48 protein-coding genes (1 of these 48 running past the window's edge) are annotated in these 55,619 nt (G+C 69.4%); 24 read left to right on the forward strand and 24 right to left on the reverse strand.

The features are described from left to right. Positions 1–1,599 (forward strand): glycosyltransferase family 2 protein (locus ACT6XY_RS00005; RefSeq protein WP_444746295.1); only part of this gene is annotated, 1,599 nt, incomplete at its 5' end. A gap of 105 nt (positions 1,600–1,704) precedes the next feature. Next, positions 1,705–2,139: a PaaI family thioesterase gene (locus tag ACT6XY_RS00010; protein WP_444746296.1), complete on the forward strand. Its 435-nt coding sequence runs from the start codon at positions 1,705–1,707 to the stop codon at positions 2,137–2,139. Positions 2,140–2,142: 3 nt separating this feature from the next. Here ACT6XY_RS00010 and ACT6XY_RS00015 read toward each other — a convergent pair whose 3' ends face one another. Beyond that, entirely contained in the window at positions 2,143–3,111 is a 969-nt protein-coding gene (locus ACT6XY_RS00015; protein WP_444746297.1) for an Hsp33 family molecular chaperone, read from the reverse strand. 320 nt (positions 3,112–3,431) lie between these two features. On the opposite strand from ACT6XY_RS00015, the gene ACT6XY_RS00020 reads away from it, so the two are divergent. Together ACT6XY_RS00020 and ACT6XY_RS00025 are read left to right on the forward strand one after the other, a co-directional pair. Further along, complete coding sequence (locus tag ACT6XY_RS00020) at positions 3,432–4,055, forward strand: L,D-transpeptidase (protein WP_444746298.1); 624 nt, start codon at positions 3,432–3,434, stop codon at positions 4,053–4,055. 172 nt (positions 4,056–4,227) lie between these two features. Further along, complete coding sequence (locus ACT6XY_RS00025) at positions 4,228–6,663, forward strand: ATP-dependent helicase (protein ID WP_444746299.1); 2,436 nt, start codon at positions 4,228–4,230, stop codon at positions 6,661–6,663. 3 nt (positions 6,664–6,666) lie between these two features. On the opposite strand, the gene ACT6XY_RS00030 is transcribed toward ACT6XY_RS00025, so the two are convergent. Continuing rightward, positions 6,667–7,722, reverse strand: coding sequence for a methyl-accepting chemotaxis protein (locus ACT6XY_RS00030; protein ID WP_444746300.1), 1,056 nt, complete (start codon positions 7,720–7,722; stop codon positions 6,667–6,669). Between the two features lie 224 nt (positions 7,723–7,946). Between ACT6XY_RS00030 and ACT6XY_RS00035 the strand changes: the two genes are divergently transcribed. Further along, positions 7,947–8,849, forward strand: a complete 903-nt coding sequence (locus tag ACT6XY_RS00035; RefSeq protein WP_444746301.1) for a 50S ribosomal protein L11 methyltransferase — start codon at positions 7,947–7,949, stop codon at positions 8,847–8,849. A 12-nt stretch (positions 8,850–8,861) separates the two neighbouring features. Here the strand turns inward: ACT6XY_RS00035 and ACT6XY_RS00040 are convergent, their stop codons facing one another. Next, positions 8,862–9,020: a hypothetical protein gene (locus tag ACT6XY_RS00040; RefSeq protein WP_444746302.1), complete on the reverse strand. Its 159-nt coding sequence runs from the start codon at positions 9,018–9,020 to the stop codon at positions 8,862–8,864. A 112-nt stretch (positions 9,021–9,132) separates the two neighbouring features. Here ACT6XY_RS00040 and ACT6XY_RS00045 point away from each other — a divergent pair, with 112 nt between their 5' ends. Together ACT6XY_RS00045 and ACT6XY_RS00050 are read left to right on the forward strand one after the other, a co-directional pair. Next, entirely contained in the window at positions 9,133–11,589 is a 2,457-nt protein-coding gene (locus ACT6XY_RS00045; RefSeq protein WP_444746303.1) for a penicillin acylase family protein, read from the forward strand. A gap of 98 nt (positions 11,590–11,687) precedes the next feature. Then, positions 11,688–12,044, forward strand: a complete 357-nt coding sequence (locus ACT6XY_RS00050) for a hypothetical protein (RefSeq protein ID WP_444746304.1) — start codon at positions 11,688–11,690, stop codon at positions 12,042–12,044. On the opposite strand, the gene gor is transcribed toward ACT6XY_RS00050, so the two are convergent. After that, positions 12,041–13,426, reverse strand: a complete 1,386-nt coding sequence (gene gor / locus ACT6XY_RS00055; protein WP_444746305.1) for a glutathione-disulfide reductase — start codon at positions 13,424–13,426, stop codon at positions 12,041–12,043. The genes ACT6XY_RS00050 and gor overlap by 4 nt on opposite strands. Before the next feature lie 195 nt (positions 13,427–13,621). On the opposite strand from gor, the gene ACT6XY_RS00060 reads away from it, so the two are divergent. The 3 genes from ACT6XY_RS00060 to ACT6XY_RS00070 are packed head-to-tail and all read left to right on the forward strand — an operon-like array spanning position 13,622 to position 16,589. Beyond that, positions 13,622–14,599 (forward strand): Bug family tripartite tricarboxylate transporter substrate binding protein, encoded by a 978-nt coding sequence (locus tag ACT6XY_RS00060; RefSeq protein ID WP_444746306.1) that lies wholly within the window; start codon positions 13,622–13,624, stop codon positions 14,597–14,599. Continuing rightward, entirely contained in the window at positions 14,596–15,078 is a 483-nt protein-coding gene (locus ACT6XY_RS00065; RefSeq protein ID WP_444746307.1) for a tripartite tricarboxylate transporter TctB family protein, read from the forward strand. The genes ACT6XY_RS00060 and ACT6XY_RS00065 overlap by 4 nt, the downstream gene beginning before the upstream one ends. Positions 15,079–15,083: 5 nt before the next feature. Next, positions 15,084–16,589, forward strand: coding sequence for a tripartite tricarboxylate transporter permease (locus ACT6XY_RS00070; RefSeq protein WP_444746308.1), 1,506 nt, complete (start codon positions 15,084–15,086; stop codon positions 16,587–16,589). Positions 16,590–16,668: 79 nt separating this feature from the next. Here ACT6XY_RS00070 and ACT6XY_RS00075 read toward each other — a convergent pair whose 3' ends face one another. Together ACT6XY_RS00075 and rpiA are read right to left on the reverse strand one after the other, a co-directional pair. Next, complete coding sequence (locus tag ACT6XY_RS00075; RefSeq protein WP_444746309.1) at positions 16,669–17,220, reverse strand: DUF2059 domain-containing protein; 552 nt, start codon at positions 17,218–17,220, stop codon at positions 16,669–16,671. Between the two features lie 55 nt (positions 17,221–17,275). Further along, a complete protein-coding gene (gene rpiA, locus ACT6XY_RS00080) occupies positions 17,276–17,977 on the reverse strand; it encodes a ribose-5-phosphate isomerase RpiA (RefSeq protein ID WP_444746310.1) in 702 nt (233 codons plus the stop codon). A 176-nt stretch (positions 17,978–18,153) separates the two neighbouring features. Between rpiA and ACT6XY_RS00085 the strand changes: the two genes are divergently transcribed. Beyond that, positions 18,154–18,951 carry a MipA/OmpV family protein gene (locus ACT6XY_RS00085; RefSeq protein ID WP_444746311.1) on the forward strand — a complete coding sequence of 266 codons (798 nt, stop codon included), beginning with the start codon at positions 18,154–18,156 and terminating at the stop codon, positions 18,949–18,951. A 6-nt stretch (positions 18,952–18,957) separates the two neighbouring features. Here the strand turns inward: ACT6XY_RS00085 and ACT6XY_RS00090 are convergent, their stop codons facing one another. After that, positions 18,958–20,697, reverse strand: a complete 1,740-nt coding sequence (locus ACT6XY_RS00090) for an NAD+ synthase (RefSeq protein ID WP_444746312.1) — start codon at positions 20,695–20,697, stop codon at positions 18,958–18,960. Between the two features lie 199 nt (positions 20,698–20,896). On the opposite strand from ACT6XY_RS00090, the gene ACT6XY_RS00095 reads away from it, so the two are divergent. After that, positions 20,897–21,760, forward strand: a complete 864-nt coding sequence (locus ACT6XY_RS00095) for an outer membrane protein (RefSeq protein ID WP_444746313.1) — start codon at positions 20,897–20,899, stop codon at positions 21,758–21,760. Positions 21,761–21,838: 78 nt separating this feature from the next. Here ACT6XY_RS00095 and ACT6XY_RS00100 read toward each other — a convergent pair whose 3' ends face one another. After that, positions 21,839–23,224, reverse strand: a complete 1,386-nt coding sequence (locus ACT6XY_RS00100; protein WP_444746314.1) for a class II 3-deoxy-7-phosphoheptulonate synthase — start codon at positions 23,222–23,224, stop codon at positions 21,839–21,841. 256 nt (positions 23,225–23,480) lie between these two features. Between ACT6XY_RS00100 and ACT6XY_RS00105 the strand changes: the two genes are divergently transcribed. After that, positions 23,481–24,974 (forward strand): hypothetical protein, encoded by a 1,494-nt coding sequence (locus ACT6XY_RS00105; protein ID WP_444746315.1) that lies wholly within the window; start codon positions 23,481–23,483, stop codon positions 24,972–24,974. Between the two features lie 89 nt (positions 24,975–25,063). On the opposite strand, the gene ACT6XY_RS00110 is transcribed toward ACT6XY_RS00105, so the two are convergent. Together ACT6XY_RS00110 and ACT6XY_RS00115 are read right to left on the reverse strand one after the other, a co-directional pair. Next, positions 25,064–26,017: an MBL fold metallo-hydrolase gene (locus tag ACT6XY_RS00110; protein ID WP_444746316.1), complete on the reverse strand. Its 954-nt coding sequence runs from the start codon at positions 26,015–26,017 to the stop codon at positions 25,064–25,066. Positions 26,018–26,052: 35 nt separating this feature from the next. Then, the gene (locus tag ACT6XY_RS00115) at positions 26,053–27,066 is read right to left on the reverse strand and encodes a fumarylacetoacetate hydrolase family protein (RefSeq protein ID WP_444746317.1); all 1,014 of its coding nucleotides are present in this window, start codon (positions 27,064–27,066) and stop codon (positions 26,053–26,055) included. 236 nt (positions 27,067–27,302) lie between these two features. Between ACT6XY_RS00115 and ACT6XY_RS00120 the strand changes: the two genes are divergently transcribed. Continuing rightward, on the forward strand, positions 27,303–27,812 hold the full coding sequence (locus ACT6XY_RS00120) for a MarR family winged helix-turn-helix transcriptional regulator (RefSeq protein WP_444746318.1): 510 nt from the start codon (positions 27,303–27,305) through the stop codon (positions 27,810–27,812). 9 nt (positions 27,813–27,821) lie between these two features. On the opposite strand, the gene ACT6XY_RS00125 is transcribed toward ACT6XY_RS00120, so the two are convergent. From ACT6XY_RS00125 to ACT6XY_RS00135, 3 genes are read right to left on the reverse strand one after another with little or no spacing between them, the layout of a single operon-like run. Continuing rightward, positions 27,822–28,628 carry an alpha/beta fold hydrolase gene (locus ACT6XY_RS00125; protein ID WP_444746319.1) on the reverse strand — a complete coding sequence of 269 codons (807 nt, stop codon included), beginning with the start codon at positions 28,626–28,628 and terminating at the stop codon, positions 27,822–27,824. Further along, positions 28,625–30,127: an acyl-CoA synthetase gene (locus tag ACT6XY_RS00130; protein ID WP_444746320.1), complete on the reverse strand. Its 1,503-nt coding sequence runs from the start codon at positions 30,125–30,127 to the stop codon at positions 28,625–28,627. The genes ACT6XY_RS00125 and ACT6XY_RS00130 overlap by 4 nt, the downstream gene beginning before the upstream one ends. 32 nt (positions 30,128–30,159) lie before the next feature. After that, positions 30,160–30,792, reverse strand: a complete 633-nt coding sequence (locus ACT6XY_RS00135) for a TetR/AcrR family transcriptional regulator (RefSeq protein WP_444746321.1) — start codon at positions 30,790–30,792, stop codon at positions 30,160–30,162. A 149-nt stretch (positions 30,793–30,941) separates the two neighbouring features. Between ACT6XY_RS00135 and ACT6XY_RS00140 the strand changes: the two genes are divergently transcribed. The 9 genes from ACT6XY_RS00140 (at position 30,942) to ACT6XY_RS00180 (ending at position 41,398) form a co-directional block, all read left to right on the forward strand. Beyond that, positions 30,942–32,153, forward strand: coding sequence for a substrate-binding domain-containing protein (locus tag ACT6XY_RS00140; protein ID WP_444746413.1), 1,212 nt, complete (start codon positions 30,942–30,944; stop codon positions 32,151–32,153). 137 nt (positions 32,154–32,290) lie between these two features. After that, on the forward strand, positions 32,291–33,067 hold the full coding sequence (locus ACT6XY_RS00145; protein WP_444746322.1) for an ABC transporter ATP-binding protein: 777 nt from the start codon (positions 32,291–32,293) through the stop codon (positions 33,065–33,067). Beyond that, entirely contained in the window at positions 33,060–33,782 is a 723-nt protein-coding gene (locus tag ACT6XY_RS00150) for an ABC transporter ATP-binding protein (RefSeq protein ID WP_444746323.1), read from the forward strand. Before ACT6XY_RS00145 ends, ACT6XY_RS00150 begins: the two co-directional genes overlap by 8 nt. A gap of 7 nt (positions 33,783–33,789) precedes the next feature. Beyond that, on the forward strand, positions 33,790–34,812 hold the full coding sequence (locus ACT6XY_RS00155; RefSeq protein WP_444746324.1) for a branched-chain amino acid ABC transporter permease: 1,023 nt from the start codon (positions 33,790–33,792) through the stop codon (positions 34,810–34,812). Positions 34,813–34,817: 5 nt separating this feature from the next. Then, entirely contained in the window at positions 34,818–35,879 is a 1,062-nt protein-coding gene (locus ACT6XY_RS00160) for a branched-chain amino acid ABC transporter permease (RefSeq protein ID WP_444746325.1), read from the forward strand. Positions 35,880–35,968: 89 nt separating this feature from the next. Then, the gene (locus tag ACT6XY_RS00165) at positions 35,969–36,178 is read left to right on the forward strand and encodes a CsbD family protein (RefSeq protein ID WP_444746326.1); all 210 of its coding nucleotides are present in this window, start codon (positions 35,969–35,971) and stop codon (positions 36,176–36,178) included. Positions 36,179–36,377: 199 nt separating this feature from the next. Further along, the gene (locus ACT6XY_RS00170; protein WP_444746327.1) at positions 36,378–36,980 is read left to right on the forward strand and encodes a TetR/AcrR family transcriptional regulator; all 603 of its coding nucleotides are present in this window, start codon (positions 36,378–36,380) and stop codon (positions 36,978–36,980) included. Between the two features lie 10 nt (positions 36,981–36,990). Continuing rightward, complete coding sequence (locus ACT6XY_RS00175) at positions 36,991–38,100, forward strand: efflux RND transporter periplasmic adaptor subunit (RefSeq protein WP_444746328.1); 1,110 nt, start codon at positions 36,991–36,993, stop codon at positions 38,098–38,100. A 76-nt stretch (positions 38,101–38,176) separates the two neighbouring features. Beyond that, the gene (locus ACT6XY_RS00180) at positions 38,177–41,398 is read left to right on the forward strand and encodes an efflux RND transporter permease subunit (RefSeq protein WP_444746329.1); all 3,222 of its coding nucleotides are present in this window, start codon (positions 38,177–38,179) and stop codon (positions 41,396–41,398) included. Positions 41,399–41,423: 25 nt separating this feature from the next. Here ACT6XY_RS00180 and ACT6XY_RS00185 read toward each other — a convergent pair whose 3' ends face one another. The 7 genes from ACT6XY_RS00185 to ACT6XY_RS00215 all read right to left on the reverse strand — a co-directional run bounded on the left by ACT6XY_RS00185 (position 41,424) and on the right by ACT6XY_RS00215 (position 47,716). Continuing rightward, positions 41,424–42,524, reverse strand: coding sequence for a calcium:proton antiporter (locus ACT6XY_RS00185; protein WP_444746330.1), 1,101 nt, complete (start codon positions 42,522–42,524; stop codon positions 41,424–41,426). Between the two features lie 110 nt (positions 42,525–42,634). Next, on the reverse strand, positions 42,635–43,522 hold the full coding sequence (locus tag ACT6XY_RS00190) for a sugar kinase (protein WP_444746331.1): 888 nt from the start codon (positions 43,520–43,522) through the stop codon (positions 42,635–42,637). A gap of 105 nt (positions 43,523–43,627) precedes the next feature. Further along, positions 43,628–43,966, reverse strand: coding sequence for a cupin domain-containing protein (locus tag ACT6XY_RS00195; RefSeq protein WP_444746332.1), 339 nt, complete (start codon positions 43,964–43,966; stop codon positions 43,628–43,630). After that, positions 43,963–44,799: a 5-dehydro-4-deoxy-D-glucuronate isomerase gene (kduI, locus tag ACT6XY_RS00200; RefSeq protein WP_444746333.1), complete on the reverse strand. Its 837-nt coding sequence runs from the start codon at positions 44,797–44,799 to the stop codon at positions 43,963–43,965. Before kduI ends, ACT6XY_RS00195 begins: the two co-directional genes overlap by 4 nt. Positions 44,800–44,820: 21 nt before the next feature. Then, positions 44,821–46,101 carry a TRAP transporter large permease gene (locus tag ACT6XY_RS00205; protein ID WP_444746334.1) on the reverse strand — a complete coding sequence of 427 codons (1,281 nt, stop codon included), beginning with the start codon at positions 46,099–46,101 and terminating at the stop codon, positions 44,821–44,823. Between the two features lie 17 nt (positions 46,102–46,118). Beyond that, a complete protein-coding gene (locus tag ACT6XY_RS00210; RefSeq protein WP_444746335.1) occupies positions 46,119–46,646 on the reverse strand; it encodes a TRAP transporter small permease in 528 nt (175 codons plus the stop codon). Positions 46,647–46,723: 77 nt separating this feature from the next. Next, positions 46,724–47,716 carry a TRAP transporter substrate-binding protein gene (locus ACT6XY_RS00215; protein ID WP_444746336.1) on the reverse strand — a complete coding sequence of 331 codons (993 nt, stop codon included), beginning with the start codon at positions 47,714–47,716 and terminating at the stop codon, positions 46,724–46,726. 144 nt (positions 47,717–47,860) lie between these two features. Between ACT6XY_RS00215 and ACT6XY_RS00220 the strand changes: the two genes are divergently transcribed. Further along, on the forward strand, positions 47,861–48,553 hold the full coding sequence (locus ACT6XY_RS00220; protein ID WP_444746337.1) for a GntR family transcriptional regulator: 693 nt from the start codon (positions 47,861–47,863) through the stop codon (positions 48,551–48,553). A gap of 7 nt (positions 48,554–48,560) precedes the next feature. Here ACT6XY_RS00220 and ACT6XY_RS00225 read toward each other — a convergent pair whose 3' ends face one another. From ACT6XY_RS00225 to ACT6XY_RS00240, 4 genes are all read right to left on the reverse strand, one after another. Continuing rightward, positions 48,561–48,932: a hypothetical protein gene (locus ACT6XY_RS00225; protein ID WP_444746338.1), complete on the reverse strand. Its 372-nt coding sequence runs from the start codon at positions 48,930–48,932 to the stop codon at positions 48,561–48,563. 82 nt (positions 48,933–49,014) lie between these two features. Next, positions 49,015–51,222, reverse strand: a complete 2,208-nt coding sequence (locus ACT6XY_RS00230) for a transglycosylase domain-containing protein (RefSeq protein WP_444746339.1) — start codon at positions 51,220–51,222, stop codon at positions 49,015–49,017. Positions 51,223–51,563: 341 nt separating this feature from the next. Next, the gene (locus ACT6XY_RS00235; protein ID WP_444746340.1) at positions 51,564–54,377 is read right to left on the reverse strand and encodes a [protein-PII] uridylyltransferase; all 2,814 of its coding nucleotides are present in this window, start codon (positions 54,375–54,377) and stop codon (positions 51,564–51,566) included. Positions 54,378–54,472: 95 nt separating this feature from the next. After that, on the reverse strand, positions 54,473–55,619 hold the 3' portion of the coding sequence (locus tag ACT6XY_RS00240; protein WP_444746341.1) for a gamma-glutamyltransferase family protein. Its footprint extends 452 nt past the window's final position; only the last 1,147 of its 1,599 coding nucleotides appear in the window; its start codon lies beyond the right edge, outside the window — the gene reads right to left on this strand; it ends in the stop codon at positions 54,473–54,475.

The raw sequence follows: 55,619 nt of genomic DNA on the forward strand, positions 1-55,619 counted from the left end.
GTGCGGCACTGGGCGCGGGACGCCTGGGCCAAGGAGGCGACCTCGCTCCTGGCGACGCGGGCGCCGGAGCGGTCCGCCGCCGACCGGGACCGCATGCGCCGGACGGCGATCCTCGTGACGACGGTTCTGCTGCTCCTGTTCGGGGCGCTCGCTCTCGGCCCGTCCTGGCTGGCGCTGCTGGCCGGTGGCGGCGTAGGGCTTCTGGTCGCGGCCTGGGTGCTCATCCGCGTCAGCGCGGCGCTTGTCAGGCCACGCCGCCTGCCGCGGGTCCCGCTCAGCAAGGCAGAGCTGCCGCGCTACACGGTCCTCTGCGCCCTCTACCGCGAGGAGGCTGCGGCGGCGGGCCTGCTCGCGGCACTGGCCGCCCTCGACTATCCCCGCGCCCGTCTCGACATCAAACTGGTGCTGGAGGCGGACGATCCCCAGACCCTGGCCGCAGTGCGCCGCGCGCCGCCCGACCCGGCGGTGGAGGTCATCGTTGTGCCGAGGCTCGGCCCGCGCACCAAGCCGAAGGCGCTGATGATGGCGCTGCCCTTCGCGACGGGCGATCTCGTCGTCGTCTACGACGCCGAGGACAGGCCCGCTCGCGGCCAGTTGCGCGAGGCGGCCGAGACCTTCGCCGCGGCCGATGGCCGCCTCGGCTGCCTCCAGGCGCCCCTGACCATCGTCAACGCGAGGGCGAGCCTCCTCACGCGCTTCTTCGCCGCAGAGTACGACGCACTGTTCGGCGTGCTGCTGCCGGCCATGGCGCGGTTCGGCTGGCCGATCCCGCTCGGCGGAACGTCGAACCATTTCCGCCGCGAGGCTCTGGAGGAGAGCCTCGGCTGGGACCCCTACAACGTCACCGAGGACGCCGATCTCGGGTTCCGCCTTGCCCGCAACGGCTGGCGCGTCGGCACCATCTCCACCCCCACGGGCGAGGAGGCGCCGGCGAAGCCCGGCCCGTGGCTTCGCCAGCGCAGCCGCTGGTTCAAGGGCTGGATGCAGACCCTCGCCGTTCTCCTCCACAGCCCGCGACGCCTCGCGGCCGAACTCGGCTGGCCCGTCATCCTGGTGCTGGTGGCGACGCTCGCGGGGTCGCTCGGCTCCGCCCTGGTGCACCTGACCTGCCTCGTCGCGTTCCTCGTCGCCTGGCTGGTCGGCGGGCCCCCGTCGTGGCTCGGCCTCGGGGCGGCGGTGTTCGCCCTCGGCTATGCCGGCAGCCTCGCCTACAAGGCCACGGGGCTCGTGCGGGCGGGCCGGCCGGGCCTTCTGCCCTGGCTGCCTCTGCTGCCCTTCGTCTGGCTCTTCATGGGCCTTGCGGCACTGAAGGCGGTCGTCGATCTCTGGCGCCGGCCCTTCCATTGGGAGAAGACCCCGCACGGCACCGGGGACCCCTCGGCCGCTGCCGAGCGACCGGAGAGGCCGCCGCAGGCGCTGGAGCGGATCGTCGTCCTTTCGGAAGCCGCCCTCGCCACCGGGCGGCACAGCCCGCGCGAGGTCGCCGCCGCGTTGCGCCGCCAGTGCCTGCGCTGGAGCCGGGAAGGGACCTCGCCGGCCCTGCTCGCGGTCGTTGAAGCCTATGGCCGCGAGGTGGAGAGCCGCGGCCGCGCCCCCTGAGATCAGCCGATCGAGGGACGCCGGAATGCCCGCCGACGCCTTGTCACGGTCCGGTCTTTGAGGCGACAAGGGCGCCCTCGCAGGGATTGTCGAAGGAGACGGCGGATGAGCGAACTGGACCAGCCGGTCACGGTACGGCCCTCCGACCGCCACAGTGCCTTTCACCGCCTGATCGGCTGGGAGGTGGTGGAATGGACCGACGGGCGGGCGGTGATGACCTGCCCGGTGCGCGAGGAGTTCATGAACCGCGGCGGCGGACTCCACGGCGGGCTCGTCGCGACCCTGATGGATTCGGCCGGCGGCTATGCCGCGCTCGGCGGCCCGCCGAAGGACCCGGAGGCCGTCGACGGCCGCGGCGTGACCCTGTCTCTGACGGTCAACTATCTCGGCACGGCGCGGGACGGCGTGCTGACGGTCACCGCCACCCGGACGGGCGGCGGCCGCAGCGTCGCCTTCGTGTCGATCCGTGTCGAGGACGACAAGGGCACCATCATCGCCGACGGGGTCGGGACGTTCCGGCGGTTCTCCGGCGAGCGCTGAGGCCTACGCGGCCGGGTCGAACTCCGCCGGCGCGAAGCGATAGCTGGTCGAGCAGTACTCGCAGGTGACCGTGATGGCGCCGTCCTCGACCATGTCCCGCCGCTCCTCCGACGTGAAGCTCGAGACGATGCCGGAGATGCGCTCGCGCGAGCAGGTGCAGTGCTCCTTCACGTCCTGGGCCTCGAAGACGCGCACGCCTCGCTCGTGGAAGAGGCGGAACAGCAGCCGCTCCGGCGACAGCGTGCGGTCGACCAGTTCGTCGTCCTCGATGGTGTCCGTGAGGGCGCGCGCCTCGGCCCAGGCCTCGTGCGGCTCGGGGAGGATGGTGCCCTCCGGGGCGTCGCCGGGAGAGAGGTCGCGGTGGCCTTCGCCGCCGGCCTGCGGCAGGTGCTGGACCATCAGGCCGCCGGCCCGCCAGGCGTGACGCATGCCGTCGTCTCCCGCCACATATTCCTCCGCCGCAGCGAGGCGCACGCGGGTGTCGATCTGCTCGGACTGGCGGAAGTACTGGTCGGCCGCCTGTTCGAGGCCTTGCCCGTCAAGGGAGACGATGCCCTGGTAGCGCTGCATGTCGCCGCCCTGGTCGATGGTCATGACGAGCTGGCCCGTCCCGAGCAGGGCCGCGGGCTCGGCCCGTCCGGCGGCGATCGCCGCCTCCACCGCCTCGGCGTCATAGCGGGCGAGCGCCCGCACGCGGTCCGGCGTCGCGACGTCGACGACCACCATGCGGACGGGCCCGTCGGACTGGGTCTGCAGGATCAGCCGGCCGTCGAACTTCAGGCCTGAGCCGAGCAGCAGGGTGAGCGCGGTCGCCTCCGCCAGAACGCGGGCGACGGGCGCGGGATAGCCGTGGCGGTCGATCATGGTCGACACCGAGCGGCCGAGGCGGATGACGCGGCCGCGCAGATCGATCTCGTCGACCTGGAAGGGCACGACGATGTCGTCTGCACCGCCGGTGATATCAGGGATCATGGACATCGCGCCTATATGAAGTCTCGCGCGCGCAATTGCGAGAGGCGGGGCGGGAGATCTGGCCGGCATCGGCACGTTTCACTTTGCCGTGAGCAATGGGCCGCGGAAAGGTGAGCGGACTCAATCTCTTGGGATCATGATACCGTTGCGCCGCGGTCACACATGCGGCCGAAACGTGACTTTCTGTTGCACCGCGTCGGCCGCTGCCATTGCGTGGCGCGGCCCGATGACGCTCTATCGTTGCGCCCAAGTGCCGACGGTTTGAGCAGCCGGCCCGCGGTCACCCGCTACGTCCATTCCATCTCGCCAAGGTGCATTTCATGCGGCGCTTCCTGTCCATCCTCGCCACAGCGGTCGCGCTGGCCCTCTCGGGCGCCGCCGCTACTGCCCAGACGGTCAATTTCGGCCACGGCGACCAGATCATTTTCGATCCGGCCACCAACGCCCCCATGCGCATCGCGCCGCGCACCGACGGCGGGCCGCGCCCGGGCGCCGGCGTCTCCGCCATTCCGCGCGAAACCGTCGCCTTCACCGGCCGCTATGCGCCGGGCACCATCGTCATCAACACGCAGGAGCGCCGCCTGTATCTCGTCCAGGCCGGCGGCACCGCGATCCGCTACGGCGTCGGCGTCGGCCGCCCGGGCTTCTCCTGGGGCGGCAACCAGACGATCACCCGCAAGGCAGAGTGGCCGGATTGGCGCCCGCCGGCCCAGATGCTGCGTCGCCGTCCCGACCTGCCGCGCTTCATGGCCGGCGGCCCCGACAATCCTCTCGGCGCCCGCGCCCTCTATCTCGGCTCCTCGCTCTACCGTATCCACGGCTCCAACGAGCCGCACACGATCGGCACCGCCGTGTCCTCGGGCTGCTTCCGCCTGACCAACGACGACGTGACGGACCTCTACAGCCGGGTGCGGGTGGGTACGCGGGTCGTCGTCCTGCGCTGAGCGGGTCGACTTTGAGAGCTCTGTAGGGGCCGGCGGAAACGCCGGCTCTTTTGCTTTTGGTCGCGCCGGGAAGCATATCCCGCGACCTGGCGCACGCCTGTCCTCCTCGGGTTGGCTTTGTCGGCGCGAACCCCCATTTTGGGCGGGAACCGAATCGGAACATCCGAGGCCCATGACCGACCCCTCCGCCCCGCGCCAGCCCAGTCTCGCCGAGAGGGCCATGGCCGCGCGCGGCAACCAGGCGGCGGCCGGCTATCTCGCCGGCCTCAACCCCGAACAGCAGGCCGCCGTCGAAACGCTCGACGGGCCGGTGCTGGTGCTCGCCGGGGCCGGAACCGGCAAGACGCGGGTGCTGACCACCCGCATCGCCCATATCCTCAACCAGCGCCGGGCCTTCCCCTCCGAAATCCTCGCGGTGACCTTCACCAACAAGGCGGCGCGCGAGATGAAGGAGCGCATCGCCCATCTCGTCGGCGAGGCGGTGGAGGGCATGCCCTGGCTCGGCACCTTCCACGCGACCGGCGTCAAGATCCTGCGCCGTCATGCCGAACTCGCCGGCCTGAAGCCCGGCTTCACCATCCTGGACACCGACGACCAGATCCGCCTGCTGAAGCAGCTGATCCAGGCGGAGGACATCGACGAGAAGCGCTGGCCGGCCCGCGTCCTCGCCTCCGCCATCGACGGCTGGAAGAACCGCGCGCTGACCCCCGACAAGGTGCCGGCCGGGGAGGCCGCCGCCTATGCCAACGGGCTCGGCCTCAAGCTCTACGCCGACTACCAGGCGCGGCTGAAGGTGCTGAACGCGGTCGATTTCGGGGACCTGCTGCTGGAGGTCATCCGCCTGTTCCGCGAGAATGCGGGCGTGCTCGCGGAGTACCAGCGCAAGTTCAAGTTCATCCTCGTCGACGAGTACCAGGACACGAACGTCGCCCAGTATCTCTGGCTCCGCCTCCTCGCCCAGCGGCAGGAAGGACGGCCTCAGAACATCTGCTGCGTCGGCGACGACGACCAGTCGATCTATGGCTGGCGCGGCGCGGAGGTCGACAACATCCTGCGCTTCGACAAGGACTTTCCCGGCGCGACCGTCATCCGCCTCGAGCGTAACTACCGCTCGACGGGGCATATCCTCGCCGCCGCCGCCCATCTCATCGCCCATAACGAGGGGCGCCTCGGCAAGACGCTGTTCACCGACGGCGAGGACGGGGCGAAGCCGACGCTGACCTCGGTCTGGGACTCGGAGGAGGAGGCGCGCTCCATCGGCGAGGAGCTGGAGCAGCTGCAGCGCCAGGGCCACCTCCTGAACGAGGCGGCTATCCTCGTGCGCGCCTCGTTCCAGATGCGCGAGTTCGAGGACCGCTTCATCACCATCGGCCTGCCCTACCGGGTGATCGGCGGGCCTCGCTTCTACGAGCGGCTCGAGATCCGCGATGCGCTCGCCTACCTGCGCTGCGTCGCGCAGGCCTCGGACGACCTCGCCTTCGAGCGCATCGTCAACACGCCGAAGCGCGGCCTCGGCGATGCGACGCTGCAGCAGCTCCACGATCACGCGCGCGCGCAAGGTGTGCCGCTGATGCAGGCGGCCCGCGTGCTCACCGAGACGGAGGAGATGAAGCCGAAGGCGCGGCGGGCGCTGAAGGACCTCATCGACAATTTCGACCGCTGGGCCGGCCAGATCGAGGCCATGCCGCATGCAGAACTCGCCCAGCTCGTGCTGGACGAGAGCGGCTATACGGAGATGTGGCAGAAGGACAAGACGGCGGAGGGCGCCGGGCGCCTCGAGAACCTCAAGGAGCTGGTGCGCTCGATGGAGGAGTTCGAGAACCTCGCCGGCTTCCTCGAGCACATCGCGCTCGTCACCGAGGCGCGGGGCGAGGGCGAGACGGAGGATGCCGTCTCGATCATGACCCTGCATTCGGCCAAGGGGCTGGAATTCGAGACGGTGTTCCTGCCCGGCTGGGAGGAGGGACTGTTTCCCCACCAGCGCTCCCTCGACGAGAACGGCCGCGCCGGCCTCGAGGAGGAGCGGCGCCTCGCCTATGTCGGCATCACCCGGGCGCGGCGGCGCGCGAAGATCTATTTCGCCGGCAACAGGCGCATTCACGGCCTGTGGCAGTCGACGGTGCCGAGCCGGTTCGTCAACGACCTGCCGCCGGACCACGTGGAAATCTCCGAGGGGCTGGGGACCTCCGGCTACGGCGGCATGGGCCGCGGCGGCTTCGGCCAGAGCCGCTTCGACAAGGTCGAGAGCTTCTCCTCCACCTATTCAACCCCCGGCTGGCAGCGGGCGCAGGCGCAGAAGTCGCTCAACGATGCGCAGGCGCGCTTCACGGGTCGCACCGGCAGCCAGGCCTTCGGTTCGACCTACGCGGAGGGGCGCGGCGGCTTCCAGGGCCGGCTCACCGACCGCTCGGGGAGCGGGCGCACCATCGATGGCGAACTCGTCGCGAAGTCGACGGGCGAGCCCTCGCGCTACCAGCCCGGCGACCGGGTGTTCCACCTGAAGTTCGGCTATGGCGACGTGGTGTCGGCCGAGGGCAACAAGCTCACGGTGCAGTTCGACAAGGCCGGCGAGAAGAAGGTAGTGGACAGTTTCGTCCAGGCGGCGTGAGACCTAGCGCGCCTTCTGCTCGATGACGCCGTACCAGCCGAGGCCGGCATAGGTCTCGTAGCCCGGCGTCAGGTGGAAGGCGGTGGTGGTGCCGCCGCCATCGACGCTGAAACCGGCCTTCTGGCCCCCCGTGTCGAAGCGGATGGTCTCGCTGAGCACGCCGCGCCCGTCTGAACTCGCTATCACGCGCTTGCGGGCATCGACGAGCATGACGCGGCTGCGGCCCGCCTCTTCCTCCGAGAGGCGGACGCCCTGGACGATGGCGCGGGCCTGGGGCTCCCAGTCGAAATGGATGGCGAGGACGCCCAGCGGCATGCCGTGGGTGGCGCCGCCGGCGCGGACCGCCGTGGCATAGGTGGCAACCTCGGCGTCATGCAACAGGGGAGACCGCGTCACGTCCGCCACGGCATAGTCGTCACCCGTGGCGAGCCCCATGGATTTGGCGAACCAGGGCTCGTTGCGGGCCGATTGGCCTGCGACGGCGAACCGCTCCGGCCTGCCGTTCGCCACGACCCGGCCCTCGCGGTCGCACAGCCAGATGTCGAGATAGACGGTGTAGGCGCCGAGGATCACCCCGAGGCGGCGCGAGGCATAGGACGCCCGCTCGGCGGAAGGCTCCGTCAGAGCCTCCACCACGGCCGAGTCGGTCGCCCACCAGCGCACGTCGCAGGTGCGCTCGTAGAGATTGCGGTCCATGAGCTCGATGGCGTTGAGGGCGAGGTCGACGAGGCGCTGCCCCGCGGCCTGGCTGCTCATGGCCAGCGTCATACTCTCGAGGCCGTCCATCTGCCGGGAAAGCTCCGCGGAAAACTGCTGGGCGATGGCGCCGACCCGCGTGGAGATCTCGCGCACCTCGGCAGCCACAACCGAGAAGCCGCGGCCGTTCTCGCCGGCCCGCGCCGACTCGATCAGGGCATTGAGGGCGAGCATCCGCAGCCCGCCGGTGATCTTGTGGATCTCGTCGATCCTGGCACTGGTCGTGCCCTTCACGTCACGCGTGGCGGCGAGGATCGTGTCGAGGGAAGGCGCCGTGCCGGCAGCCGTTGCGAGAGCGGTCATCGATAGGTCTCCTGGCACGGAAGGTCGGCTATCGAAGTTAGCAATGCGTAAATTGACGCTACGTCATACCGCCGGCAACATATTGATACCACTGCGCTTTTTGAGTTGCATACAATTTGTGCAGGAAGTTTAGCTCAAAGATTACGTAACGGAAGATGTGTCGTATCAATTGTTGCATTCTGTGAGGTTGATGACATTGGCCCGGCGGGCAGGTATCACGCCCCATGCTCGAAGGACTGCACCCCGTGTCACCGACCCATCTCATGCGCCTCGAAACCTCTGAGCGTGCGGCTCGGAAGGTGGGTGACCTCATCGGCGAGATGTTCGATCCGGCCGAGACAGCTGTTGCCGCCTTCGAGGCGCCCGACGGCCAGATCTGGCTCGTTGAGGTGTTCTTTCGCGACGCCCCCGACGAGGAGCACGTGCGCTCTCTCGTGCGCGCCACCGCCGGCGATGCGGTGGCGGCCTGCGTCACCTTCCACGCCATCGAGTCCCGCGACTGGGTCCGCACCTCTCTCGACGGGCTGAAGCCCGTCCAGGCCGGTCGCTTCACCGTTTTCGGCTCGCATGACCGCGACAAGGTCGCGCCCAACGCCATCCCCATCGAGATCGAGGCTGCGCTGGCCTTCGGCACCGGCCATCACGGCACCACCCTCGGCTGTCTGCGCGCCATCGACCGGCTCGCCAAGGCCGGCCGCGCCTTCCGGCCGCTGGATGTCGGCACCGGCACGGGCGTGCTGGCCATCGCCGCCGGTCTGCGCCACCGCGTGCCGGTCCTCGCCTCCGACATCGACCGCGTGTCGGTGGTCGCGGCGCACGAGAACGCCGTGCTCAACAAGGCGCGTGGCTATGTGCAGGTGATCCACGCGGCAGGCCTCAAGGACGCCCGGTTTCGTCGCGGCGCGCCCTACGATCTCATCCTTGCCAACATCCTGCCGCGGCCGCTGGTCGGGCTGGCGACGGACCTCGTCCGCCTCGTCGCCCCCGGCGGCACGGTCGTGCTGTCGGGCATCATCCCGCCCCACGCCAATCTCGTCGTCTCCGCCTATCGCGACCGCGGCCTCAGACTGGTCATGCGCGAGACGATCGAGGGCTGGGTGACGCTGACCATGCGGCGGGGGCGCTGAGGGCCCGGGCCCTCAGGCTTTCTTCGTCCCCGCCGGCTTCTCGGCGACCGAGCGGTCCGAGCCGGCCTTTGAGGCTTCCGCGTCGCCCGGCCAGGGCTTTCCCGGATTCTGCAGCTCGAAAATTCGCCGCGCCGTCCGCGCGACGGCTGCCTCGTCGTCCTTGTCGGCCATGATGGTCTCCTCGCCCTGTCGTCGCGCGGGGGATGCCCGCTCCGCCGGTCCGGCAGCTTGCCCCGCCGCGGCGCCGGTGATCAACTCCGCCGCCGTCAATCGGGTCCGTCCCATGCGCATCGTCCGCCGCATCGTCAAATGGTTCACCGCCGCCGTCATGCTCGTCGTGGCCGCCGTGCTCGGAGTGGGCCTCTGGTACACCCGGGCAGTCGAGCCGCAGGTCTCCGGCGCCATCACGCTGCCCGGCTTCGAGAAGCCGGTTGAGATCGTCCGCGACTCCGAGGGCGTGCCGCACATCTTCGCCGCCAGCGAGCAGGACGCGACCGCCGCGCTCGGCTTCGTCCATGCGCAGGACCGGCTGTGGCAGATGGAGATGAACCGGCGGATCGCCAACGGCCGGCTCGCCGAGATCGTCGGGCCGCCGGGGCTGGAGACCGACCGTTTTCTGCGCACCATCGGCATCCGGCGCTCGGCCGAGGCGATTTTCGCCAATCTCGATGCCGAGACACGGGTCTCGCTCGCCGCCTATGCGCGCGGCGTCAACGCCTATCTGACGACGCGTAGCGGGCCGCTGCCGCCGGAGTTCCAGATGCTGCGCGCGCCCGCCCCCGAGCCCTGGTCGCCGGTCGATTCCATCGGCTGGTCGCTGATCATGGCGCTCGATCTCGGCGGCAACCTCAATGCCGAACTCACCCGCCTGCAGCTCGCCCAGCGTGGCCTCTCCATGCGGCAGATCGGCGAGTTCCTGCCGCCCTATCCCGGCGAGGCCCATCCGGACCTGCCGGACTACGGCGCGCTCTACCGCTCGCTCGGCGGCGAGACCCGCCGCGCCGCCGCGCTGATCCGGCCCTTCGAGCTCGGCATCGAGGGCGTGGGGTCCAACAACTGGGTGGTGTCGGGCGCGCGCTCCGAGACGGGGAAGCCGCTGCTCGCCAACGATCCGCATCTCGGCCTGTCGGCACCGGCTCTGTGGTATTTCGCGCGGCTGACGTCCCCGGCCGGCACCGTCATCGGCGCCACCATGCCGGCCGTGCCGAGCGTCGTCCTCGGCCGCAACGACCGGATCGCCTGGGGCTTCACCAATACCGGTCCGGACGTGCAGGACCTCTTCATCGAGCGCGTCGATCCGGCCGATCCGCTGCGCTACCAGACGCCGGAGGGCTGGGCCCGCTTCGACACCGCGCGCGAGGTCATCGCCGTGCGGGGCGCGCCGGACGAGGTGCTGACCGTCCGCATCTCGCGCCACGGTCCGGTGATCTCGGACGGAGCGTCCCGCGGGGCCACCGTCGGTGCGCCACAGGGCCATGCCCTCGCCCTGCAATGGACGGCGCTCAGCCCTGACAACCTCACCGTCCAGGCCTTCGCCCGGCTCAACAAGGCCCGCGACTGGCCGGAATTCCTCGCCGCGGCGCGCCAGTACGACGCGCCCCAGCAGAACATGGTCTATGCCGACGTCGACGGAAACATCGGCTTCGTCGCCGCCGGGCGCGTGCCGGTGCGCAAGGCGGAGAACGACCTGAAGGGCCTGTTCCCGGCGCCGGGATGGGACGCACGTTACGATTGGGCGGGGTTCATTCCCTTCGAGGAACTCCCGCAGGAGTTCAACCCCGCCCGCGGTTTCCGCATCACCGCCAACGAGAAGATCACGCCGGACGGCTATCCCCACCACATCACGTCGGAATGGGCGACGCCGCACCGTGCCGACCGCATCGCGGAACTGCTCGGCGCGCGCGAGCGGCATTCGCCGGCGAGCTTCCGGCAGATGCAGGCGGACCACCGCTCGGCGGCGGTGCGCGAGATCCTGCCGCTGCTCCTCGCCGCCCATCCGCGCGGCGAGGAAGAGCGCCGGCGGCAGACGCCGCAGCGGGTGCGCAAGGTCGTGGCGGCGCTCGCCGGCTTCGACGGCACCATGGCGGTGGAGCGGGCCGAGCCGCTGGTCGTCACCGCCTGGCTGCGCGAGCTGACCCGCCTCGTCTATGCCGACGAACTCGGGCCGAACCTCTTCCCCGTCCTGTGGGACCAGCGGCAGCAGTTCATGATGGCCGTGCTGGCGGACAAGAACGGACAGGGGGCCTGGTGCCGCGGCACGGAGGCGGCAGGCGAGCCCTCGACCTGCCCGGCGCTGGTGTCGCGGGCGCTCGACCTCGCGCTTGCCGATCTCGAGCGGCGCCATGGTGCGGACTGGCGCGCCTGGCGCTGGGGCACCGCGCACGACGCGCGCTCCGAGCATCGACCGTTCTCGCGGGTGCCGGCGCTCGCCGCGCTGTTCGACGTGCGGGTGCCGGTCCCCGGCGACACCTACACGGTGAACGTCAACCGCCACACGATCCGCAACGAGGCCGAACCCTTCGTCTCGCGCCACTCCGCCTCGCTCCGGGCGATCTACGACATGGCCGATCCGGAGCGCTCGCTGTTCATGCATTCCACGGGACAGTCGGGCCTGCCGACCTCGCGGCTCTACCGCAACCTCGCGGAGCGCTGGGCCGCGGTGGAGTTTCTGCCCATGCGCACGCGGCGCAGCGACATCGAGAAGGGCGCCATCGGCACGCTGACCATCACGCCGCGCTGAAGCGATCCCGGTACATTTGAAACGGAGGCGCGCCGCTGCCGAAACGCAGCTGAAGACCGGCAGGTCTAGAAGCGCTCATCGCCTGCCGGAGAACGACCATGACGCGCTTTGCATCGCATGCCCGCCGCACCGCCTTCGCCGCCGCCGTCTGCGCGCTGATGGCGGCCGCCAGCCCGGCCCTTGCCATCAATGCGGTCTGCGAGGTGCTGCCGACCTCGGACGGCTTCGCGGCGCTGCGGGCCGGCCCCTCGGCCGACGCGCGGATGATCGCCCGCATGAAGACCGGACATAGCGTCCACCTGCGCGCCCGCAACCAGGGCGAGGTGATCCGCTCCGGCCCGTGGACGCAGGTCATCTACTGGCCGAACGGCGAGCTCTTCACGCCGGGACAGCCGGAATTCCGTTCCGGCAAGATCGGCTGGGTCGCCCAGCGCCTCATCGGCGATTGCGGCTAGGCCGCCGCGGCACCCTTCGGATAGCGCGCGCTCGGCGTGCGCATGGTGACGAGCTCCTCGGCCGCCGTCGGGTGGACGGCCATGGTCGCGTCGAAATCGGCCTTGGTGGCGCCCATCTTCACCGCGATTCCGGCGAGCTGGATCATCTCGCCCGCGTCCGGTCCGCAGATGTGGACGCCGAGGACCTTGTCGGTCTCGCCGTCGACCACGAGCTTCATCAGCATGCGCGTGTCGCGGCCGGAGAGCGTGTGCTTCATCGGCCGGAAGGTCGCCTTGTAGATGTCGAGGGCGCAGCCCGACAGCCGCGCCTGCTCCTCCGACAGGCCGACCGTGCCGATCTCCGGCTCGGAGAAGACGGCAGTCGGGATGATGGCGTGGTCGGCCGTCCAGCGCTTGCCGCCGAACACCGTGTCGGCGAAGGCGTGGCCCTCGCGGATCGCCACCGGCGTCAGGTTCACCTGGTCGGTGACGTCGCCCACCGCATAGATCGAGGGCACGGAGGTGCGGCTCTCCGCATCGACGATGACCTCGCCGTCGGCGCCGAGCGCGACGCCGGCCTCCGCGAGCCCGAGGCCCGCGGTGTTGGCCTTGCGGCCGATCGCCATCAGCACCTGGTCGGCCTCGATCGGCGCATGGCCGTTCTTGAACGAGACCTCGATGCCGCCGGCGGTCTTCGTCAGGCCGGTGAAGACCTCGCCCATGACGAGGCGGATGCCCTTCTTCTGGTACTCGGCCGTCAGGTGGTCGCGCACGTCCTCGTCGAAGCCGCGCAGGATCTTGCCGCCGCGATAGACGAGGGTGACCTCCGAGCCGAGCCCGGCGAAGACGCCGGCGAACTCCACGGCGATGTAGCCGCCGCCGGCGATGACGATCCGCTTCGGCTGCTCGGGCAGGTGGAAGACCTCGTTGGAGGAGATGGCGAGCTCGCGGCCGGGCAGGGTGTCGTCCGTGGAGGGACGCCCGCCGGTCGCCACCAGGATGGTGCGGGCGGTGACGGTTCGGCCGTCAGCGAGGCGGACAGCGTTGGGTCCGGCGACGGTGGCACGCTGGGCGACGATCTCGACGCCCGCCTTGACGAGGTTGGCACCGTAGATGCCCTCGAGCCGACCGATTTCCTTGTCCTTGGCGGCGATGAAGGTCGGCCAGTCAAAGGTGGCCGGGCCCACCGTCCAGCCGAAGCCGGCGGCGTCCTCGAAATGCTCGTGATACTGCGAGGCGTAGACCATCAGCTTCTTCGGCACGCAGCCGCGGATGACGCAGGTGCCGCCCATCCGGTATTCCTCGGCCAGCATCACCTTGGCCCCATGGGTCGCGGCAATGCGCGCGGCACGCACGCCGCCCGAACCGCCACCGATCACGAAGAGGTCGACGTCGAAGGTCATGGCAAGTCCTCGGCTGGAAGCGGCACGGCGCGCGGATGCGTCGAGATGGGTTTCGGCTAGCGCTTATCACAGGCCCGACGGCACACAAATGCGCGAGCTGCGCCCGTGCCGGGCGGTGCGGGCATCCGCAGTCCTCGCTATGGCGGCGGGCCGGCGGCAATGCGAAAGTCCGGACAACGTCTCGGGAGGACGACCATGACATCACTGACCCGGCGCGAGGCCGTCGCCCTCGGGACCGCCATCCTCACTGTTGCCGCCACCGGATCGGCCCGCGCGCAGGCACCCGGCGAGGTGAAGATCATGGCGCCGGCAGCCCCCGGCGGCGGCTGGGACCAGACTGCCCGTGTCATGCAGGGCGTCCTGACCTCGGAGCGCATCGTCCGCTCCGCCCAGGTGACCAATGTGGCCGGCGCCGGCGGGACCATCGGCATCGCCCAGTTCGTCAACGGCGCTCGCGCCGATCCGACGGCGCTGATGGTCTCGGGCTTCGTGATGGTAGGCGCCATCCTGATGAACAAGGCGCCGGTGACGCTGGACGCCGTCACGCCCATCGCCCGGCTCACCGGCGAGTGGCAGGCGCTGGTGGTGGCGCAGAACTCGCCGATCAAGTCGGTGCAGGACCTCGCCGCCGCCCTCAAGGCGGACGTGGGCAAGGTCAGCTGGGGCGGCGGGTCGGCGGGCGGCGTCGACCACATCACCGCGGCGATGTTCGCCGGTCTCGCCGGCGCGGACGGCTCGAAGGTGAACTACATCGCCCATTCCGGCGGGGGGGAGGCGCTGGCCGCCATCCTCTCGGGGCGCGTGACCGTAGGGGTCGGCGGCGGCAGCGAGTTCGAGCAGCACGTCAAGGGCCGCCGCATGCGCTGGATCGGCCTGACCGCGCCGAAGGGCACCGCGGGCCTCGCCGGGCCGACACTTGCCGAACAGGGTTTCGCGCTCGAGCTGCAGAACTGGCGCGGGGTCTTCGCCGGGCCCGGCATCAGCGCCGCGCAGCGGGCGGGCCTCGCGGAGGTGGTGGAGAAGATGGCGAAGTCCAAGGCCTGGGCCGACCAGCTCGCCGCCAAGGGCTGGCAGGACACCTATCTCGCCGGAGAGGCCTTCGAGGGCTTCCTGAAGGAGGAGATCGCGCGGGTCGCCGGCGTGCTGCGCCAGCTCGGCCTCGTCGCTGCATGATCCCGGAGGACCGGTCCCCTGCTGCCGCCGCCGACCGGCCGGTCGTCGCCGTCGGCCTCGGCCTGATCGCCGTGGCAGCGGTGGTCGTCTGGCAGTCCTGGGCCCTGCGCGCCAGCTTCGGCAACCAGACCCTCGGGCCGCAGATGATGCCTTTCCTCGTCGGAGGCCTCCTGCTGCTCTTCGGCGTGCTGACGATCCTTGCCGGGCTTCGCGGCGCGGCGCCGCCGCGCGAGGAGGCGGACTGGACGGCGGTCGCCTGGATCGCCGGGGGACTGGCGGTGATGATCCTGCTGATCCGCACCGCCGGGTTCGTCCCCGCCTGCGCCGTCCTCTTCGCAGCGACCGCCCGGGCCTTCGGCTCGCGCCGCCCGGCCGTCGACCTCGCCATCGGCGCGGCCATGGGCCTCGTCGTCTACCTCTTCTTCGTGCGCCTCCTCGGCCTCACCCTGCCCTCGGGCCTCACCGAAAGCTGGATCTGACCGGCATGGAAACCCTGGGCCTCCTCGGCAACGGCCTCGCCATCGCCGTTCAGCCGATGAACCTCCTCTTCGCGCTGATCGGGGTCATCCTCGGCACGGCCGTGGGCGTGCTGCCGGGCATCGGCCCGGCCATGACGGTGGCGCTGCTACTGCCGATCACCTTCAAGATGGACCCGGCGGGCTCGCTCATCATGTTCGCCGGCATCTACTACGGCGGCATGTATGGCGGGTCGACCACCTCCATCCTGCTCAACACGCCCGGGGAAAGCGCCTCGATCGTCACGGCGCTGGAGGGCAACAAGATGGCGAAGGCCGGCCGCGGCGGCCCGGCGCTTGCCACTGCCGCCATCGGCTCCTTCGTGGCGGGGACGATCGCGACCGCCCTCCTCACCGTCTTCGCGCCCTATCTCGCCGAGATCGCCATCGCCTTCGGTCCGGAGGACTATTTCGCGCTGATGCTGGTGGCCTTCGTCACGGTCTCGGCGACCTTCGGCTCGTCGCGCCTCAGGGGCCTGACGTCGCTTGCCATCGGCCTCGCGCTCGGCCTCGTCGGCATCGATAAGCTGACGGGCCAGGCACGGCTCGCCTTCGGCATTCCCGACCTCCTGGACGGGCTCGAGGTCACTACCGTGGCGGTCGCCATGTTCGCCGTCGGCGAGGCCATGGCGGTCGCATCGCAGAAGGGGGCGGCGGCGCAGGGCCATGTCGAGGCGATCCGCGGATCGCTGTGGATGACGAAGGAAGACTGGAAGCGCTCGTGGATGCCCTGGCTGCGCGGCACCGCCTTCGGCTTTCCCATCGGCGCCCTGCCGGCCGGCGGGGCGGAGGTGCCGACCTTCCTGTCCTATGCGACGGAGAAGCGGCTGTCGAAGCACCCGGAGGAGTTCGGCCACGGCGCGATCGAGGGCGTGGCCGGACCGGAAGCGGCCAACAACGCCTCGGCGGCGGGCACGCTCGTGCCCTTGCTCACCCTCGGCATCCCCACGTCGGCGACCGCGGCGATCATGCTGGCGGGGTTCCAGCAGTATAATCTCCAGCCGGGGCCGCTGCTCTTCGTCACTTCGGCCGACGTGGTGTGGGGGCTGATCGCCTCGCTGTTCATCGCCAACGCCATGCTGATCGTGCTCAACCTGCCCCTCGTCGGCCTGTGGGTCAGGCTCCTCTCGATCCCCAGGCCCTGGCTCTATGGCGGCATCCTGGTCTTCGCCGCGGTGGGCGTTCTGGCCGCCAAGGGCTCGCCCGTCGAACTGACGCTGGTGCTGGTCCTGGGCCTCCTCGCCTTCGGCATGCGGCGGTTCGACTATCCCATCGCGCCCGTGGTGGTGGGGATGATCCTCGGGCCCATGGCGGAGACGCAGCTCCGGCGCGCGCTGCAGATCGCGGGTGGCGACCCGATGGTGCTGCTGCAGAGCCCGATCTCGGCCGGGCTCATCGCGGTGGCCGTCCTTGCTCTGCTCGGGCCGATGCTCTGGTCCCGCCTCGGCTGGCGCATGAAGGCCGACGAGGACTGAACACCGGCCCCAACGAAAAACGCGCCGGCCGGAGCCGACGCGTTTCGCATGACGAGGGGCCTGAAGTAGGCCCGACCGCTCAGAGACGGATGCCGCGCTTGGCGAACTCCTCGCGGAAGCGGGCGACGATGTCGCGGGTGACGATCTGGCTCCACTGCTGCGAGCGGCCGAAGGTCTCCTCCATGATGGAGGGGATGGTGCGCACCAGCTTCTGGCCATCGGCCGACTGGTAGAAGGCCTGGATGCGGCGGAGCTCGTCCACCGTGAAGCGCTGGGCGTAGGCGATGGCGATGCCCTGGATCAGCTCGTTGACGCGCGGCTGGAACTCCGCCTTCAGCTGGTCGCCGACCTCGTTGAACTGGCGGCCGAGATCGGGATTGGTCGGCAGGAAGAGCGACTTCGCCTGCTCGACGAAGGCGGGAATGACGTTCTCGAAGGAGGACGAGGCACCCGACAGCTCGACGACCTGGCGGGCGAGGGCGACGTGATCGGCCGGCGGCATGGGGGCCGCGGCGGGCGCCTGCGGGGCTGCCTGGGCGAGGGGTGCCGGCGGCCGCTGGGTCTGCGCCGTGGCGGCGGTGGCGATCAGGGCGCTGGCCGCGAGGGCTGCTGCAAACGAACGGGCGAACATCGGGATCACTCCTCGGGAAGTCTTGGGGCCGCGCCTGAGGGAGGCGGCTCGCTTGTCAGACACGTCCTACGACCTCTGCGCCGCCAGGGGAAGCGATGATCGCGAGAGACGCCAGACCAATGAACAGGCCGTGCTCGACCACACCGGGCACGGAGTGAAGGCGGGAGCCGAGCAGCGGGGGATCGGGGATCCGCGCGCAGGCCGCATCGAGGATCATGTGACCGCCGTCCGTGACGAAAACATGGCCGTCGGCCTTCCGCCGCAGCGTGAGCGGGGCGGGGCAGCCCGAGGCCTCGAGCACCCGGGCAATGGCGCGCTCGGTGGCGCCGAGGCCGAAGGCGTTGACTTCGATGGGCAGGGGAAAGCGTCCCAGCGCCTCGACGCGCTTGGAGGCGTCGGCGATGACGATCATCCGCCCGGAGGCCGCCGCGACGATCTTCTCGCGCAGCAGCGCCCCGCCGCCGCCCTTGATCAGGTTCAGGGCCGGGTCGATCTCGTCGGCGCCGTCGATGGTGATGTCGAGTTCTGGCGTCTCGTCCAGGGTCGTCAGCGGCACGCCGAGCCGCTCGGCCTGGGCGCGGGTGACCTCGGAGGTCGGCACGCCGACGACCTTCAGTCCCTCCCGCACGCGCTCGGCCAGGAGGTCGACGAAATGCTTCGCCGTGGAGCCGGTGCCGAGGCCGAGGCGCATGCCGTCCTTGACATAGGTCAGGGCCCGGGCGGCGGCGTCACGCTTGAGGGCTTCGGGATCGGTCATGGCGAAAGGCCTCGATGGGGTCTTGCGAGAGGTCGCAGTAGCCCGCCGACGCAGCGAGGTCCAGCCTCCGCGGCGTGCGGGCGCAGGATCCAATGAACGGGGGTGGCCGTACAGGGCTTCCCGTTAACCTCACTCACCTACCTTCGGTTCACCCTCTTCAAGCGTACCCCAGGTCCATGCTGTCCCGCATTCTCACCGCTTCGCTGTCCCTCGGCCTGGCCACTCTTCCTGCCGCATCCCAGAGCCTGCCCGAAGCCGCGCGCGGCTGGACGGTCACGCTCGGCGGCACCGTCACCGCGGTCCCCCTGTGGATGGGGTCGAGCCGGCTCGGGCCGATGATCATGCCACGCCTGTCGCTGAGGGCCCCCGGTGCGCCGGAGCGCTTCTCCTCCTTCGACGACGGCATCGCGCCCGCCATCGTCGATCTCGGATGGCTGCGCCTCGGGCCGAACGCCAGCCTGGTGGGGGCGCGGCGCGCGAGCGACGACGCAAGACTCGCCGGGCTCGCCGAGGTCGGCTTCACGGTGGAGGCCGGCGCCTTCGCCGAACTTTTCCCCGTCGAGTGGCTGCGGCTCCGGGCGGCGGTGCGGCACGGCATCGGCGGCCACGCCGCCCTCGTCGGCAATGCGGGGGCCGACGTCATCTGGCGGCCGGCGCCGCGCTGGACCGTCTCGGCGGGGCCGCGCACCTTCTTCGGCAGCGACGGCTATGCCTCGCGTTACTTCTCGGTGTCGGCCGCCGAAAGCCTCGCCTCCGGCCTTGGCCCCTACCAGGCGCGCGGCGGGCTGATGAAGTACGGCGCGGTGGCGCAGGTGTCCTACCGCTTCGACGCAGGCTGGACCGTCACCGGCTTCGCCGCCTACGACCGGCTCGCGGGCAGTGCCGCTGCCGCCCCGCTGGTCACCCAGCGCGGCAGCGCCAACCAGGTGACGGTCGGCTCGAGCTTGACCTATTCCTTCACGCTGGGGCAGTAGCGGGCTTCAGAAGTCCACCACGTCCAGCTTCGGCATGGCAGTGGGGTTCAGCACGGCCATGTCCGGGGCCGGCACGGGCTCGCCGGAATCGCGGAAGCGGTTGACGATCGGATAGCGCCGGTCGCGGCCGAAATTGCGCGCCGTCACCTTCACGCCGGGGGCAGCCTGGCGGCGCTTGTATTCGGCGATGTTCAGGAGCCGCTCGACCTTTTTGACGGTCTCGGCCTCGAAGCCCTCCGCGACGATCGAGGCGACGGAGGCCTCGCGCTCCACCAGCCGCTCCAGGATGGCATCAAGGACGTCGTAGGGCGGCAGCGAGTCCTGATCCTTCTGGTTCTCGCGCAACTCGGCGGTGGGCGGCTTGACGATGATGTTGACCGGGATCACCTCGCCGTCGGGGCCGAGCGCGCCTGCCGGCTTCCAGCGGTTGCGCAGGGCGGAGAGGCGGAAGACCTCGGACTTGTAGAGGTCCTTCACCGGATTGTAGCCGCCGTTCATGTCGCCGTAGATGGTGGCATAGCCCACCGACATCTCGCTCTTGTTGCCGGTGGTCACCACCATGGCGCCGAACTTGTTGGAGATGGACATGAGGATGGTGCCGCGGGCGCGGCTCTGCAGGTTCTCTTCCGTGATGTCGCGGCTCGTGCCCTGGAACAGCGGGGCGAGCGTCGCCTCCAGCCCCTCGACCGCCGCGGCGATCGACACCACGTCGTAGCGCACGCCGAGGGCTTTGGCGCAGTCGAAGGCGTCCTTCAGCGAATCCGCCGCCGTGTAGCGGTAGGGCAGCATGACGCAATGGACGCGGTCGGGCCCCAGGGCATCGACGGCCATGGCGGCGCAGATGGCCGAGTCGATACCGCCGGAGAGGCCGAGCACCACGCCGGGGAAGCGGTTCTTCTCGACATAGTCGCGCAGGCCAAGGACGCAGGCGGCGTAATTGGCCTCGTCGCCGGTGTCGTGCCCGTGGATCGGGCCGGAAAAGCGCCAGGTGCCCCCCTCGCGCGTGGCGCGGACGAGCGCGACGGTCTCGGCGAAGGCGGGAAGCTGCATGGCGAGCGACCGGTCGGCGTTGACGGCGAGCGAGGCGCCGTCGAAGACCAGTTCGTCCTGGCCGCCGACCTGGTTGACGTAGAGCAGGGGCAGGCCGCTCTCGCCGATGCGCGCGACGATGGTGCTCATGCGCTCGTCGTAGACGCTCTCGCGATAGGGCGAGCCGTTGGGCACGATCAGCATCTCGGCGCCGGTCTCCGAGAGCGTCTCGACCACCTCCTCGCCCCAGATGTCCTCGCAGATGGGCACGCCGATGCGCACGCCGCGGACGTTGACCGGGCCGGGGAGGGGGCCCGGCGCGAAGACGCGCTTCTCGTCGAAGACCGAGTAGTTCGGCAGGTCGACCTTGAAGCGGATCGCCTGGATGAGACCGGCATCGGCATGAACGAGGGCGTTGTAGACCCTGCCGCCCTCGGCCCAGGGCGTGGTGACGAGGACGGCGGGACCGCCGTCGGCAGTGTCGCGCGCCAAGGCCTCGGTCGCCTGGCGGCAGGCGGCCTGGAAGGCCGGCTTCAGCACCAGGTCCTCGGGCGGGTAGCCGGAGATGAAGAGTTCCGAGAAGACGAGGAGGTCGGCGCCCGCCGCCGCCGCGTCGGCGCGCGCCGCCCGCGCCTTGGCGAGATTGCCCGTGACGTCCCCCATGACGGGGTTGAGCTGGGCCACGGCGATGAGCAGCGAGGAGGGCGTCTGGGTCATGAGGGAGATGTAACGCGCGGGCGGCGCGTTCTCAATGCGTCGGCGGCAGGGCCGGCCGGCGCGAGGCGCGGCCGGGGCAGGGGTTTCGATCTGCAACAGGATGCAACCTGTTGCGCTTAACCGGGCAGTAACCTTGATGATTCATGAATGCTCCTATCGAGCCTGGCTTCACGCCGCCGGGGCTCACGAGGAGGCCGGCATGACGGCGCGTTCGAAATTCATCACGGGTGTGGCGGTGCTGACGGCGTCGCTGGCCATGACGGTCGCCGGCCGTGCAGCCGACATGGCGCTGCGCGGATCGCTGCCCGTCCACGAGGATTCCGGCCCGAACTGGACGGGCGTCTATGGCGGTGTCCATGGCGGCATCGGCAGCATGACGGCCGACACCCAGGCCATGGCGCGGCGCGAGGCCGAGCGGCTGCTCAACGGCCTCTACTACCTCAACCCGACGGCGGGCGTTGCCGCTCCGACCTTCATCAACGTCGATCCCGTTCGCGGCACTCCGGTCATGTTCGGCGTCTTCGCCGGCTACCAGGCGCAGTTCGAGGACGCGGTCATCGGCTTCGAGGTCGACTACAACCGCATCGCCCGCGGTGGCGGCGGGTCGCGGACCTGGACCCAGCCCTTCGCGGTCCTCTACGCGCAGACCGGCTTCACCGACGCCTTCTCGCAGAGCACGACGGTGAGGGCCTCGCTGACCGACTATTTCACCGCGCGTCTGCGCGCCGGCTGGGCCTATGGCCGCGTCATGCCCTACATGACCGCCGGCCTCGCCATCGCCCGCGGCAATACGTCCGTTTCCTACCAGGCCGGCTATGAGCGGATCGACACCGACGCTGGCGATGCCGTCGACTGGACGCAGGCCTATGGCGACCTGGTCAATTCGACGCGGGCCTCCAACGGGGTGATCGGCTTCGGCTTCGCCCTGGGCACCGGCGTCGAGGCGCTGATCACCAACAACATCTTCGCCCGCGCCGAATACCAGTACCTGCGCATCCCCTCGCTCGGCGGCGTGCCGGTCACGCTGCACGCGGTCCGCGCCGGCGTCGGCATCAAGTACTGAGGCACACCCGTCTCCAACGAAGAAGGCCCGCCCCGGGAACCGGAGCGGGCCTTTGATCATGGAATGACGCAGATCGGCCTACTCGGCCGCCTCGCGCACGGCGGGGCTGCGGTTCAGCCGCTGGCGCTTCAGCATCTCCGCCACCTTGAAGGACACCTCCAGCGCCTGCTCCGCGTTGAGCCGCGGGTCGCAGTAGGTATGGTAGCGGTCCGACAGGTCGAGGTCGGTGATGGCTGCCCGCCCGCCGGTGCACTCCGTTACGTTCTTGCCGGTCATCTCCAGGTGGATGCCGCCGGCATAGGTGCCCTCGGCCTCGTGAATGGCGAAGAAGCGCTCGATCTCGCCCATGACGAGGTCGAAGGGACGCGTCTTGTAGCCGCTGGCCGCCTTGATCGTGTTGCCGTGCATCGGGTCGCAGGACCAGACGACGGTGCGGCCCTCCTTCTCCACGGCGCGGATCAGGGCGGGCAGGTGCTTCTCGACCTTGTCGGCGCCGAAGCGGCAGATCAGCGTGATGCGGCCGGCCTTGTCCTCGGGGTTCAGCACGTCGATGAGCTTCAGGAGGCCGTCGGCGTCGAGGCTCGGGCCGCACTTGAAGGCGATCGGGTTCTTGATGCCGCGGAAATACTCGACATGGGCATGGTCTGGCTGGCGGGTACGGTCGCCGATCCAGAGCTTGTGGCCGGAGGTGGCATACCAGTCGCCGGAGGTGGAATCGACGCGGGTCAGCGCCTCCTCGTAGCCGAGCAGCAGCGCCTCGTGGCTCGTGTAGAGCTCGGTGGTGCGCATCTCCGGGTGGGCTTCGGGGTCGATGCCGCAGGCCCGCATGAAGTCGAGAGCTTCCTCGATCCGCTCCGCCAGATGCCGGTATTTGTCGTTGGCCGGCGTGTCCTTGACGAAGCCGAGCATCCACTTCATCGCGTTGTCGAGATTGGCATAGCCGCCATAGGCGAAGGCGCGCAGCAGGTTCAGCGTCGCCGCCGACTGCCGGTAGGCCATGGCCTGGCGCATCGGATCCGGCTCGCGCGATTCCGCCGTGAAGGCGATGTCGTTGATGATGTCGCCCCGGTAGGAGGGCAACGTCACGCCGTCGATCGTCTCGGTGTCGGCCGAGCGCGGCTTGGCGAACTGCCCGGCGACGCGGCCGACCTTCACCACCGGCATGCCGCCGGCATAGGTCATCACCACGGCCATCTGCAGGAAAGCGCGGAAGAAGTCGCGGATGTTGTCGGCGCCGTGCTCGCCGAAGCTCTCGGCGCAGTCGCCGCCCTGCAGCAGGAAGGCCTCGCCCTTTGCGACTTTCGCGAGGGCCTTCTTGAGGTTGCGCGCCTCACCCGCAAAAACGAGCGGCGGAAAGCCCGACAGGCGCTTCTCGACCTCCGACAGCGCCGCCTGGTCCTTGTAGACCGGCACCTGCAGGATCGGCTTCGACCGCCAGCTCGACGGGCTCCAACGCTCGCCCATGACACTTCATCCTCTCGGCCACTCGCGCGAAAACCGCTCCGCGCGGAAAAGTGATCCCTCGCCCGGCGGCATGGCCGCGAAAAGGGCAGGGACCGGCGCTTATACACGAGTGGAGGCCCGGCGGCGAGCCGGTCGGACGGGGGCTGCTGCTCCGCACGCGCCGCGGAGCCCGTTTGAGACTGCGCGACCGCCTGGCGCGTTGCTTTGGTGCCCTGCCTGCTGTACCCCGCTCATCGGCCCTGACACGAGGCTCGACATGACATTCTCCCTGCGAAACGCCCTCTTTTCGGCCGTCGCCGCTTCGGCACTGATCCTCGCCATGCCCGTCCGGGCGCAGGCGCCCCACGCTATCGAGGTGAGCGTCGACGAGGCTGCCTGCCTCGCCGCTCCCGTGCCGGCCTGCACGGCCGAACTCGCCCTCAAGGCGGCTTCCGCCGAGCCCGAGGGCTGGGCGGCGACCGCCGCCTTCGAGGCTTTCCTGCAGAGCGATCCGGACCTGGCGGCCCGCGAGCGGTGGATGGCGCGCTACGAGGCCTGGGCGAAGATCGCCACGGTGGACGGCATCAAGGAGCGCATCGTACCGGTGCGTGCCGAGCACCTCGCCCGCAAGGGTGACTTCGCCGGCGCCTATCGCGAGCTCGGCCTCGACCAGCCGCAGCCCTCGGCCCTCTCGGAGCCGTCGATCCTCATCCTCGACGAGGCGCGCGCCGGCCGGATCGCCGACGCGCTGCCGCGCATCGACCGTCTCGTGGAGAGCGACAGCCGCGACGAGTTGCGGCTCGAGATGCTGGAGGTCGCGCTCGCGCGCGAACCGGCCGTCGCCGACACCGTGGCCGGCCAGATCAAGGACCGCTTCTCCCGCCGCATGGCGCAGGCCCTGCAGGCCGGCGCTCGCGGCGACATGGCCATCGCCCGCTCCATCGACGAATGGGCGCGCGGTGCGCGCGCCAACCAGACCGCGCCCTTCGACGATCCGGACACCGCCCGGCGCGACAGCTGGGACATGGTGCTGCGGGGCGCCGTGGCCGGGGGCAATCTCGACGGCTTCCGCAAGGCGCTGGCCGCCCGGCCCGCCTTCAACTCGGCGGCCGACGCGGAATCGGCGAGCCGCATCCTCCGCATCCTGATGCGCGAGGGTCGTGCCGACTGGATCCGCGCTTTCGGACCGGCGCTGAAGCTGCCCGAGGACGAGACCGTCTCGGTGGACGAGGATATCGGCCCGATGCGCACGCTACCCGCCGACAAGCTGGCGGCGGTGGCAGACGCGGCGGAGGCCACGGGAAGGGTGCGCGGCACCATCGTCGACACCGCGGTCGAGATGCTGGTGGCACGGGGCGCGGTCACCGAGGCGCGCGAGGTCTTCGTCCGGCTCGGTCGGATCGACGAGCTCAACCGTGTGACCTTCGACCAGGAGCGCATCGGCGTCGTCTTCGAGACGCTCTGGCGGGCCGTCGTCGGCCGCGGCCCGAAGGAGGCTGTCGACGCCATGGCGGCACGCATCACCTCGGAAGGGGCGAAGGCCTATATCGCCCGGGTGGCGGGGCTGGAGCAGCGCATGCGCGAGATCGCCGCGGGCAACAAGGGCGAGGAGCCGGCGGACGACGAATGGGCGATCATGCTCGACATCGCCGTCGCCTCGGGTGACTCGGCGCTGATGACGAAGGTCGCGGCGGCGATGAAGGATCCGGGCCTGCGCTCCACCGCCTTCGTCCAGGTGACGAAGAACATGTGGGAGCGCGCCGCGCGCTGACCTCCAACCAAGGGCTGGAGCAGGCCAGGTCCGTTACCGTCATGCCCGGACGAGGCCGGGCATGACGCCAGCGACGGCGCTGAACGCCCTTATCCCTGCAGGCTCGCCCACATCTCGCGGTCGCGCTGGTCGGTCCAGATGACCGGCCACTCGATTCCACTGGCCTCGTCGTAGGCGCGGGAGACGTTGAAGGGCAGGCAGTGCTCGTAGATGGCGAAGGACGCGAATTTCGGGTCCATGGCCGTGCGGCAGGCGTCGAAGGCCTGCTTCAGCGTCAGGCCTTTCGCGACGCTGTCGGCGACGGAGCCGTAGAGCGTCGAGAGGAAGTCGCGCGTCAGGCGGATGCCGTCGGCCACCATGGCGGGGGTCGTCAGCGCCGCGCCGCGGCCCGGCACCACGGCCCTCGGCGCCAGCGCCTCGATGGCGTCGAGCGTCTTCGGCCAGTCCCTGAAGTGGGCGTCGCCGCAGTAGCAGGCCGAGTGGTATTCTACGAGGTCGCCGGTGAAGGCGACGGCCGAATCCGGCACCCAGGCGACGGTGTCGCCGGCGGTGTGGCCGCGGCCGAGATGCATCAGCTTCACCTCGCGGCTGCCGAGCCAGATGGTCATCTCCTGCCCGAAGGTGACATCGGGCCAGGTGAGGCCGGGCGGAATGGATTCGGCTCCGGGAAAGAGGCGGGGGAAGCGGCCGATCTCGCTCGCCTTGTCCTGCTCGCCACGTTCGACGATGAGCCCGCGTGTCGCGTCTGAGGCAATGACGGTGGCGCCCTCGTAGGCGGAGGCGCCGAGGACGCGGACCGCGTGGTAGTGCGAGAGCAGAACGTAGCGGATCGGCTTGTCGGTGACCTGGCGCACGCGCGCGATGACGTCCGCGGCCATGGCCGGGGTCGCCTGGGCGTCGACGACCATGCAGCCATCGTCGCCGACGATGATGCCGGAATTGGGATCACCCTCGGCCGTGTAGGCGTAGAGGCCCTCGCCGAGCGCGTCGAAGGACACGGTCTTGGGGCCGAGATCTGCGGTTGATGCGAAGGATATGGACATGAAAAGGCTCCTGCGGAGGGCGCGCGCGGCGCCGCTCAGTCGTGGTGCTTGCGGACGATCTGGTCGATGGCGCCGAAGATCGAATGGCCGCCCGCATCCTTCATCTCGATGCGCACGGCATCGCCGAAGCGCATGAAGGGCGTCTTCGGTGCGCCGTCGCGGATGGTCTCCACCGTGCGCATCTCGGCGATGCAGACATAGCCGAGGCCGCCCTCGGCGATGGGCTTGCCGGGGCCGCCGTCGGCGTCGCGGTTGGAGACGGTGCCGGAACCGACGATGGTTCCTGCGGAGAGGCCGCGCGTCTTCGCCGCGTGCGCGATGAGCGTGCCGAAGTCGAAGGTCATGTCGACGCCCGCCTGGGGCCGGCCGAAGGGCTCGCCGTTGAAATAGGCCAGCAACGGCAGGTTCAGCTTGCCTTCGACCCAGGCCGCCCCAAGCTCGTCGGGGGTGACGGCGACCGGCGAGAAGGCGGTGGAGGGCTTCGACTGAAAGAAGCCGAATCCCTTGGCGAGTTCGGGGGCGATGAGATTCCGGAGGCTGACGTCGTTGGCGATCATGACGAGGCGGATCAGGCCGCGCGCCTCGTGCGGCGTCACGCCCATCGGCACGTCGCCGGTGACGACCGCCACCTCACCCTCGAAATCGATGCCATGGGCCTCGTCAGGCAGGGTGATCGGATCGCGGGGACCGAGGAAGGTATCGGAGCCGCCCTGATACATGAGCGGGTCGGTCCAGAAGGACGGCATCATTTCGGCGCCGCGCGCCTGGCGCACCAGCGCGACGTGGTTCACGTAGGCCGAGCCGTCGGCCCACTGGTAGGCGCGGGGCAAGGGGCTGGCGCAATCGTGCTCGTGGAAGCGGAAGGAGGGCACGGAGCCGAGCTCGAGCTGCTCGGAGAGATCGACGAGGCGGGGATGCAGCCGCTCCCAGTCGTCCAGTGCCGCCTGCAGGGTCGATACAACCGGGAAGGCATCGGTTGCCCGGGTCAGGTCTCTCGAGACGACGACGAGCCGGCCATCGCGGCCGTGCTTGAGGGATGCGAGCTTCATGGCACTTCTTCCCGGAAAATCGGTTCTGTGTCCGGGCTTGCCTGCCCGGTCCGGCATCAAAGCCTGTTGCGGATCGCTTGACCAGCGCCTTGCGACATCCCGCCACCCAAGCGGGTTGTCTTATCTTTGTCGCGTTGCGAAACGGTTCGCCAAGCGATACGCTCCGTCAATGGACTGCAAGCGATTCCTTGTCCAAGGCCTTTTACTGTATTGACGCTCTTCCATAGGGAGCACACATGGACGCCCGTCTAGCGGACAAGTCCTCCATTTCCGATGCCAAGCTCGAGCTGGACTCGTTCCTGCCCTACCGGCTGAACGTCCTCGCCAATGTCGTCAGCCAGGCCCTTTCCGGGATCTATGCCGAGCGCTATGGCCTCGGCATTCCGGAATGGCGCGTCATCGCCACCCTGGGGCAGTTCGGCTCGGCGACGGCGAAGGAGATCGGCGCCCACAGCCACATGCACAAGACGAAGGTGTCGCGCGCCGTGGCCAGCCTGACGCGGCGGCGTCTGGTCCAGCGCCGCATCAACCGCCAGGACCTGCGCGAGGCCTTCCTGTCGCTGACGCGTGAGGGACAGCTGATCTACGGCGACCTCGTGCCGGTGGCCCAGCGCTTCGCCGCCGACCTCAGCGAGGGGTTCACCCCGCACGAACGCGACCAGCTCGATCGCCTTCTGACCCGGCTCACCGAGCGGAGCCGGCGCATGCTGGACGCGGAGGACGTGCCCCAGCCGGTCTGCGACTGAGGCGCGACGTCACAGGCTGCGGGCGAAGCCGGCGACGGCGGCATTGAAGGCCGCCGGGTTCTCCAGGTGCGGGGCATGGCCGGCGGCCGCGATCGTCACCGAGCTTCCGTGCGGCGCGGTCTGCGCGAGCCAGCCGGCGACCGCCGGGCGGTAGAGCAGGCTCTCGGCCCCGGCGACGGCGAGAAGCGGGACGGGCAGCTTCGCAACGGTGTCCCGGTGGTCGGCCCTCACCAGCGAGCGCCACAGCGCGGCCATGACGGCAGGGTCGCCCGCAGCGATCGCTGCGGTCGCAGCGGCGACCCGGGGCGATATCTCCTCCCCGGCTGCGAACATGGCGCGCGCGATCTTCGGTGCGTAGAGCGGCCAGTTGCCCTCCATGCGGTCCGCCGCCTGCAGTGCGGCGCCGAGGTCCTGTCCGCCGGCGAGGCCGTGCGGCCAGTCCGGCGCGTTGGCGACTTTCGGGCTCATGTCGACGATCACGAGGCCGGCGATGCCGTGCGCGCCGCGGCGGGCGAGGTGGTCGAGGGCGACGGTGGCGCCCATAGACCAGCCGACGAGGATCGCGCCGTCGAGAGCCGTCTGCGCCAGCAGGTCGCCCAGCGCATCGGCGAGGCCCGCCATGCTCGCCGGCGTCGCTCCGAGCGCTCGGTGGCCGTGGCCGGGCTGGTCGGGCGCCAGCACGCGGAAGCCTTCGCGGGCGAGGCCCTCCTGCCCGGCGAAGAAGGTGCGGTCCACCGACCAGCCGTGGAGGAAGACGAGGGGGCGCCCTGTGCCGATGTCGGTGAGCGTCGCGCCGGGCGGTGACGGCCGGGTCATCCCCGGTCCCCGGTGACGAGCGTCCGCAGGACGTGCTTCTGGATCTTGCCCGCCGCAGTGCGCGGGAAATCCTCGACGAGGGTGATGTGGCGGGGAACCTTATAGCCGGCGAGTCGCGCGCGCGCATGGGCCCGAATCTCCTCCACCGTCGCCGCCGCACCCGGGCGCAGCAGGATCACGGCATGGCCGACCTCCCCCCAGACGGGATCGGCGACGCCGAGAACGGCGGCCTCCAGCACGGCGGGATGGGCGTGGAGCACGATCTCCACCTCGGCCGGATAGACGTTCTCCCCGCCCGAGATGAACATGTCCTTGATGCGGTCGACGACGTAGTAGTACCCGTCCGCGTCCTGCCGGCCGACGTCCCCCGAGCGCAGCCAGCCGCCGGGTGCAAAGGCCCTCGCCGTTGCCTCGGGCTGGTTGAAGTAGCCCGGGGTGATGCCTGGGCCGCGGAACAGCAGTTCGCCCGCCTCGCCGGGCGCCACGTCCTCGTCGCGGAAGTCGACGATGCGCACCTCGGCGAGGATCTGCGGCTTGCCGACCGAACCGATCTTCACCGCGGCATGAGCCGGGTCCATCAGGAAGAGGGTCGGGCCCGTCTCGGTCATCCCCATGCCGTTGCAGACGGTGACCCCGCGGGCGGCGAAGGCGCGTAGCATGGGTTCCGAGATCGGGGCGCCGCCGCAGCCCCAGTGGCGGACGGACGAGAGATCCGCCGTCGCGAAGGCGGGATGAAGGCTCAGCGCCTGATAGACGGCGGGAACGCCGAAGAAGAGCGAAAGCCTGCCGCGACCGATGAGGTCGAAGACGGCGCCGGGCTCGAACTTCGGGATGATGCGCGAGGTGCCGCCGGCGATGAAGAGAGGCAGGGCGTGCAGGTTGATGCCGGCGGTGTGGAACAGGGGCAGGTAGTTCAGGGTGTCGTCGCCGGCGCCCATTCCGGTGGCCTGCTGGATGTTGACGGCATTGGCGAGGCACATGCCCGGTGTCTGGATCACCGCCTTTGGCCGGCCCGTCGTCCCGGAGGTGTAGAGGAGGTACCAGATACGGTCCGTCTCCCAGGGAGGCGGTGTGCCGGGAACGGGGTCCACCGCTGAACGCCCCTCCTCGTAGCCGGCGAAGGAGAGGATCGGCACCAGCCCTTGCAGTTCCGCCGCCAAAGGCGCCGTCGCCTCGTCCGCCAGCAGGAGACGCGCGCCGCAGTCGGCGAGGATGGGGCGGAGCTCGGCGGGGGTCAGGCGCCAGTTGAGCGGCACGAGGACAAGCCCGGCCCTGGCGCAGGCGAAGAGGAGTTCGAAGAAGGTCGTGCCGTTGTGGCAGAGCACGGCGACGCGGTCGCCGGCCTCGAGGCCGCGCACGGAAAGGAACGCGGCACCCCGCCCGACGCACTCGTCCATCTCCGCGAAGGTCACCGATCGACCGGAGGCCACCTCCTCGAAGGCGACGGCGCCGGGGGAGAGCTCGGCGCGGCGGCGGCAGAGATCGGGGATCGTCTTCATCGGTGACCTCGCGCGGCGGGCTGGCGGCGGTGTCAGGCCTCGGCGCGCCTCGCGGCGCGCGGGCCGATGCCGTGGGCGACGAAATCGTAGGCCGCTTCCGCCGCCGCATCGAGTGGTCGGTCCTGGTCATAGATGGCGTAGCGCCGGCCGACCATGTCGGTGACGCCCATGAGGGCCCAGGCCCGCACCTCGGCGTGGCCCGGTGCGATCTCGCCGCGGGCTTCGGCCTCCTCGAGCCCCACCCGATAGCCGGCGGCGAATTCCTCGTAGTAGGCGCGGTGGATGGCGGGATCGACGAACTGGGATTCGGCGACGACCCGGTAGAGGTTGGGGTTGTCGCGGACGAACTGCAGGAAGGCGCGGATGCCCAGCCGCTCGGCCTGCATCCGGTCGCCCGCGCCGGCCGTGGCGAGGGTCAGGTGATGGCGAAGGCGCCGGCCCATACGCAGGACCAGTTCCCGCAGCACCTCCTCCTTGGAGCGGAAGTAGAGGTAGAACGTGCCTTGCGCGACGGCGGCCTCTGCCGTGATCGTGGCGATGGAGGCATCGGAAAAACCGCGGGCGCCGATCTCGCGTTCGGCGGCGTCGAGGATCTTCTGGCGCGTGCGCTCGCCGCGCTGGGTCTTGGGCGCCGGCAGGGGCCCTGCCGGATGGAGGTTGCTCATGGCCTGTCCGTGGCGTTTTCCCGTCATCGGCCCGTCGCCACCCGGCTTCAGACCGCTTCCCGCTTGACGCGTTTGTGGGACGAAGCTAGCGTCACATGAAACATGACTCAAGTGTCAGTTTTAGAATATGGATCAGGGAGGATCCCATGCTGAGGAAAACGCTGGCGGTGGCCGCCGCCTCGCTCGCAATGGCCGTGACGTCCTTCGCCGGCAGCGCCGCCGCGCAGACGCGGGACGTGAAGATCTGCCTCATCGCCGGCCGCACCGGCCCGCTGGAAGCCTATGCGAAGCAGACCGAGGTCGGCTTCATGATGGGGCTCGAATATCTGACCCGCGGCACCAACACGGTCGCCGGCATGCGCATCCAGGTCCTCGTCAAGGATGACCAGCTGCGCCCCGATCGCGGCAAGGCGTTGCTGGAGGAGTGCTACAACGACGACGGCGCGGCGCTCGCCGTCGGCACGACCGGCTCGCCGGTTGCGCTCGCCATGCTGCCCGTCGCGGAAGAGGCCAAGAAGATCCTCATCGTCGAGCCGGCGGTGGCGGACTCGATCACCGGCCCGCGCTGGAACCGCTACATCTTCCGCACGGGGCGTTCGTCCTACCAGGACGCGCTGGCGGCCGCCGCCTCGATCCCCGAGAACGAGGACGTTTTCATCGGCATGATGGGCCTCGACACCGCCTTCGGGCGTGACGGCGTCGCGGCCTACAAGGCGGCGCTCGCCGCCATCCGGCCGCGCGCCCGCATCGTCGCGGAGGAGTTCGCCGCCGGCAACACCGCCGACTTCACCCCCTTCGCCGAGCGCCTGTTCGCCGCGCTGAAGGACCGGCCCGGCAAGCGCATCATCGGCTTCATCTGGGCCGGCGCGCATCCGATGGCGAAGTTCGTCGACATGAAGCCGGAGCGCTTCAACATCGCCCTCGCTCCCGGCGGCAACATCCTTCCCGCCATGAACGCCTGGAAGGCCTTCGCCGGCACCGAGGGCGGCATCTACTACTACTACGACTTCCCCCGGAACCCGCTGAACGACTGGCTGAAGGCCGAGTACCAGAAGCGCCACAACGCGCCGCCTGACTTCTTCGTGGCGGGCGGTTTTGCCGCGGCGGCCGCGGTGGTGGCCGCTCTCGAGAAGGCCGGCTCGACCGATACCGAGAAGCTGATCGCCGCCATGGAGGGCATGACCTTCCAGACGCCGAAGGGACCGATGACCTTCCGCGCCGAGGATCACCAGGCGCTGCAGGAGATGTATCACTTCCGCATCCGCCCCAACGGCCGCGACAACGACATGCTCGACCTGGTGCGGACCATCCCCGCCTCCGAGATGCCGCTGCCGATCACCAACGGCCGGCGCACCAACTGACGCGAACAGGGCCGCGGCCGGGGACATCTCCGGCCGCGCCCTCCTTCGATGCCCGCGCGTGGCGCTATCGGGCGCACTCTCATCGTGCCGCGCCGATCGGTTGATTTCTCTCGCCCGCCAACAAAGCCACATCGCTCATGCCGCCCGTTCTCGAAACCCGCGACCTGACCATCCGCTTCGGCGGCCACGTCGCCGTCGACGGCGTGTCCTGCGCCTTCCATGCAGGGACGCTGACCGCCATCGTCGGGCCGAACGGGGCCGGAAAGACCACCTATTTCAACCTGATGTCCGGCCAGCTGGTCGCGACATCCGGCCAGACGCTGCTCGACGGCGAGGACATCTCCGCCCTCGGCGCCGCCGGGCGGGCGCAGCGCGGCATCGGCCGGGCCTTCCAGATCACCAATCTCTTTCCCAACCTGACAGTGGGGGAGAACGTGCGCCTCGCCGCGCAGGCGCGCGGGCGCGCGAAGGCGAGCCTTCTCTCCCTGTGGTCGAGCCACCGCGACTGGATCGCCAAGGCGGACCACTATCTCGAGGAGGTGAACCTCTCCGGCGTGCGCGACACGCTCGCCGCCGCCCTGCCGCACGGCGACAAGCGCAAGCTGGAGGTGGCGATCATGATGGCGCTGGAGCCGCAGGTCTTCATGTTCGACGAGCCGACGGCCGGCATGAGCGTGGACGAGGTGCCCGTCATCCTCGACCTCATCCGCAAGCTGAAGGCGGACGGCAGCAAGACCATCCTCCTGGTGGAGCACAAGATGGACGTCGTCCGCTCCCTCGCCGACCGCATCGTGGTGCTGCACAACGGCCGGCTGGTCGCCGACGGCGAGCCGGCCGCGGTGATCGCCTCGCCGGTGGTCCAGGAGGCCTATCTCGGCCAGGCGCCGAAGGCGGCGGAGGCGACCCATGGCTGAGCCGCTGCTGACCCTCGAGGGCGTCCACACCCATATTGGCCAGTACCACATCCTCCAGGGCGTCGATCTCGTCCTGCCGAAGGGCGGCATGACCGTGCTGCTCGGGCGCAACGGCGCCGGCAAGACGACGACCCTGCGCACCATCATGGGCCTGTGGAAGCCGTCACGCGGCACGGTGACCTTCGAGGGCCGTCCCATCGGCGGCCTTCCCACCCCCGACATCGCGCAGGCCGGCATCGCCTATGTGCCGGAGACCATGGCGGTCTTCGCCGACCTGACGGTGGCGGAGAACATGGTGCTGGCGGCGCGCTCCGGGCCCGTCGATCCGGCGCGGCTCGACTGGATCTTCGGCCTGTTCCCGGCGCTGAAGAAGTTCTGGCAGTTCCCCGCCGGCGTCCTCTCCGGCGGGCAGAAGCAGATGCTGGCCATCGCCCGCGCCATCGCCGAGCCGCGCACCCTGATCCTCATCGACGAGCCGACCAAGGGCATCGCGCCCGCCATCATCGAGGCGATGATCACGGCCTTCGCCGAACTGAAGCGCGAGACCACGATCCTGCTGGTGGAGCAGAACTTCCGCTTCGCCGCGAGCCTCGGCGACCACGTGGCGGTGATGGACGACGGACGCATCGTCCATCGCGGCGCCATGGCCGATCTTGCCCGCGACGAGGCCCTGCAGCAGCGGCTGCTGGGGCTCTCCCTCGACACGCATCAGTGAGGCCTCCATGACCGCTGCACCTGCCCCGGCCTCCCCGTCCGACTCGCTTCCCACCATCCGGCACGATTATCTGCCGATCCTGCTGCCGGTGGCGCTCTCCGCCCTGGCGCTGCCCTTCGTCGGCAATCCCACGACCTGGGTGACGCTGACCGTGGCGGCGCTCGCCATGGGCATGATGATCTTCGTCATCGCCTCGGGCCTCACCCTCGTCTTCGGGCTGATGGACGTGCTGAACTTCGGCCACGGCGCCTTCATCGCTGTGGGCGCCTACATCGCCCTTTCCGTCCTGGCGCTGCTGTCGGGCTGGGTGCAGGCGGATTCGCTGGCCTGGAACCTCATGGCACTGGGGCTCGCCGTCACCGTGGCGATGATCGGCACCGGCCTCCTCGGCCTCGCCTTCGAGCGGGTGATCGTCCGGCCGGTCTACGGCCAGCACCTCAAGCAGATCCTCATCACCATGGGCGGGCTCATCGTCGCCGAGCAGCTCATCCACGTGATCTGGGGCGGCGACCAGAAGGCCATGGCGCTGCCGGCGGCGCTCCGCGGCGCAGTGGTCATCGGGGAGGTCGCCATCGAGCGCTTCCGCATCCTCACGGTGGCGGTGGGCCTCGTCGTCTTCACGGCCATGCTGCTCGTGCTCAACCGCACCCGCATCGGGCTGCTCATCCGGGCCGGGGTCGAGAACGCGGAGATGGTCGAGGCGCTCGGCTATCGCATCCGCCGGCTCTTCATCGGCGTCTTCGCGGTGGGGTCGGCGCTCGCCGGCCTCGGCGGGGTGCTCTGGGCCCTCTACCGGGAGACGCTCACCGCGGCGATCGGCGGCGACGTGATGGTGCTGGTCTTCATCGTCATCATCATCGGCGGGCTCGGCTCGGTGGGCGGCTGCTTCATCGGCGCCATTCTGGTGGCGATGATGGCCAACTACACCGCCTTTCTGCTGCCGAAGGTGGCGCTCGCCTCCAACATCCTCCTGATGGTGGCGATCCTGATGTGGCGGCCGCAGGGCCTCTATCCCGTGGCGAAGAGGTGAGGGCGATGCTGAACACGCTCCTGTCCGGCGACTATCCGCGCAGCCGCATCCTCACCGGCGTCCTCCTCGCCATCGTGCTCGGCCTCGCCTTCGCGCCCTTCCTCTTCTCCGGGGCGGCCGCCATCAATACCGCGGCGAAGGTCTGCATCTTCATCGTCCTGGTGGCGAGCTACGATCTGCTGCTCGGCTATACCGGGATCGTCTCCTTCGCCCACACCATGTTTTTCGGCATCGGCGGCTACGGCGTCGGCCTCGGCCTCTACGCCTTCGGGGCGAGCTGGGGCGTCCTCGCGCTCGGCATCCTCATCGCCCTTCTGGTCGGCGTGGTGCTCGCCTTCCTCATCGGGCTCCTGTCGCTGCGCGTGCGGGCGATCTTCTACGCCATGATCACGCTCGCGGTGGCCTCCGCCTTCCTCATCCTCGCCACCCAGTTCTCCGAGTATACGGGCGGCGAGGACGGCCGCTCCTTCTCGGTGCCGCAGGTGCTGCGACCGGGCTACCGCCTCCTTGAGCAGCCGCTGTTCGGCACTGTGATCAACGGCCGCGTGCTCGCCTACTACCTCGTCTTCGCCATGGCGGTGACGCTGTTCCTGCTGGCCCTCAGGGTGGTCAACTCGCCCTTCGGCCGGGTGCTCCAGGCGATCCGTGAAAACGACATGCGCGCCGAGGCGCTCGGCTATCGCGTCGTCTACTATCGAACCGTCGCCAATTGCCTCGCCGCCGGCATGGCCGTCCTCGCCGGCGCCATGAGCGCGATCTGGCTGCGCTACACCGGGCCCGACACGACGCTCTCCTTCGCGATCATGCTGGACATCCTGCTGATGGTGGTCATCGGCGGCATGGGAACGCTCTACGGTGCCGTGGTGGGCGCGACGCTGTTCATCGTGGCGCAGAACTACCTGCAGAAGCTGATGGGCACCGCCTCCGCCGCGACCGAGGGTCTGCCGCTGCTGCCGAAGCTTCTGCATCCCGACCGCTGGCTGCTGCTGCTCGGAATCCTCTTCGTGCTCAGCGTCTATTTCTTCCCGACGGGCATCGTCGGCCGGCTGCGCGGCAAGTCGGGCTGACCCGTCGCAACACGGTCCACAACGGGCCGGGAACCAGAGGCCGCCACACGGGTTTTCCGGGCATCGCATTCCCGAGGAGGACCGCGGCGATGAACTGGGATCGTGTCGAAGGCAACTGGAAGCAGCTCAAGGGCAACATCAAGGAGCAGTGGGGCAAGCTGACCGACGACGACCTCGACGTCATCGCCGGCCGCCGCGACCAGCTCGAGGGCAAGCTCCAGGAGCGCTACGGCTACGCCAAGGACCAGGCGAGCAGCGAGATCGATACCTGGTACAACGGCCGCAACTGGCTGCCCTGATCCTCACAGACCGAGAAGTAGGCCTCTGGTCCACGCCTCGTGGCAGGAGCGTCCAAGCCCGTCAGGCTCGCCTGGCGGGCTTTCTCCATTCACGACGACCGTCTGTTAAGCGACCGGTCCTATGACACCACAAAGGCCTTGACGCACGCCTGATAAGTGATAAATATCCAAAATCATCAGTCGTAATTCAAAAGGTATCATGACAAGCCGGGCCCGCTTCACCGCTGACGAGACGCGCGAGCGCATCCTCGCTGTCGCCGAGGAGCATTTCCGGCGCGTCGGTTACGCCAAGACGGCGATTGCGGACCTCGCCAGCGAGCTCGGCATGAGCCCGGCGAACGTCTATCGGTTCTTCCCCTCGAAATCGGCCATCTGCGAAGAGATCGCGCGGCGGCTGCTGGATACCTGCCACGAGTCGCTGCGGGAGATCGCGGGGGAGCGCAGCATCCCCGCCGAGGAGCGTCTCGCCCGCATGGCCATGACGCTGCACCAGTTCAACAAGGCCCAGTTCTTCGACGAGCGGCGGCTCTACGACATGGTCGAGGCCGCGATGACCGAGAACTGGCACGTGGTCAAAGCCCATCTCGAGGCGCTCGTGGTCCTCTTCTCGGAGGTGATCCGCGACGGCATGGCCGCCGGCGCCTTCGTCGTCCGGGATCCGGTTGAGGCCGCACTCTCCTTCAAGCAGTGCCACGCCAGCGTTTTCCACCCGACCCTGATCGCCCATTGCGCGCTCGACAACGACCTCGACGAACAGACGAGTCGCCTGACGCAGTTCGCCATCCGCGCCCTGAAAGCCTGAGGACCACGTCATGTCCATCGCTACCGGCTCTCGCCTCCTCCCCGCCCTGGCCTGCGGTGTGATCGCCCTGGCGCTCGCCGCCTGCACCGACGGCAATGCCCGCACCGACGCCAAGCCTCAGGAGGCAGCCCCGCGCGCCGTCCGCGCCGAGACGGTGGAGTTCAAGCCGCGGGTGCGGGAGCGCAGCTTCGTCGGCACGGTGCGGCCGCGCATCGAGAGCGACCTCAGCTTCCGGGTGAACGGCAAGGTGTCGGAGCGCCTGGTCCAGCAGGGCCAGCGTGTTGTGTCGGGCCAGCCGCTCGCCCGGCTCGACGCGACCGACCTCAACCTCCAGATGCAGCAGTCGGTGGCCGAACTCCAGGCGGCGGAGGTGAACCTCGCCGCGTCGGTCGCCCAGGACAAGCGGACCCAGGACCTGCGCGCCGCCGGCTGGGCGACCCAGGCCACCCTCGACACCCAGCTCGCCAAGACCGCCGACGCCCGCAGCCGCGTCGACCGCGCCAAGCGCGCCCTCGACCTCGCCGCCAACCAGCTCGCCTATGCGACGCTGGTCGCCGACAGCGACGGCATCGTGACCGCCACCCTGGTCGAGCCCGGCCAGGTGGTGCTGTCGGGCACGGCCATCGTGCGGCTCGCCCGCTCCGGCGAGCGCGAGGCGGTGGTGGCCATTCCCGAGGCTCTGATGGAAGACGTGCGGCGGTCCACCTCCGCCCGGGTCTCCCTGTGGTCGAACGCTGAGAAGACCTACTCCGCCACCCTGCGCGAACTCGCCGCTTCGGCCGATGTCGCAACCCGGACCTTCCAGGCCCGATACACCATCCAGGACGCCGACGACGGCGTGGTCATCGGTATGACCGCGACCGTCACGGCTGGCGAGCCCGCGTCCGCCCGCGTGGCTCGCCTCCCCATCTCCGCGCTCTACTCCGAAGGGCGCGGCACCTCGGTCTTCGTCGTCGAGGAGGCCTCCGGCAAGCTGACGCTGAAGCCGGTGACCGTCGCCGGCTACGACGGCCGCGACGTGCTCATCTCCGACGGCATTACCGACGGCGAGAAGGTCGTGACGCTCGGCGTGCACAAGCTCGATGCGAGCCAGCGCGTGCGCATCGTCGACGGCCGCTGAGCCCTCAACCGAATACGACGGTCCGCCCGGCCCGACGGAAACCTTCGACCCGACCCTCCGAGCGGAGTGACCACCCATGTCCGCCCACGACAGCCATGACGCGACCCTGACCAGCGGAAACTGGTCGCACTGGGCGGTTACGCACCGGTCCCTCGTCCTCTTCGCGATCCTCGTCGTCATCGCGAGCGGCGTGATCTCCTACATGCGGCTCGGGCAGGCGGAGGATCCCTCCTTCACCATCAAGGTGGTGACGATCACCATCGCCTGGCCGGGCGCCACCGCCCGGGAGATGCAGGACCAGGTGGCCGAGCGGATCGAGAAGAAGCTGCAGGAACTGCCCTATTTCGACAAGGCGCAGACCTACACGAAGCCCGGCTTCTCGGCGATCCAGATGACCTTCCGGGACAACACGCCGCCCCGCGACGTGGCGCAGCTCTTCTACCAGGTGCGCAAGAAGCTGGACGACCTGAAGTCCGACCTGCCGAGCGGCGTGATCGGGCCCGCCGTCAACGACGAGTTCGGCGACGTCGACTCGGTGCTCTACACCCTGACCGGCGACGGCGCCTCCTATGCGGACCTCAAGGCCATCGCCGAGCGGCTGAAAAGCCACATGCTGCGGGTGCCCAACGTCACCAAGGTCAACATCTACGGCGCCCAGGACGAGCGCATCTTCGTCGAGTTCAGCCATGCCAAGCTGGCGACGCTTGGCGTGTCCGTCTCCACCATCTTCGACAGCCTGCAGAAGCAGAATGCCGTGACGCCCGCCGGCACGATCGATACCGGCTCGGCCCGCATACCGCTGCGCGTCACCGGCGCCCTCGACGGGGTGGAGGCGGTGGCCGCCATTCCCGTCGACGTCAACGGCCGCATCTTCCGGCTTGGGGACATCGCCACGATCTCGCGCGGTTTCGTCGATCCGCCCACCTACCTGATCCGGCAGGAAGGCCAGCAGGCGCTGCTCGTCGGCGTCGTCATGCAGAAGGGCGCCAACATCACGGCCCTCGGCGAGGAACTGGACAGGGCCCGCGAGTCGTTCCGCGCCCAGCTTCCGGTGGGCATCGAGATGGGCCAGATCGCCGATCAGCCGCACGTGGTGCGCGAGGCGGTGTCCGAGTTCAAGACCTCCTTCGTGGAGGCGCTGGCCATCGTGCTCTTCGTCTCCTTCGTCTCCCTCGGCCTGCGGACCGGCATCATCGTCGCTCTGTCCGTGCCGCTGGTGCTCGCGGTCGTCTTCACGATCATGTACCTGTTCGGCATCGACCTGCACCGCATCTCTCTCGGGGCGCTGATCATCGCGCTCGGCCTCCTGGTCGACGACGCCATCATCGCGGTCGAGATGATGGTGGTGAAGATGGAGCAGGGCTGGGACCGCATCTCGGCCGCGGCCTACGCCTGGACCTCCACGGCCTTCCCGATGCTGACGGGCACCCTCGTCACCGCCATCGGCTTCCTCCCCGTCGGGCTCGCCAATTCCTCGACCGGTGAATATGCCGGCTCGATCTTCTGGGTCGTCGGTCTGGCGCTGATCGTCTCGTGGTTCGTGGCCGTGCTGTTCACGCCCTATCTCGGCTACGTGATGCTGCCGGATTTCCGGGCCCTGGAAGAGCGCAAGTACCAGCGCGCCGTGAAGCGGGCGGAAAAGCGCGGAAAGCCGATCCCGCCGAAGCCGGACCACACCGACGCGCACGCGCTCTACAACACGCCGACCTACCAGATGCTGCGCCGTGTCGTGCGCTGGTCGATCGACCACAAGTTCGTGGTGGTCCTCGCCACCGTCGCGATCTTCGCCGGCTCGCTCGTCGCCTTCACCCGCGTGCAGCAGCAGTTCTTCCCGATTTCCGGGCGCCTGGAGCTTTTCTTCGAGATGCGCCAGCCGCAGGGCTCGTCGATTTCCGCGTCGCTGGACACCGCCAAGCGGGCCGAGGCCCTGCTCAAGGGCGACGATGACATCCGCACCTATACGACCTATGTCGGCCAGGGCAGCCCGCGCTTCTGGCTCGGCCTCAACCCGCAGCTGCCGGACGAGTCCTTCTCGCAGATCGTCATCCAGGCGAAGACCCTCGAGGGCCGCGAGCGAGTCAAGGCGCGCCTGGAGAAGGCGGTGGCGGAGGGCGCCCTGTCGGAAGCCCGCGTGCGCGTCGACCGCTTCAGCTTCGGCCCGCCGGTCGGCTTTCCGGTCCAGTTCCGTGTCGTCGGCAGCGAGACGCAGGCTGTCCGCGACCTCGCCGTCAAGGTGCGCGAGATCATGCGCGCCAATCCCAGCACCCGCGATCCGCATCTCGACTGGAACGAGCAGTCGCCGTCCGTCAGGCTCGTGGTGGATCAGGACCGCGCCCGCTCGCTGGGCCTCAACGTGCAGGACGTCGCCCAGACACTGCAGACGCTTCTCACCGGCGTGACCGTCACGACCATGCGCGACCGCACGGAGAAGGTCGAGATCGTTGCCCGTGCCGTACCGAACGAACGCGTCGATCTCGGCCGTATCGGCGATCTCACCATCATCGCCCGGGGCGGCGTGCCGGTGCCGCTCGCCCAGGTCGCCCGCATGGAATACAATCAGGAGGATCCGATCCTCTGGCGGCGGAATCGCGAGCTGTCGATCACGGTCAGGGCCGACGTCGCCGACGGTGTCCAGCCGGCGGTGGTGTCCGGCCAGATCGAGGAGGCGCTCAAGGACCTCAAGGCCTCGCTGCCGCCCGGCCTGCGCATCGAGGTGGGCGGCTCGGTGGAGGAATCGAGCAAGGCCAACGCCTCGCTCGCCGCGCTCTTCCCCGTCATGGCGCTCGGCATGCTGACCGTGCTGATGATCCAGCTCCAGTCCTTCTCGCGGCTGCTGCTGGTCTTCTGCACGGCGCCGCTCGGGCTGATCGGTGCCTCGCTCGGCCTCAACCTGCTCAACGCACCCTTCGGCTTCGTCGCCCTGCTCGGGCTGATCGCGCTGGCCGGCATGATCATGCGCAACACGGTCATCCTGGTGCAGCAGATCGACGAGAACAGGGAGGAGGGCCTTTCGCTCTACGACGCCATCGTCGAGGCGACCGTCCACCGCTCGCGCCCGGTGGTCCTCACCGCCATGGCGGCGATCCTCGCCATGGTCCCGCTGGCGCGCTCGCTGTTCTGGGGCCCGATGGCGATCACCATCGGCGGCGGCCTCTTCGCCGCGACGCTCCTGACCATCCTGTTCCTGCCGGCGCTCTATGCCCTCTGGTTCCGCGTGCGGAAGCCCGAGCCCAAGGCCGAGGGCGCCGCCGACGTCAACACGCCGCCCGCGGGGGCCCTTCCGCTCGCCGCGGAGTGACCGCGGCGGGCCTGGTCTCGCTCTGTCAGGGCGCGAAGATCAGGAAGACGTAGGTCGCGAAGAGAACGAGGTGCACGAGGCCGGCCAGGATGTTCGTGCGCCCGCCGCCGAAGGTCACGATGCTGACGCCGAAGGTGAGGACCAGCAGGACGACGTGGCTGCTGTCGAGCCCGAGGCTCAGGGGCTGGGAGAGGACGATCGCCACGGCGCCGACCGCGGGGATGGTCAGTCCGATCGTCGCAAGCGAGGAGCCGAGGGCGAGGTTGATGCTCTTCTGCAGCTGATTGCGGCGCGCCGCGCGCAGGGCCGCAAGGCTTTCCGGCAGCAGGACCATCATGGCCACCAGCAGGCCGATCACGGCGATCGGCGCGCCGACCGCCGCGACGCCGATCTTTACCGTCTCGGCGAAGTGCTTGGCGAGCAGCACCACGCTCACGAGGGCCGCAACGAGCAGCACGACGCTCGTCGCAACGTCCCTGTTCGAAGGCATGTGGGCGTTCTCGTCCGGCGTCGACAGGCCGTCGTCGGACAGGAAATAGTCCCGGTGGCGCACGGTCTGCACGTAGAGGAACATGCCGTAGAGCACGACGGTTATGGCGGCGATGAAGGCGAGCTGGACGATCGCGTAGGCGCCGCCCGGCGCGCTGGTCGTGTAGTTCGGCAGGATGAGCGTGAGCGTCGCCAGCGGCATGAGCACGACGAGGTAGGCGCGCGCACCGGAGATGTGGAAGCCCTGCTCGCCGTGACGCAGGCCGCCGAGGACGATGCAGAGGCCGACCAAGCCGTTGCACACCACCATGATCACGCCGAGGATCGTGTCGCGGGCCAGGGTCGGCGAGCCGTCGCCTGCGAGCATGATCGAGATGATCAGCGAGACCTCGATCACCATGACCGCGATGGTCAGCACCAGCGTCCCAAAGGGCTCGCCGGTGCGGTGGGCGACGACGTCGGCATGGTGGACCGCGGCGAATACGGCAGCGCCGAGGATTGCGAATTCGACGATGGGCCAGACGGTCGCAGAGGCGGGAATTGCCTTCACGACACCGGGGACGGCTGTGGCCAGAATAGCGACCGCGAGGGCGACGAGGGGCGTGGCGAAGGCGGTCGGGTGGCGTCTGGCCGGCATGCATCCTGTCCATGTGCTGGGGTGAACCGGCTCAGGTCCGCCGCCGGCCATCAGCAACGCACCAGGACAGGAAGCGATACAATCGCCGGCATGCGGCGTGTCGCCGCTGTTCAGTCACCCGCCGCCTGGCGCATCGCGGCAATGTCCGCGAGCGAGGGCAGGCTCGCCTCGTTGCCGAGGTGCTGGACGGAGTGGGCCGAGGCCGCCCGCGCGAAGCGGAAGTGCTCCTCCCAGTCGCCTTCGGGGTTGGTGAGATAGGCGTAGCAGTAGGCGCCGTGGAAGATGTCACCGGCGCCATTGGTGTCGACCACTTTGGCGCGCGGCACCTTCAGCGCGGCCATCTCGCGCTTCTCGCCCTTCGCGTCGATCCAGACGACGCCACGCTCGCCCAGGGTCACGGCGCCAATGCGGCAGCCTCGGGCGTTGAGATAGGTCAGCATCTCCGTCGGGGTCAGCTCCATCTGCTCGCAGAGCCGTTCCGCCACCACGGCGACATCGATGAACTCGAGGAGCTCGTGGGTGTTGGAGCGCAGGCCCCCGCCGTCCAGCGAGGTCAGGATGCCCTTCTCGCGGCAGGCCTTCGCATAGGCGATGGCCGCATCGGGCTGGTGCCCGTCGAGATGCAGCACCCGACAGCCGTCGAGATGGAGCGTCGGAAAGGGATGCAGATAGGCGTCGTCGCGGGCGCGGAGGATCGCGCGCTTGCCGTTGTTGGGAATGACGAAGGAAAGCGAGGAGCGCTTCACCGGCCGGGGATGGAGGTTGACCTCGTAGCGGGCGGCCATGTCGGAGAACATGCGGCCGAGCCAGTCGTTGGCGTGGGAGGTGAGGAGGTCCGGCTTCACCCCGAGCTTGGCGCAGGCGAAGGCGGCGGTGACGGCGTTGCCGCCGAAGGAGACCGAATAGTCCTTCGCGACGACCTTGTCGTCGCCGGTGGGAATGGTGTCCGCCAGAAGCGTGACGTCGATGTAGGTCTGTCCGATGAAGAGTGCATCCATGCCCGATGGTCCCAAGGCTTTCCGGCCGATCTGTGGTCGGGGACCAACCCGGTCGACCCCGCACCTGGTTCCATGCGCGGGGGGCAGGCGGGGATGCGCGAGGGCCTAGAGAAAATCCTCGCGCAGGGGCGTGAAGGTGTCGACGAGCTCTCCCGCCTCCAGCGCGACGACGGAATGGACGACGTCGGTGGGCACGATGAAGCTGTCGCCGGCGGAGAGGGTCGCGGTGCGCTCGCCGATCGTCACCGCGAAACGGCCGTGCGCGACCAGCGTGCACTGGATGTGCGGGTGGCGGTGCGGCGCCCCGACGGCGCCCTTCTCGAAGACGACGCGCACCATCATGACGCTCTCGTCATAGGTGAGGATCTTGCGCTTCAAGCCGCCGCCGAGATCGGTCCAGGGCGCCTCGCCGTCGGTGAGGAAGATGTCGGTGCCGCGGCTCATCGCAGCGCCCCCATCGGCACCATGTCCATGTCGGTGAAATCCTGGTTGTCACCGCCCATGGCCCAGATGAAGGAATAGGCGGAGGTGCCGCAGCCCGAATGGATCGACCAGGGGGGCGAGATGATTGCCTGCTCGTTCCCGACAACGAGATGACGGGTCTCCTCCGGTTCGCCCATGAGATGGAGGACGCGCGCGTCGGTGCCGAGCCCGAAATAGAGATAGGCCTCGCAGCGCCGGTCGTGGACGTGGCTCGGCATGGTGTTCCAGACATTGCCCGGCTTCAGCGTGGTCAGGCCCATGACGAGCTGGCAGGACTCGACCCGGCCGGGAATGATGTACTGGCGCAGCGTGCGGGTGTTGGCCTGTTCCTGGCTGCCGAGTTCGAGAGCGTTGGCGTCGGCCTCACGCACCAGGACCGTGGCGTGGCGGGCATGGGCCGGCGTCGAGAACAGGTAGAACTTGGCCGGGTTCTGCGGATCGTCGGAATGGAAGGCCACGTCGACCGTCCCCATCCCGACATAGAGCATGTCCCTGAGGTTCACCTGGAAGGCCTTGCCGTCGCAGATGACCCGGCCGGGCCCGCCGATGTTGCAGATGCCGAGTTCGCGCCGGGCGAGGAAGGTCGCCTGTCCCAGCGCCTTGTGGGTCTCCAGCGCGAGGGGCCCGTTCACCGGCATGGCACCGCCGACGACGATGCGGTCGACGTGGCTGTAGGTGAGCTCCACGGCATCGGGGCGGAACAGGTCCTCCACGAGAAAATGGGCGCGGAGCGCGGTGGTGTCGTACTGCCTCGCGGCTTGCGGATGCGAGGCCTGGCGGACGGCGATGGGCATGGCGAACCTTTCGGCGGACGGTCAGCGGAAGAGGGCGGGGAGCCAGAGCGAGAAGGCGGGCACGTAGGTGATCAGCAGCAGCACCGCGACCGAGGCGCCGTAGAAGGGCCAGATGGTCTTCATGCTCTCGCCGATCGACACCTTGCCGATGGCGCAGGCGACGAACTGCACCGAGCCTACCGGCGGCGTGTTGAGGCCGATGCCGGCGTTGAGGATGAGGATGACGCCGAAATGGATGGGGTCGACGCCGAAGGCCTTCACCACCGGCAGCAGGATGGGCGTGAGGATGATGATCATCGGCGCCATGTCCATGAAGGTGCCGAGGAAGAGGAGGATGACGTTGATCAGCAGCAGCATCATCACGGGGTCGTCGGTGATGCTCTTCATGAAGGCGACGGTCTGGGCCGGCACCTGCAGGAAGGCCATGAGCCAGCCGAAGGCCGCCGCCGTGCCGATGACGAGGAGGACCATGGCGGTGGTGCGCACGGCGCCGAGCGTCGCCTCGACGAAGTCGGTCCAGCTCAGCTGGCGATAGACGAGGGCCGTGACGAAGAGGGCATAGACCACGGCGACGCAGGAGCTCTCGGTGGCGGTGAAGACGCCGGAGCGAACGCCGCCGAAGATGATGGCGATGAGGACGAGGCCGGGCGCGGCCACGACCAGGGCCCGCGTCACCATCAGCCAGCCGGGGAAGGTTCCCGTCGGATAGCCGCGCCGGCGCGCCACCACGTAGGCGGCGATCATGAGCGCGCCCGCGAGCATCAGGCCGGGCACGATCCCGGCGGTGAAGAGGTCGGCGATGGACAGGTTCCCGCCCGCCGCCAGCGAGTAGATGATCATGTTGTGCGAGGGCGGGATCAGCAGCGCGATGATCGCCGCATTGGCCGTGACGTTGACGGCGTAGTCGGCGTCGTAGCCGCGCTTCACCATCTGCGGGATCATCAGGCCGCCGACCGCCGAGGCGTCCGCCACGGCCGACCCGGAAATTCCGCCGAACATGGTTGAGGTGAGCACGTTCACCTGGCCGAGGCCGCCGCGCAGGTGGCCGACGAGGGAGGCGGCGAAGGCGATCAGGCGTTCGGCGATGCCGCCGCGGATCATCAGGTCGCCGGAATAGATGAAGAAGGGGATCGCCATCATCGCGAAGGCGTTCATGCCGGAATTCATCTGCTGGAAGACGACGACCGGGGGCACGTCCATCCAGAGGACGGTCGCGAGCGATGCGACGCCGAGGCAGAAGGCGATCGGCATGCCGATGAGAAGCAGCAGCGCGAAGGTGCCGAAGAGAATGGCGAGTTCCATGGGATGCGTGCTTCCGCTCAGATCTCTTCGGGGCCGTGGGCGATGGGCGCGGCGGTCTCGTCGGTTCCCGTGATCACCATCAGCAGGCGTTCCGCCGAGAACAGCGTGATCAGGGCGCCGCCCACCGCGATGGGGACGTAATCCCAACCCTGGCTGATGCCGATCATCGGCGTCATGGCGCTCCAGGTGCCGGCGGCGAGCTGGGTTCCGTAGCCGAGCATGGCGAGTCCGAAGGCGATGAGTAGCACCTCGGTGATGATCTTCAGCACGAAGCGCAGCGGCGGCGGCGAGGCTGCGAGCCCGATCTCGAAGCCGATATGCCCCCGCTCGCGCACGCCCGTGGCCGCACCCAGCAGGATGAACCAGCTCATCAGGAGGAGAACTGCCGGCTCGGTCCAGGTCGGCGTGTCGTTGAGAACGTAGCGGCCGAAGATGCTCCAGAAGACCAGAACCGTCATGGCGACGAGGCCGACGCCGGCGACGAGCAGCGCGGCGCGGCTGAGGATGGCCGTGAGAGGCCGCAGGCTTGCGGTGAAGGCATGCATCGGGGAAGGCTTTCGCCGGAGAGAGCGGAGGAGAAGGCCCGCCGCTCTGTGCGGCGGGCTTCGTCGCGGGCGGGGCGTCAGGTGACCGCCTGGATGCGCGCCACCAGTTCCTTCATCTTCGCGTCGGTGACGAAGCGGTCGTAGACCGGCTTCATCGCGTCGATGAAGGGCTGCTTCTCGACGGTATTGATCACCGCGCCACCGGCACGAACCTTGGCCTCCGACGCCTTTTCGCGGGCGTCCCAGAGCTCGCGCATCTTGGCGACCGATTCCTTCGCGGCGGCCCGGACCAGCGCCTGGTCGGCGGCGTTGAACTTGTCGAAGGAGCGCTTCGACATGACCAGCACCTCGGGGCTGAGCGAGTGCTCGGTGAGCGAGTAGTACTTGGCGACCTCGAAGTGGCGGGTCGATTCGTAGCTCGGCCAGTTGTTCTCGGCGCCGTCGATGACGCCTGTCTGGAGGCTGGTGAAGACCTCGCCGAAGGGCATGGGGGTCGCGTTGGCGCCGAGCGCCTGGACGAGGGCGACGAACATGTCCGACTGCTGGACGCGGATCTTCATGCCGCGCATGTCGGCGGGCGTCGTGATGGCGCGCTTGGAATTGTAGAAGGAACGCGAGCCCGAATCGTAGAAGGCGAGGCCGACGAGACCGTGAGCGGTGAAGTCGCCGAGGATCTGGTCGCCCACGGCTCCGTCCATCACCTTCCGCATGTGGGCGACGGAGCGGAAGATGAAAGGCAGGGAGGGGATGTTGGTGGAGGCGATCAGGTTGTTGAACGGCGCCATGTTGATGCGGTTCATGTCGATGACGCCGAACCGGGTCTGGTCGATCGTGTCCTTCTCCTGGCCGAGCTGGGCGGAGTGGAAGACGTTGATCTTGATGCGGCCGTTGGTGCGCTGCTCGAGGAGCTGGCCCATGAACTTGACGGCATCGATGGTCGGGTAGCCGTCGGGGTGGATGTCGGTCGATCGCAGGGTGACGGTGGCCTGTGCGGCCGCAGGGCGGCCAAGAACGGCGGGGCCGGCGACGAGGGCGCCGGCGGTGGACACGAAGGTGCGGCGTGTCAGCATGGAGATCCTCCCGGGTGGAAACGGTGTTCCCTTCTTGGCGGGGAACGTCTCGACCGGAGCCTTGCGAAATGCGGGCTTCCCGGTCGCGACCAAGTCTAGTATGCACTTGTATGGAAGTTCAAGAGGAAACGGGGCGCCGGAACGATGACCATCGCACTCCTCGAAACACCGCCGCCGCGCATGCAGGAGAGCGCCGCTGCCCGGGTCGAGCGCGAACTGCGCGCGAGCATCATCGACCTGACCATCCGGCCGGGCGAGAGGCTGTCGGAATCGGAGATCGCCGAGCGCTTCCAGGTGTCGCGGCAGCCGGTCCGCGAGGCCTTCATCGCGCTGATGCGGCAGGGCCTTGTGGACGTGCAGCCGCAGCGCGGAACGGTGGTGGTGAAGCTGTCCGTGCGCCGCATGCTCGACGCCCGTTTCATCCGCGAGGCGATCGAGGTCGCGATCGTGCGGCGCGCCTGCGAGCGCTTCGACGCCCACTACCGCGATCGCGCGGCCTCGCTGATCGAGGCTCAGGAGACCGCGGCGCGGGCTGGGGACCATCTCGGCTTCCAGCGGCTCGACAGCCTGTTCCACATCACCCTCGCCGAGGGAGCGGACTGCGCCGAGGCCTGGAGCGCGGTCGAGATGCAGAAGGCGCACATGGATCGCGTCTGTGCCCTGACGCTGCACTCACCCGGCTCGATGGGTCCCCTGGTGGACCAGCACCGGGCGATCCTGAACGCGATCGAGGAAGGCGACGGGGAGCGTGCGGTGGCGGCGATGAGCCATCACCTCTCCGAGATTCTCCGGGCGGTGGCGGGGCTGGACCTCGCCCACGCCGAGCTCTTCGAATAGCGGGATATCAGCGGCCGGTCGCCCGCTCCCGCGCGGCATGGGAGCCGGCCGGAGGCGGCGCGGGGATCGACGAGCCCCAGGAGCGGGGTCCCTGCGGCAACGCCTGCCGGCGGCGGCCGAAGAAGCGCTGGAACAGCGCGGCCGAGCCGAGGATCAGCGCCATGCCGATCAGCCAGGTAACCGCGACGGCGGAGACGCCGAGCCCGTGCACGCGCGCGGCGATCCAGGCGAAGGTGAAGGGTTCGGGAGGAAAGCCCGGGACGGTGCCATAGCTCGACGCGCCGGCGCCCACCGTGTCGACCACGGCATAGGCCACCAGGGAAAAGATCGACCACATGGCGGCGCCGGCCAGGGCTCCCCACCAGACGATCCGTGTCATCGCGCCATTCCTCCCTGCAGGTCCCGAGAAAACGATCGGGCTGCATGTGGGGTTCCCGCCCGGTGGCGCAAGGGTCAGGTGGTCAGCGGAAGAGCCTGTCGAGGAACCCGCCGCCCGGCTGCGGGCGGACCACGGCGCTGCGGTCCTCGGCCTCGGCGGGCCGCTGCGGGCGACGCTGGCCGCCGGGATCGACCCTGGACATGGTCATGGGCTGGTCGATGGTCTCGCCGGGCAGGATGCGGCCGGGCGCGTCGTAGGAGCGCCAGTTTCCGGGCAGGTCGACGATGGCCTGGCCGCGATGGGCCTCCGCCATGACCCTGTTCCAGACGTCGACGGGCAGGCCGCCGCCGGTCAGGCGCCGCGTCGGCGCGCCGTCGTCGTTGCCGAGCCAGACGCCTGCGACGAAGCGTCCCGTATAGCCCACGAACCAGGCGTCGCGGAATTCCTGGCTGGTGCCGGTCTTGCCGGCGACGATCCACCCCGGCAGGCGCACCGTGCGCGCCGTTCCGGAGACGGTGGTCTGGTTCATCATGGCGTTCATCATGGCGACGTGGCGCGGCTCCACCACGTGGCCGTTGTTCATCGGCTGGCGCTGGAAGAGCACGCGTCCGTTGGTAGTACGGATGCGCGTGATGACGTGAGGAATGACGCCCGTGCCGCCGTTGGCGAAGGGTGCATAGGCGCCGACGAGCTCGAGCACACTCACTTCCGACGTGCCGAGCGCGATGGAGGGATTGGCCGCCAGCGCCGAGCCGATACCGAGCTTCTGGGCGGTGCGCACGACGGCGCGCGGGCCCACCTCCTGGCCGAGGCGGACGGCGACCGTGTTCAGCGAGGAAGCGAGGGCCGTCGTCAGGCTGACCTCGCCCCGATAGTCGCGGGTATAGTTTTCCGGCCGCCAGCCGGAGACGGCGACGGGCGCGTCGTTGCGCGTCGTGTCGGGCGTCAGGCCGCGCTCCAGGGCGGCGAGATAGACGAAGGGCTTGAAGGCCGAGCCAGGTTGCCGGCGGGCGGCGACCGCCCGGTTGAACTGGCTCTGGCCATAGTCGCGGCCACCGACCAGGGCGCGGACCGCGCCGTCGCGGTCGAGCACGACCACGGCGCCCTGGCCGACGCCGTAGCGCTGGCCGCCGCGTGACAGGGCCTCGACGAGGGCCACCTCGGCCGCCTGCTGCACCGGGCCGACGATGGTGGTTTCGACCGTGAGGTCGGTCTCGACCTTGCCGACATAGTCGTCGATCAGGTCCATGATCCAGTCGGCGACATAGTTGATGGAGCCGCCGGGAATGGCTCTGCTCGCCTGGGCCGGGTTGGAGCGGGCGGTGCGCGCCTGCGCCTCGGTGATGTAGCCCTGGTCGGCCATGGCGGCGAGCACGAGCTGGGCGCGCGCCTGGGCCGCCTCCGGGTTGCGGGTCGGGGCGAGGCGTGACGGCGCCTTGACGAGGCCCGCGATGACGGCGGCCTCCTGAAGCGTCAGGGCGGTGGCGGGCTTGTCGTAGTAGCGGCGGGCGGCCGCCTCGATGCCGTAGGCGCCGGCGCCGAAATAGACGCGGTTCAGGTAGAGCTCGAGGATCTGGTCCTTGGAATAGTTGTGCTCCAGCCAGAGGGCGAGCAGGGCCTCCTGCACCTTGCGGCCGAGGGTGCGGTCGGGGTTGAGGAACAGGTTCTTGGCGAGCTGCTGGCTCAGCGTCGAGCCGCCCTGCTGGACGCCGCGATTGGTGACGTTGGTGACGACGGCGCGGGCGAGGCCCACCACGTCGAGGCCGAAATGCGAGTAGAACCGGCGGTCCTCGATGGCGATGAGCGCCTGGGAGACGTGTTTCGGCAGGCTCTTGAGCTGGATCGCGGCGCCGCCGGTATCGCCGCGGTTGGCGAGTTCGGTGCCGTCGGCGGCGAGGATGGCGATGTTCGGCGGCCGCGGCGGCACCTCCAGCGTGTGGGTCGGAGGCAAATGGGCGGCATACCAGGCGACGATGCCGGCGACGACGATGAGGCCCCAGATGGAGAGGGTCGCGCCCCAGATCACCAGCGTGCCGAAGAAGCCCCGGCGCTTGCGGCGGCGCGGCTTGTCGTCCCGGTCACGGCGGCCCGGCGCGGGACGGCGGCCGCGGGGAGGCTCGTCGTCCTCGACGGCTTCGTGGCGGCGGGTCCGGGCGGGTTTCGGCGGCTTCGCCGGTTCGGCGACGCGCACCCACGGACGATCCTCGCGCGTGGCCCGCAGGTCCGCTCCCCCGCGTCCCGTGCCGAAGCTCGGTTCGATCCGCTCGCCCTTGCTACCGCGCCGCGCCATGCCCCGCCTGGTCCGCCCCCTCGTGTGCTGATGCCTCTCCTCAGGGGTAAAGCCGGCGCGATGAAGGGGGGGTTAAGGCGATTTTGCGGAGGGCCTTCATCGTTCGGCAGGGTTAACGGGCGGCGCCTGCAGTGCAACCTGGATGTTCATCGGCGCCCTCCACGCACCTCAGGATGAGGAGGGCGGTGTCCTGGACAGTGCTCCGGGAGGCGCCGGGCTCGATCTTCTTGCGACAGCGGTGCCATCCACCGCCCCCCTCATTCTGAGGTGCGAGGGCAGAGCCCGAGCCTCGAAGGACCCACGTCCTGCCTGCGGCTCGCCCCCCGGTGCCTGAAAGCGGCTCAGCGCGCCGCCTCATCCTCCAGCACACCGGTGAGGACCTTGCGGATCGCCGTCTGGCGCTGGGCCGACTGGATCTTCGCCCCCATGAGGTCGGTGACGTAGAACACGTCCACGGCGCGCTCGCCGAAGGTCGCGACATAGGCCGAGGCGATGTTGAGGCTGTGGCGCGAGAGCGCCGAGGTGAGGTCGTGGAGGAGGCCGGGGCGATCGAGGCCGGAGACCTCGATCACCGTGTAGCGCGTCGACCAGGTGTTGTTGATGGCGACGTCCGGCGCGATGCGGAAGGTGCGCGAGCGGTGGCGTGCCGGCGACTTCTTGGCGGCCGCGGCCACCGCCTCGCCGACCTTCATCTCGCCACGCAGGGCCTTCTCGATGGCGTCGGCGATGCGCCCGGCGCGGCGCTCCTCGTCCTCGTCGCGGTCGAAGGCGCGGGTGATCGAGATGGTGTCGAGGGCAAGCCCGTCGGTGGTGGTGTAGATCTGCGCCCCGACGATGTTGGCGCCCGTGGCGGCGCAGGCTCCGGCGATGATCGAGAGAAGCCTCGGGTGGTCGGGAGCGAGCACGGTGAGGTGGATGACCCCCTGGCCGGGCACCAGGTCGATGCGGGTCGCGAGCGAGCGGCCCGCGGCCTCGGCCTCGATCAGGAAGCGGGCGTGCTCGACCTTGGTGGCGAGGTCGACCTTCAGCCAGTAGGCGGCGTAGTGCCGGCCGACATAGGTCTCCAGCGCATCGCCCGACAGCGCCGGCAGGCGCTCCGGAACGGCGCGGCGGAACTCCTCCTGGGCGATCTCGACGCGCCGCGAGCGGTTGACCTCGGAGAAGCCGCCGGTGACCACCGGCTCGGTCTCGTAATAGAGCGTCCGCAGGAGCTGGCTCTTCCAGCCGTTCCAGACGCCGGGACCCACCGCCATGATGTCGGCGGTGGTGAGGATGAGCATGAGCTTCATTCGCTCCAGCGACTGCACCACGTTGGCGAAGGTCTCGATGGTCTTGCGCTCGGCGAGGTCGCGCGACTGGGCGATGGTGGACATGACGAGGTGCTGCTCGACGAGCCAGGCCACCGTCTCCGTCTCCAGCGCGTTGAGGCCGAAGCGCGGGCAGAGCTTGCGGGCGATCTTGGCGCCGGCGGTCGAGTGATCCTCCGGGCGGCCCTTGGCGATGTCGTGCAGGAACAGCGCGACATAGAGGAGGTCGCGGTTGCGCGGCTGGATCGTCTTGACCAGGTCAGCGGCGAGGCCGAGGCCCGGGTCGCCGCCGCGCTCGATCTGCTGGAGGATGCCGATGCAGCGCAGCAGGTGCTCGTCCACCGTGTAGTGGTGGTACATGTTGAACTGCATCATTGCCACGACGCGGCCGAAATCCGGCACGAAGCGGCCGAGCAGGCCCGCCTCGTTCATGCGGCGAAGGACGATCTCCGGCGTGTTCGCCGAGGTGAGGATCGACAGGAAGAGCTGGTTGGCGGCGGGATCGTTGCGCAGCTTGTCGTCGACGAGCTTCAGCGAGCGCGTCAGCAGGCGGATGGCGTCCGGGTGGAAGGCGAGGTTGTAGCGGTCGGCCAGCCAGAACATGCGGATGAGATTGACGGGGTCGCGGGCGAAGGCCTGGTCGTCGGCCACCGTGATGCGGTCATGGTCGATCTGGAAATCCGGGCTCTCCTTGAAGCCGCGGCGCGACTTCGGCCTGAGGCGCGCGATGAAGCGGTCGAGGACGGGGGCCGGCTTCTCGTGCCGCTCTTCCAGTTCCGCGCAGAGGATGGCGGTGAGGTCGCCGACGTCCTTGGCGATGAGGAAGTAGTGCTTCATGAACCGCTCGACATCGACGAGGCCGTTGTGGCCGCGATAGCCGAGCCGGGGGGCGAGTTCCCGCTGGAGGTCGAAGGACAGGCGCTCTTCGGAGCGGCCGGTGAGGAAGTGCAGGTGGCAGCGCACGGTCCACAGGAAGGTCTCGCAGCGCCGGAACATCTGCGCCTCGCGGCGGGTGAAGACGCCCTTCTTGGCGAGTTCCTCGTCGGTCTTTACGCGGTAAGCGTAGCGCGCGATCCAGAACAGGGTGTGGAGGTCGCGCAGGCCTCCCTTTCCGTCCTTGACGTTCGGCTCGACGAGATAGCGGGACTGGCCGGTCTTGCGATGGCGCTCGTCGCGTTCGGCGAGTTTGGCGGCGACGAACTCGGGCACCGTGCCCCTCACCACCTCCGCGTCGAAGCGCTTTTCCAACTCGCCGAAGAGCTGGGCGTCGCCGTGGATGTAGCGCGCCTCGAGGAGCGCCGTGCGGATGGTGAAGTCGGTGCGCGCTTGGCGGATGCACTCGTCCACCGAGCGGGTAGCGTGGCCGACCTTCAGGCCCATGTCCCAAAGGCAGTAGAGCATGGCCTCGGCGACGCTCTCGCCCCAGGCGGTTTGCTTGTAGGGCAGGAGGAACAGGAGATCGATGTCCGAGCCGGGCGCCAGCATGCCGCGCCCGTAGCCGCCGGTGGCGACGATGGCCATGCGCTCGCCGGAGGAGGGATTCTCCGAAGGGTAGAGCTGGTCCATGATCCAGCCCGAGAGGGCGCGGATCACGTCATCCTGGAAATGCGACAGCGCCTCGGCGCAGGCGCGTCCGTCCGAGGTGGCAATGAGGCGCTCCTCGGCGATCCGCCGCGCTTCGCCGAGGCGCCGCTTCAGAACCTGGACGACCTCGGCCCGCGCCTCGCCCGTCTTGCCGGCGGCGACGGCGATCGCCGCGAGGTCCGCGGCGAGGACGGCGGCCTCCACCAGGGGGCCGCGGTTGGCGGCCTGCCGGGCGGCGCGGGTTTCGGGCAGCGAGGAATCCATGGCGTGTCTTCAGTGACGCTCGAAAGCGCGGACCATACGCGCAATGGCGGGGGGATGCGAGGCGGCCGGCCGGCGAGGGTGCAAGGCTGCCGTGCCTAGAGGCCGGCCGCGCCGCCGTCGGCGCGCGGGTCGTGGGCCCCCGACAGCGACATGTCGGTGTGCAGCGTCACGCCGCCGGCGTGGCCCATCGTGTCGGACCAGCCCTCGTCGAGCATCGCGGTCTGGTGCCCCATCGAGCCGAGCTTGCGCACCAGGTCCTCGTCGAAGCGGCTCTCGAAGCGCAGGCTGGTGACGGACGAACCCCAGGTGCGGCCGAGGAGCCAGCGAGGCGCGTCGAGGGCCTCCTCCAGCGGCATCCCGTGGCGCACGTGGCGCTCGAAGATCTGGGCCTGGGTCTGCGGCTGGCCCTCGCCGCCCATGGTGCCATAGGAGAAGACCCGCCCATCGGCGAGCTGTGCCATGGCGGGGTTGAGCGTGTGGAAGGGCCGCCGGCCCGGCTCCAGCGGGTTCAGCGCCTTCGGATCGAGGACGAAGCTGGCGCCGCGGTTCTGCATGAGGAAGCCCGTCGATTTCGACACGCAGCCGGAGCCGAATTCCCAGTAGATCGACTGGATGTAGGAGACGACGCGGCCCTCCGAATCGGCGGCGCCCATCCAGATGGTGTCGCCGGGAGCGGCCCGGTGCGGCCAGGGCAGGGCGCGGTCGAGAGCGATGGCGCCCGCCTCTGTCCGCAGCGCCTCGGTGCGCAGGTGGTCGAGCGGGTTGCCGTCGAGCCGGTCGTAGTCGGTGACGAAGCGGTCGCGCACCAGGAAGGCGCGCTTGGTCGCCTCGACGATGCGGTGCACGAAGGCCACCGTGTCCTGTCGCACCGGGCCGTGCATGGCCTCGAGCTGGTCGAGGATGCCGAGGATCATCAGCGAGGCGAGACCCTGGGTCGGCGGCGGCATGTTGTGGACCGTGCCGAGGGAGTGCGCGAGGGACAGCGGCGTGCGCTCCACGGCGTAATAGGCCTGCAGGTCGGCGCGGGTGACGGGGGAGCCCATCTCCTCGAGGTCGCGGGCGAGTTCGCGGGCGATGTCGCCGCGGTAGGCGTCCTGGAAGCCGGAGCGGGCGAGGTGCTCGAGCGAATCGGCAAGCGCCGGCTGCCGCATCAGCGCGCCCTCGGCGGGCGGCTTGCCGCCGACGAGGAAGGTCTCCGCGAAGCCCGGGCAGTCCTTCAGCTCGTAGAGCTTGTCGACGGTC

The sequence above is a fragment of the Phreatobacter sp. genome, assembly GCF_052440005.1.
Lineage (GTDB): Bacteria > Pseudomonadota > Alphaproteobacteria > Rhizobiales > Phreatobacteraceae > Phreatobacter.

What these genes read in the sequence shown, in the direction of transcription:
- ACT6XY_RS00010 (WP_444746296.1), top strand. Translation starts at nt 1,705, where the DNA reads ATGAGCGAACTGGACCAGCCGGTCACGGTACGGCCCTCCGACCGCCAC.
- ACT6XY_RS00015 (WP_444746297.1), bottom strand. Translation starts at nt 3,111, where the DNA reads ATGATCCCTGATATCACCGGCGGTGCAGACGACATCGTCGTGCCCTTC.
- ACT6XY_RS00020 (WP_444746298.1), top strand. Translation starts at nt 3,432, where the DNA reads ATGCGGCGCTTCCTGTCCATCCTCGCCACAGCGGTCGCGCTGGCCCTC.
- ACT6XY_RS00025 (WP_444746299.1), top strand. Translation starts at nt 4,228, where the DNA reads ATGACCGACCCCTCCGCCCCGCGCCAGCCCAGTCTCGCCGAGAGGGCC.
- ACT6XY_RS00030 (WP_444746300.1), bottom strand. Translation starts at nt 7,722, where the DNA reads ATGACCGCTCTCGCAACGGCTGCCGGCACGGCGCCTTCCCTCGACACG.
- ACT6XY_RS00035 (WP_444746301.1), top strand. Translation starts at nt 7,947, where the DNA reads ATGCTCGAAGGACTGCACCCCGTGTCACCGACCCATCTCATGCGCCTC.
- ACT6XY_RS00040 (WP_444746302.1), bottom strand. Translation starts at nt 9,020, where the DNA reads ATGGCCGACAAGGACGACGAGGCAGCCGTCGCGCGGACGGCGCGGCGA.
- ACT6XY_RS00045 (WP_444746303.1), top strand. Translation starts at nt 9,133, where the DNA reads ATGCGCATCGTCCGCCGCATCGTCAAATGGTTCACCGCCGCCGTCATG.
- ACT6XY_RS00050 (WP_444746304.1), top strand. Translation starts at nt 11,688, where the DNA reads ATGACGCGCTTTGCATCGCATGCCCGCCGCACCGCCTTCGCCGCCGCC.
- gor (WP_444746305.1), bottom strand. Translation starts at nt 13,426, where the DNA reads ATGACCTTCGACGTCGACCTCTTCGTGATCGGTGGCGGTTCGGGCGGC.
- ACT6XY_RS00060 (WP_444746306.1), top strand. Translation starts at nt 13,622, where the DNA reads ATGACATCACTGACCCGGCGCGAGGCCGTCGCCCTCGGGACCGCCATC.
- ACT6XY_RS00065 (WP_444746307.1), top strand. Translation starts at nt 14,596, where the DNA reads ATGATCCCGGAGGACCGGTCCCCTGCTGCCGCCGCCGACCGGCCGGTC.
- ACT6XY_RS00070 (WP_444746308.1), top strand. Translation starts at nt 15,084, where the DNA reads ATGGAAACCCTGGGCCTCCTCGGCAACGGCCTCGCCATCGCCGTTCAG.
- ACT6XY_RS00075 (WP_444746309.1), bottom strand. Translation starts at nt 17,220, where the DNA reads ATGTTCGCCCGTTCGTTTGCAGCAGCCCTCGCGGCCAGCGCCCTGATC.
- rpiA (WP_444746310.1), bottom strand. Translation starts at nt 17,977, where the DNA reads ATGACCGATCCCGAAGCCCTCAAGCGTGACGCCGCCGCCCGGGCCCTG.
- ACT6XY_RS00085 (WP_444746311.1), top strand. Translation starts at nt 18,154, where the DNA reads ATGCTGTCCCGCATTCTCACCGCTTCGCTGTCCCTCGGCCTGGCCACT.
- ACT6XY_RS00090 (WP_444746312.1), bottom strand. Translation starts at nt 20,697, where the DNA reads ATGACCCAGACGCCCTCCTCGCTGCTCATCGCCGTGGCCCAGCTCAAC.
- ACT6XY_RS00095 (WP_444746313.1), top strand. Translation starts at nt 20,897, where the DNA reads ATGACGGCGCGTTCGAAATTCATCACGGGTGTGGCGGTGCTGACGGCG.
- ACT6XY_RS00100 (WP_444746314.1), bottom strand. Translation starts at nt 23,224, where the DNA reads ATGGGCGAGCGTTGGAGCCCGTCGAGCTGGCGGTCGAAGCCGATCCTG.
- ACT6XY_RS00105 (WP_444746315.1), top strand. Translation starts at nt 23,481, where the DNA reads ATGACATTCTCCCTGCGAAACGCCCTCTTTTCGGCCGTCGCCGCTTCG.
- ACT6XY_RS00110 (WP_444746316.1), bottom strand. Translation starts at nt 26,017, where the DNA reads ATGTCCATATCCTTCGCATCAACCGCAGATCTCGGCCCCAAGACCGTG.
- ACT6XY_RS00115 (WP_444746317.1), bottom strand. Translation starts at nt 27,066, where the DNA reads ATGAAGCTCGCATCCCTCAAGCACGGCCGCGATGGCCGGCTCGTCGTC.
- ACT6XY_RS00120 (WP_444746318.1), top strand. Translation starts at nt 27,303, where the DNA reads ATGGACGCCCGTCTAGCGGACAAGTCCTCCATTTCCGATGCCAAGCTC.
- ACT6XY_RS00125 (WP_444746319.1), bottom strand. Translation starts at nt 28,628, where the DNA reads ATGACCCGGCCGTCACCGCCCGGCGCGACGCTCACCGACATCGGCACA.
- ACT6XY_RS00130 (WP_444746320.1), bottom strand. Translation starts at nt 30,127, where the DNA reads ATGAAGACGATCCCCGATCTCTGCCGCCGCCGCGCCGAGCTCTCCCCC.
- ACT6XY_RS00135 (WP_444746321.1), bottom strand. Translation starts at nt 30,792, where the DNA reads ATGAGCAACCTCCATCCGGCAGGGCCCCTGCCGGCGCCCAAGACCCAG.
- ACT6XY_RS00145 (WP_444746322.1), top strand. Translation starts at nt 32,291, where the DNA reads ATGCCGCCCGTTCTCGAAACCCGCGACCTGACCATCCGCTTCGGCGGC.
- ACT6XY_RS00150 (WP_444746323.1), top strand. Translation starts at nt 33,060, where the DNA reads ATGGCTGAGCCGCTGCTGACCCTCGAGGGCGTCCACACCCATATTGGC.
- ACT6XY_RS00155 (WP_444746324.1), top strand. Translation starts at nt 33,790, where the DNA reads ATGACCGCTGCACCTGCCCCGGCCTCCCCGTCCGACTCGCTTCCCACC.
- ACT6XY_RS00160 (WP_444746325.1), top strand. Translation starts at nt 34,818, where the DNA reads ATGCTGAACACGCTCCTGTCCGGCGACTATCCGCGCAGCCGCATCCTC.
- ACT6XY_RS00165 (WP_444746326.1), top strand. Translation starts at nt 35,969, where the DNA reads ATGAACTGGGATCGTGTCGAAGGCAACTGGAAGCAGCTCAAGGGCAAC.
- ACT6XY_RS00170 (WP_444746327.1), top strand. Translation starts at nt 36,378, where the DNA reads ATGACAAGCCGGGCCCGCTTCACCGCTGACGAGACGCGCGAGCGCATC.
- ACT6XY_RS00175 (WP_444746328.1), top strand. Translation starts at nt 36,991, where the DNA reads ATGTCCATCGCTACCGGCTCTCGCCTCCTCCCCGCCCTGGCCTGCGGT.
- ACT6XY_RS00180 (WP_444746329.1), top strand. Translation starts at nt 38,177, where the DNA reads ATGTCCGCCCACGACAGCCATGACGCGACCCTGACCAGCGGAAACTGG.
- ACT6XY_RS00185 (WP_444746330.1), bottom strand. Translation starts at nt 42,524, where the DNA reads ATGCCGGCCAGACGCCACCCGACCGCCTTCGCCACGCCCCTCGTCGCC.
- ACT6XY_RS00190 (WP_444746331.1), bottom strand. Translation starts at nt 43,522, where the DNA reads ATGGATGCACTCTTCATCGGACAGACCTACATCGACGTCACGCTTCTG.
- ACT6XY_RS00195 (WP_444746332.1), bottom strand. Translation starts at nt 43,966, where the DNA reads ATGAGCCGCGGCACCGACATCTTCCTCACCGACGGCGAGGCGCCCTGG.
- kduI (WP_444746333.1), bottom strand. Translation starts at nt 44,799, where the DNA reads ATGCCCATCGCCGTCCGCCAGGCCTCGCATCCGCAAGCCGCGAGGCAG.
- ACT6XY_RS00205 (WP_444746334.1), bottom strand. Translation starts at nt 46,101, where the DNA reads ATGGAACTCGCCATTCTCTTCGGCACCTTCGCGCTGCTGCTTCTCATC.
- ACT6XY_RS00210 (WP_444746335.1), bottom strand. Translation starts at nt 46,646, where the DNA reads ATGCATGCCTTCACCGCAAGCCTGCGGCCTCTCACGGCCATCCTCAGC.
- ACT6XY_RS00215 (WP_444746336.1), bottom strand. Translation starts at nt 47,716, where the DNA reads ATGCTGACACGCCGCACCTTCGTGTCCACCGCCGGCGCCCTCGTCGCC.
- ACT6XY_RS00220 (WP_444746337.1), top strand. Translation starts at nt 47,861, where the DNA reads ATGACCATCGCACTCCTCGAAACACCGCCGCCGCGCATGCAGGAGAGC.
- ACT6XY_RS00225 (WP_444746338.1), bottom strand. Translation starts at nt 48,932, where the DNA reads ATGACACGGATCGTCTGGTGGGGAGCCCTGGCCGGCGCCGCCATGTGG.
- ACT6XY_RS00230 (WP_444746339.1), bottom strand. Translation starts at nt 51,222, where the DNA reads ATGGCGCGGCGCGGTAGCAAGGGCGAGCGGATCGAACCGAGCTTCGGC.
- ACT6XY_RS00235 (WP_444746340.1), bottom strand. Translation starts at nt 54,377, where the DNA reads ATGGATTCCTCGCTGCCCGAAACCCGCGCCGCCCGGCAGGCCGCCAAC.